General features: G+C 65.9%; 54 protein-coding genes and 2 pseudogenes (1 of these 56 cut by a window edge). 22 read left to right on the top strand and 34 right to left on the bottom strand.

Going from position 1 to position 55,852, the window contains the following annotated elements; translation table 11 throughout:
• Nucleotides 1-795, bottom strand: partial view of an SDR family NAD(P)-dependent oxidoreductase gene (locus tag BT264_RS29225; RefSeq protein ID WP_072443290.1) — the 5' portion only. The gene continues 33 nt to the left of window position 1, outside the view; 795 of the gene's 828 nt are visible here — the first part of the coding sequence; it begins with the start codon at nucleotides 793-795; its stop codon lies beyond the left edge, outside the window.
• A gap of 100 nt (nucleotides 796-895) precedes the next feature.
• Here BT264_RS29225 and BT264_RS29220 point away from each other — a divergent pair, with 100 nt between their 5' ends.
• Entirely contained in the window at nucleotides 896-1,270 is a 375-nt protein-coding gene (locus BT264_RS29220; RefSeq protein ID WP_072443292.1) for a heavy metal-responsive transcriptional regulator, read from the top strand.
• A 248-nt stretch (nucleotides 1,271-1,518) separates the two neighbouring features.
• Nucleotides 1,519-2,025 (top strand): annotated as a pseudogene (locus BT264_RS29215) (transposase); the annotation flags it as partial.
• Between the two features lie 53 nt (nucleotides 2,026-2,078).
• Here BT264_RS29215 and BT264_RS29210 read toward each other — a convergent pair.
• Nucleotides 2,079-2,648 (bottom strand): TetR/AcrR family transcriptional regulator, encoded by a 570-nt coding sequence (locus BT264_RS29210; protein WP_072443294.1) that lies wholly within the window; start codon nucleotides 2,646-2,648, stop codon nucleotides 2,079-2,081.
• Between the two features lie 143 nt (nucleotides 2,649-2,791).
• Here BT264_RS29210 and BT264_RS29205 point away from each other — a divergent pair, with 143 nt between their 5' ends.
• Complete coding sequence (locus BT264_RS29205) at nucleotides 2,792-3,475, top strand: glutathione S-transferase (RefSeq protein WP_072443296.1); 684 nt, start codon at nucleotides 2,792-2,794, stop codon at nucleotides 3,473-3,475.
• 254 nt (nucleotides 3,476-3,729) lie between these two features.
• Here BT264_RS29205 and BT264_RS29200 read toward each other — a convergent pair whose 3' ends face one another.
• Entirely contained in the window at nucleotides 3,730-4,359 is a 630-nt protein-coding gene (locus BT264_RS29200; RefSeq protein WP_072443298.1) for a TetR/AcrR family transcriptional regulator, read from the bottom strand.
• A gap of 451 nt (nucleotides 4,360-4,810) precedes the next feature.
• On the opposite strand from BT264_RS29200, the gene BT264_RS29195 reads away from it, so the two are divergent.
• Entirely contained in the window at nucleotides 4,811-5,941 is a 1,131-nt protein-coding gene (locus tag BT264_RS29195) for an alpha/beta fold hydrolase (RefSeq protein ID WP_072443300.1), read from the top strand.
• Between the two features lie 78 nt (nucleotides 5,942-6,019).
• On the opposite strand, the gene BT264_RS29190 is transcribed toward BT264_RS29195, so the two are convergent.
• Complete coding sequence (locus BT264_RS29190; protein ID WP_177318419.1) at nucleotides 6,020-6,895, bottom strand: LysR family transcriptional regulator; 876 nt, start codon at nucleotides 6,893-6,895, stop codon at nucleotides 6,020-6,022.
• Nucleotides 6,896-7,024: 129 nt separating this feature from the next.
• Here BT264_RS29190 and BT264_RS29185 point away from each other — a divergent pair, with 129 nt between their 5' ends.
• The gene (locus BT264_RS29185; protein WP_072443304.1) at nucleotides 7,025-7,513 is read left to right on the top strand and encodes a DinB family protein; all 489 of its coding nucleotides are present in this window, start codon (nucleotides 7,025-7,027) and stop codon (nucleotides 7,511-7,513) included.
• 290 nt (nucleotides 7,514-7,803) lie between these two features.
• On the opposite strand, the gene speB is transcribed toward BT264_RS29185, so the two are convergent.
• A complete protein-coding gene (gene speB / locus BT264_RS29180) occupies nucleotides 7,804-8,772 on the bottom strand; it encodes an agmatinase (protein WP_072443305.1) in 969 nt (322 codons plus the stop codon).
• A gap of 409 nt (nucleotides 8,773-9,181) precedes the next feature.
• Here speB and BT264_RS29170 point away from each other — a divergent pair, with 409 nt between their 5' ends.
• The 5 genes from BT264_RS29170 (at nucleotide 9,182) to BT264_RS29150 (ending at nucleotide 14,456) form a co-directional block, all read left to right on the top strand.
• Nucleotides 9,182-9,853: a lysoplasmalogenase gene (locus tag BT264_RS29170; protein ID WP_072443306.1), complete on the top strand. Its 672-nt coding sequence runs from the start codon at nucleotides 9,182-9,184 to the stop codon at nucleotides 9,851-9,853.
• 247 nt (nucleotides 9,854-10,100) lie between these two features.
• Nucleotides 10,101-11,681, top strand: a complete 1,581-nt coding sequence (locus tag BT264_RS29165; protein WP_072443307.1) for a flavin-containing monooxygenase — start codon at nucleotides 10,101-10,103, stop codon at nucleotides 11,679-11,681.
• A 21-nt stretch (nucleotides 11,682-11,702) separates the two neighbouring features.
• Nucleotides 11,703-12,638: an SDR family NAD(P)-dependent oxidoreductase gene (locus BT264_RS29160; protein WP_072443308.1), complete on the top strand. Its 936-nt coding sequence runs from the start codon at nucleotides 11,703-11,705 to the stop codon at nucleotides 12,636-12,638.
• Nucleotides 12,635-13,540, top strand: a complete 906-nt coding sequence (locus BT264_RS29155; protein WP_072443309.1) for a metal-dependent hydrolase — start codon at nucleotides 12,635-12,637, stop codon at nucleotides 13,538-13,540. The genes BT264_RS29160 and BT264_RS29155 overlap by 4 nt, the downstream gene beginning before the upstream one ends.
• Nucleotides 13,541-13,544: 4 nt before the next feature.
• Nucleotides 13,545-14,456 carry an alpha/beta fold hydrolase gene (locus BT264_RS29150; protein ID WP_072443310.1) on the top strand — a complete coding sequence of 304 codons (912 nt, stop codon included), beginning with the start codon at nucleotides 13,545-13,547 and terminating at the stop codon, nucleotides 14,454-14,456.
• On the opposite strand, the gene BT264_RS29145 is transcribed toward BT264_RS29150, so the two are convergent.
• The gene (locus BT264_RS29145) at nucleotides 14,411-14,971 is read right to left on the bottom strand and encodes a putative glycolipid-binding domain-containing protein (RefSeq protein WP_072443312.1); all 561 of its coding nucleotides are present in this window, start codon (nucleotides 14,969-14,971) and stop codon (nucleotides 14,411-14,413) included. The two genes, BT264_RS29150 and BT264_RS29145, sit on opposite strands and share 46 nt — an antisense overlap.
• Before the next feature lie 88 nt (nucleotides 14,972-15,059).
• Entirely contained in the window at nucleotides 15,060-16,604 is a 1,545-nt protein-coding gene (locus tag BT264_RS29140; protein ID WP_072443314.1) for a Fic family protein, read from the bottom strand.
• A gap of 284 nt (nucleotides 16,605-16,888) precedes the next feature.
• Between BT264_RS29140 and BT264_RS29135 the strand changes: the two genes are divergently transcribed.
• The 5 genes from BT264_RS29135 (at nucleotide 16,889) to BT264_RS29115 (ending at nucleotide 24,054) form a co-directional block, all read left to right on the top strand.
• The gene (locus tag BT264_RS29135; RefSeq protein WP_072443316.1) at nucleotides 16,889-17,782 is read left to right on the top strand and encodes an urea transporter; all 894 of its coding nucleotides are present in this window, start codon (nucleotides 16,889-16,891) and stop codon (nucleotides 17,780-17,782) included.
• The gene (locus tag BT264_RS29130) at nucleotides 17,757-18,533 is read left to right on the top strand and encodes a class II aldolase/adducin family protein (protein WP_072443318.1); all 777 of its coding nucleotides are present in this window, start codon (nucleotides 17,757-17,759) and stop codon (nucleotides 18,531-18,533) included. The genes BT264_RS29135 and BT264_RS29130 overlap by 26 nt, the downstream gene beginning before the upstream one ends.
• Before the next feature lie 47 nt (nucleotides 18,534-18,580).
• Nucleotides 18,581-18,769 (top strand): 4-oxalocrotonate tautomerase, encoded by a 189-nt coding sequence (locus BT264_RS29125; RefSeq protein WP_072443320.1) that lies wholly within the window; start codon nucleotides 18,581-18,583, stop codon nucleotides 18,767-18,769.
• A 105-nt stretch (nucleotides 18,770-18,874) separates the two neighbouring features.
• The gene (locus BT264_RS29120) at nucleotides 18,875-19,096 is read left to right on the top strand and encodes a hypothetical protein (protein WP_072443322.1); all 222 of its coding nucleotides are present in this window, start codon (nucleotides 18,875-18,877) and stop codon (nucleotides 19,094-19,096) included.
• Between the two features lie 116 nt (nucleotides 19,097-19,212).
• Nucleotides 19,213-24,054, top strand: a complete 4,842-nt coding sequence (locus BT264_RS29115) for an NAD-glutamate dehydrogenase (RefSeq protein WP_072443324.1) — start codon at nucleotides 19,213-19,215, stop codon at nucleotides 24,052-24,054.
• A 14-nt stretch (nucleotides 24,055-24,068) separates the two neighbouring features.
• Here BT264_RS29115 and BT264_RS29110 read toward each other — a convergent pair whose 3' ends face one another.
• The 6 genes from BT264_RS29110 to BT264_RS29085 all read right to left on the bottom strand — a co-directional run bounded on the left by BT264_RS29110 (nucleotide 24,069) and on the right by BT264_RS29085 (nucleotide 29,098).
• Nucleotides 24,069-24,929 (bottom strand): class I SAM-dependent methyltransferase, encoded by an 861-nt coding sequence (locus BT264_RS29110; RefSeq protein WP_072443326.1) that lies wholly within the window; start codon nucleotides 24,927-24,929, stop codon nucleotides 24,069-24,071.
• A gap of 7 nt (nucleotides 24,930-24,936) precedes the next feature.
• Nucleotides 24,937-25,287, bottom strand: a complete 351-nt coding sequence (locus BT264_RS29105; RefSeq protein WP_072443328.1) for a VOC family protein — start codon at nucleotides 25,285-25,287, stop codon at nucleotides 24,937-24,939.
• Nucleotide 25,288: 1 nt separating this feature from the next.
• The gene (locus tag BT264_RS29100) at nucleotides 25,289-25,465 is read right to left on the bottom strand and encodes a ribbon-helix-helix domain-containing protein (RefSeq protein WP_072443330.1); all 177 of its coding nucleotides are present in this window, start codon (nucleotides 25,463-25,465) and stop codon (nucleotides 25,289-25,291) included.
• Between the two features lie 114 nt (nucleotides 25,466-25,579).
• Nucleotides 25,580-26,410: an arylamine N-acetyltransferase family protein gene (locus BT264_RS29095; protein WP_072443332.1), complete on the bottom strand. Its 831-nt coding sequence runs from the start codon at nucleotides 26,408-26,410 to the stop codon at nucleotides 25,580-25,582.
• Between the two features lie 123 nt (nucleotides 26,411-26,533).
• Complete coding sequence (locus tag BT264_RS29090; protein WP_072443334.1) at nucleotides 26,534-27,220, bottom strand: hypothetical protein; 687 nt, start codon at nucleotides 27,218-27,220, stop codon at nucleotides 26,534-26,536.
• Between the two features lie 393 nt (nucleotides 27,221-27,613).
• Complete coding sequence (locus tag BT264_RS29085; RefSeq protein WP_072443336.1) at nucleotides 27,614-29,098, bottom strand: amidase; 1,485 nt, start codon at nucleotides 29,096-29,098, stop codon at nucleotides 27,614-27,616.
• 371 nt (nucleotides 29,099-29,469) lie between these two features.
• Between BT264_RS29085 and BT264_RS29080 the strand changes: the two genes are divergently transcribed.
• The 4 genes from BT264_RS29080 (at nucleotide 29,470) to acnB (ending at nucleotide 34,587) form a co-directional block, all read left to right on the top strand.
• On the top strand, nucleotides 29,470-29,904 hold the full coding sequence (locus tag BT264_RS29080) for a universal stress protein (protein WP_072443338.1): 435 nt from the start codon (nucleotides 29,470-29,472) through the stop codon (nucleotides 29,902-29,904).
• A gap of 636 nt (nucleotides 29,905-30,540) precedes the next feature.
• Entirely contained in the window at nucleotides 30,541-30,789 is a 249-nt protein-coding gene (locus tag BT264_RS29075) for an adhesin (RefSeq protein ID WP_072443340.1), read from the top strand.
• Nucleotides 30,790-31,014: 225 nt separating this feature from the next.
• Nucleotides 31,015-31,488, top strand: coding sequence for a nuclear transport factor 2 family protein (locus BT264_RS29070; protein WP_072443342.1), 474 nt, complete (start codon nucleotides 31,015-31,017; stop codon nucleotides 31,486-31,488).
• Nucleotides 31,489-32,001: 513 nt separating this feature from the next.
• Nucleotides 32,002-34,587, top strand: a complete 2,586-nt coding sequence (gene acnB / locus BT264_RS29065; protein WP_072443345.1) for a bifunctional aconitate hydratase 2/2-methylisocitrate dehydratase — start codon at nucleotides 32,002-32,004, stop codon at nucleotides 34,585-34,587.
• A gap of 106 nt (nucleotides 34,588-34,693) precedes the next feature.
• On the opposite strand, the pseudogene BT264_RS29060 reads toward acnB, so the two are convergent.
• Nucleotides 34,694-35,092, bottom strand: a pseudogene (locus tag BT264_RS29060) (PPC domain-containing DNA-binding protein); the annotation flags it as partial.
• Between the two features lie 274 nt (nucleotides 35,093-35,366).
• On the opposite strand from BT264_RS29060, the gene BT264_RS29055 reads away from it, so the two are divergent.
• On the top strand, nucleotides 35,367-36,293 hold the full coding sequence (locus BT264_RS29055; protein WP_083534233.1) for an ADP-ribosylglycohydrolase family protein: 927 nt from the start codon (nucleotides 35,367-35,369) through the stop codon (nucleotides 36,291-36,293).
• A gap of 147 nt (nucleotides 36,294-36,440) precedes the next feature.
• Here BT264_RS29055 and BT264_RS29050 read toward each other — a convergent pair whose 3' ends face one another.
• The 14 genes from BT264_RS29050 to BT264_RS28985 all read right to left on the bottom strand — a co-directional run bounded on the left by BT264_RS29050 (nucleotide 36,441) and on the right by BT264_RS28985 (nucleotide 49,784).
• Nucleotides 36,441-37,841, bottom strand: a complete 1,401-nt coding sequence (locus BT264_RS29050; RefSeq protein ID WP_072443347.1) for an MFS transporter — start codon at nucleotides 37,839-37,841, stop codon at nucleotides 36,441-36,443.
• 24 nt (nucleotides 37,842-37,865) lie between these two features.
• A complete protein-coding gene (locus tag BT264_RS29045; protein WP_072443348.1) occupies nucleotides 37,866-39,110 on the bottom strand; it encodes an NAD(P)/FAD-dependent oxidoreductase in 1,245 nt (414 codons plus the stop codon).
• Nucleotides 39,107-40,069: a VOC family protein gene (locus tag BT264_RS29040; protein WP_072443350.1), complete on the bottom strand. Its 963-nt coding sequence runs from the start codon at nucleotides 40,067-40,069 to the stop codon at nucleotides 39,107-39,109. The genes BT264_RS29045 and BT264_RS29040 overlap by 4 nt, the downstream gene beginning before the upstream one ends.
• An 18-nt stretch (nucleotides 40,070-40,087) precedes the next feature.
• Entirely contained in the window at nucleotides 40,088-41,578 is a 1,491-nt protein-coding gene (locus tag BT264_RS29035; RefSeq protein WP_072443352.1) for an aldehyde dehydrogenase, read from the bottom strand.
• A gap of 89 nt (nucleotides 41,579-41,667) precedes the next feature.
• Entirely contained in the window at nucleotides 41,668-42,495 is an 828-nt protein-coding gene (locus BT264_RS29030) for an aspartate dehydrogenase (protein WP_072443354.1), read from the bottom strand.
• Nucleotides 42,488-44,155: a thiamine pyrophosphate-binding protein gene (locus BT264_RS29025; protein WP_072443355.1), complete on the bottom strand. Its 1,668-nt coding sequence runs from the start codon at nucleotides 44,153-44,155 to the stop codon at nucleotides 42,488-42,490. The genes BT264_RS29030 and BT264_RS29025 overlap by 8 nt, the downstream gene beginning before the upstream one ends.
• A complete protein-coding gene (locus tag BT264_RS29020; protein WP_072443356.1) occupies nucleotides 44,148-44,945 on the bottom strand; it encodes an SDR family oxidoreductase in 798 nt (265 codons plus the stop codon). Before BT264_RS29020 ends, BT264_RS29025 begins: the two co-directional genes overlap by 8 nt.
• Nucleotides 44,942-45,796 carry an IclR family transcriptional regulator gene (locus tag BT264_RS29015; RefSeq protein ID WP_072443357.1) on the bottom strand — a complete coding sequence of 285 codons (855 nt, stop codon included), beginning with the start codon at nucleotides 45,794-45,796 and terminating at the stop codon, nucleotides 44,942-44,944. The genes BT264_RS29020 and BT264_RS29015 overlap by 4 nt, the downstream gene beginning before the upstream one ends.
• Nucleotides 45,793-46,689: an alpha/beta fold hydrolase gene (locus tag BT264_RS29010; RefSeq protein ID WP_072443359.1), complete on the bottom strand. Its 897-nt coding sequence runs from the start codon at nucleotides 46,687-46,689 to the stop codon at nucleotides 45,793-45,795. The genes BT264_RS29015 and BT264_RS29010 overlap by 4 nt, the downstream gene beginning before the upstream one ends.
• Nucleotides 46,690-46,707: 18 nt before the next feature.
• Complete coding sequence (locus tag BT264_RS29005; protein WP_072443403.1) at nucleotides 46,708-47,235, bottom strand: cupin domain-containing protein; 528 nt, start codon at nucleotides 47,233-47,235, stop codon at nucleotides 46,708-46,710.
• A 29-nt stretch (nucleotides 47,236-47,264) separates the two neighbouring features.
• A complete protein-coding gene (locus BT264_RS29000; RefSeq protein ID WP_072443362.1) occupies nucleotides 47,265-48,035 on the bottom strand; it encodes an SDR family oxidoreductase in 771 nt (256 codons plus the stop codon).
• Nucleotides 48,028-49,098, bottom strand: coding sequence for an aromatic ring-hydroxylating dioxygenase subunit alpha (locus BT264_RS28995; RefSeq protein ID WP_072443364.1), 1,071 nt, complete (start codon nucleotides 49,096-49,098; stop codon nucleotides 48,028-48,030). The genes BT264_RS29000 and BT264_RS28995 overlap by 8 nt, the downstream gene beginning before the upstream one ends.
• 55 nt (nucleotides 49,099-49,153) lie before the next feature.
• Nucleotides 49,154-49,465, bottom strand: coding sequence for a recombinase-like helix-turn-helix domain-containing protein (locus BT264_RS28990; RefSeq protein ID WP_072443366.1), 312 nt, complete (start codon nucleotides 49,463-49,465; stop codon nucleotides 49,154-49,156).
• A 1-nt stretch (nucleotide 49,466) separates the two neighbouring features.
• Entirely contained in the window at nucleotides 49,467-49,784 is a 318-nt protein-coding gene (locus BT264_RS28985) for a non-heme iron oxygenase ferredoxin subunit (RefSeq protein ID WP_027789384.1), read from the bottom strand.
• Between the two features lie 447 nt (nucleotides 49,785-50,231).
• On the opposite strand from BT264_RS28985, the gene BT264_RS28980 reads away from it, so the two are divergent.
• Entirely contained in the window at nucleotides 50,232-51,311 is a 1,080-nt protein-coding gene (locus BT264_RS28980) for a porin (protein ID WP_072443368.1), read from the top strand.
• Between the two features lie 93 nt (nucleotides 51,312-51,404).
• On the opposite strand, the gene BT264_RS28975 is transcribed toward BT264_RS28980, so the two are convergent.
• The 5 genes from BT264_RS28975 to BT264_RS28955 form a co-directional block, all read right to left on the bottom strand.
• Nucleotides 51,405-52,298, bottom strand: a complete 894-nt coding sequence (locus tag BT264_RS28975) for an IclR family transcriptional regulator (protein ID WP_072443370.1) — start codon at nucleotides 52,296-52,298, stop codon at nucleotides 51,405-51,407.
• A 280-nt stretch (nucleotides 52,299-52,578) separates the two neighbouring features.
• Nucleotides 52,579-53,106, bottom strand: a complete 528-nt coding sequence (tecA, locus tag BT264_RS28970; RefSeq protein ID WP_256260728.1) for a type 6 secretion system effector deamidase TecA — start codon at nucleotides 53,104-53,106, stop codon at nucleotides 52,579-52,581.
• Nucleotides 53,107-53,155: 49 nt separating this feature from the next.
• Entirely contained in the window at nucleotides 53,156-53,407 is a 252-nt protein-coding gene (locus BT264_RS28965; RefSeq protein WP_256260727.1) for a hypothetical protein, read from the bottom strand.
• Between the two features lie 95 nt (nucleotides 53,408-53,502).
• Nucleotides 53,503-53,709, bottom strand: coding sequence for a hypothetical protein (locus tag BT264_RS28960; RefSeq protein ID WP_034180396.1), 207 nt, complete (start codon nucleotides 53,707-53,709; stop codon nucleotides 53,503-53,505).
• Between the two features lie 340 nt (nucleotides 53,710-54,049).
• Complete coding sequence (locus tag BT264_RS28955; RefSeq protein ID WP_072443381.1) at nucleotides 54,050-54,655, bottom strand: alpha-ketoglutarate-dependent dioxygenase AlkB family protein; 606 nt, start codon at nucleotides 54,653-54,655, stop codon at nucleotides 54,050-54,052.
• Nucleotides 54,656-54,903: 248 nt separating this feature from the next.
• On the opposite strand from BT264_RS28955, the gene BT264_RS28950 reads away from it, so the two are divergent.
• Nucleotides 54,904-55,491, top strand: coding sequence for a malonic semialdehyde reductase (locus tag BT264_RS28950; RefSeq protein WP_072443405.1), 588 nt, complete (start codon nucleotides 54,904-54,906; stop codon nucleotides 55,489-55,491).
• A 9-nt stretch (nucleotides 55,492-55,500) separates the two neighbouring features.
• Here BT264_RS28950 and BT264_RS28945 read toward each other — a convergent pair.
• Nucleotides 55,501-55,852: transposase (locus BT264_RS28945; protein WP_177318996.1), on the bottom strand; the 352-nt coding region annotated here is incomplete at its 5' end.

Here is a 55,852-nt window from a genome sequence, read left to right as displayed (position 1 = left end):
ATCTTCTCTTGGCCGAAGGATTTTTTCAACGAGCCGGGCCGACATATGACGGCTCAGTAGTCTCTGCAAGTTCGCCAGCAGTCGATTTCGCGCCCCCACAACCCGATAGCTCAGATTGCGATCGAGCGCCCACAACGCATCCCGCACCACGTTCGCGACCGGCATCGGCACGCCGACAGCAGCCTCCTTCGCGCCGACAACGTCGAAAAAGGCCGTTTGCGTCGCGCCAGGACATAGCGCGACGACCCGGATGCCCCGATGCCGGTTCTCAGCCCAAACAGCTTCCGAAAATGACAGGAGAAAGGCCTTCGTCGCGCCGTAGACGGCCATATACGGATCGGGCTGGAATGCCGCGGTTGACGCGACGTTGATGACTGCGCCACCGGATCGCGCTTGCATCCCCGGCAGCAGAAGATGAGTCAGCTCGAGCGCGGCGATGCAGTTCACCAGAACTTCATCGCGCTGGCGCGTCAACGGAATCGTTTCAAAGCGCCCGTATGCTGCGAAGCCCGCGTTGTTGATCAGCACATCGACGATCGTGCCGGTCTCCTTCAGATGACGATCGATCGTGTCGACGGCGTCGGCCGCGCTCAGGTCGACCGTCAGAAAATCGGCGTCGCACGCATAGTCGCGCCGCAGTTCTGCGGCCAGATCGCGCAGCTTGTCGTGAGAGCGTGCGACCAGCAGGAGTCTCGCACCGCGTTCGGCCAACGCATAGGCAAACGCGCGCCCGATACCCGACGATGCACCGGTGACGAGTGCTGTTTTTCCGCCAAAATCGAAAGATTTACTCATAGCTTGCTGATGGAGTGGAACGGGAGTTTGCACTCTAAACCGTTGACTATAGGCAACGGTCAAGCGTAAATGACGCTCCACGACATTGATTGGAGGCAGCATGCGCATCGGCGAGCTATGCAAGCGGGCGGGTGTATCGCGCGACACCGTCCGTTACTACGAGCGCATGGGTCTGCTGGACAAAGCAACACAACCTAACGCGACGAACACTTACAAGCGCTATTCAGAACTTTCGTTACAGCGGATAAGGCTGATCGTCCACGCGAAGGCGTTGGGCTTCACGCTGGCGGAAATTCGCGACGTTGTCCATGTATGGGAAAGTCCGACGTTCGGCGTTGACCAAAAGGTCGCGTGCCTGCAAGCAAAACTCGCCGAACTCGACGCAAAGAGTCTCGCGTTGATCACGCTGCGAACAGGGTTGCTGAATGCGTTGGCCAAAGTTGGCGGCGATTGTGTCGAAGAAGAAATAGCGTGATGAGTCGCGTCCGTGCAAGTGTCATGCTGCATCGACCGGTTGAATCCGCAGTCGGAAAGCGCGGGCCTGTCAGCAATTTCGTGTTCGAGGCATATGATGTTCCCAAGAAGAACGTATGCCACGCAAACCGAAAAACACCGCCGGCAACGCTGCCGGCAATTCCCACCGAGCTGCTTGAACAGTTCGGCAATGGTCCGATGTCGGCCGAGGCCATCAACGCCGCGACGATGGCGCTCAAGAAGGCGCTGATCGAGCGGGCGCTGGGTGCGGTGTTCCCGGCGACCACGCTGCAAACCTGCGTCATCCATCTGATCCGCAACAGCCTCGATTACGCGAGCTGGAAGGATCGCAAGGGATTGGCCGCCGCGATCAAGCCGATCTATACGGCACCCAGCGCGGAGGCGGCTCAGGCCGAACTTGAGGCGTTTGCCGAAGGGCCCTGGGGCCAGAGATTCCCGCCCGTCAGCACAGCCTGGCGCAATGCCTGGGACCGCGTGATTCCGTTCTTTGCGTTTCCGCCTGAGATACGCAAGGTTATATACACTACGAACGCCATCGAGAATATCAACTCGCAACTGCGCAAGATCATCAAGACGCGGGGACACTTCGCGACAGATGACGCAGCGACGAAACACATCTGGCTGGCACTGCGCAATATCACCGCTGATTGGGGACGCGCAGCCAAGGACTGGAAGGCGGCCATGAACCAATTCGCGATCCTCTACGTCGATCGTTTCGTTCGTCCGTCCGTGTGATTCTCAACCCGCCTTGAACACGGAAATTCTGATACCCCCACTTTTTTCTACTGCTATGCCGGCAAAAGACCAGCAACACGATAGCTTTCAATTAGCCCGTCATAGACAGAGATATCCGCGCGACTTCTGGCGATGAGTTGCGCGCCAGCGACGGCTGCGAAGATAGCGCGAGCACGCCCCTCGCTATCCTCGGCGCTGGCCGTGGCCGACAGCACTTTGCTCAACCACGCAATATTCACATCTGCAAAGGTTTGGACTTCTTTCGTTACCGCTTCGGGCAAGTCATCAGATTCGGCGGCCATGAAACTGCAGAGGCATATCCGATTACCGTTCTCCAGCGCCTTGCGAAACGTCTCTGGATAGCGGCGCAGACAGTCGATCGGATCCGAGGATTCGGTCCACAGTGCGTCCAGAGTGGCCGCCGAGTCCTCCCAGTAGCGCCTTGCTACCGCCGCGCCAAGATCGGCCTTCGTGGGAAAGTGATGGTGAATGCTGGCTGCCTTGATACCGACCGCTAACGCGAGATCACGAAAATTCAGACCGTCGTAGCCATGCGACTGCGCAGCCAGCTTGGCTGCCGCGAGGATGTTTTCCCTTGAATTCGAACTGGCTTCGTTCCTCACTGCTTGCCTCGCTTAAGAAAAATACGTGTTGACCAAGCACATTATAGCGTCTAACGTAAACCTACCAAGTGGCAGGTAGGGTCGCATCAAACGGTTCGGCCCTATCTAATTTCAAACGCTTCACCCATCCTGATAGGCGAACCATGGTTTCCGACACCCGCGAATTCGACGTAAGCAAACTGGCTACCATGACGATTTACGATTTCCCCACGGGCCCTTATCCGACACGAGTCCGTATCGCTCTGGCTGAGAAGGGCCTGCAATCGCGCGTCCAGTACGTCTTGGTCGATCTATACAAGGGCGAGCACAAAAGGCCTGGGTTCATCGCCAACAAGAACTACTCCGGCACGCTACCGGTGCTTGAACTGGATGACGGAACCTGTATTGCCGAGTGCACCGCCATTACCGAATACCTCGACGCGCTCGATGGCGTACCCACGCTTACCGGTAGCACGCCGCGCGAAAAGGGTGTGATCCACATGATGAGCAAGCGCGCCGAGCTGGAATTGCTCGACGCCATCAGTGTCTATTTCCACCACGCCACGCCCGGGCTCGGGCCCGAAGTCGAGCTCTATCAGAACTCCGAATGGGGATTTCGTCAGCGTGACAAAGCCCTGAGGGGCATGCAGTACTTCAATGACGTCCTGAAAAAGCAGCCATTTGTCGGCGGGGATGCGTTCTCGATGGCCGACATCACCGTCATCGGCGGCTTGGTCTTCGCGTCGATCGTGAAGCTGCCCGTTCCCACCGAGTGTGAAGCCCTTCTCGCCTGGTACAAGAGAATGCGGGAACGCCCGAGTGTCAAGAACCAGCCGGCATTTGCCTGAAATTGCAGCTGTGGCCGGACTTCATTGACGAGCGACCAATCTTGGATTGCAGACCCAAGCGAACGCAGTCGAGAGAATTAGCTGACATATTCCCGCTTAAGCCGAAGCCAAACTGATTGTGGCGGTCCGGCAATGGACAAGGCTAAGACATTCATCCGGGGGCTGAGCGTCTGCGAACGGACATGCGCGAAAGATCGACGCTCTTCGTAGGATGATCGGGGCCAATTTCGTCCGACCGGGAACATTGGACCGGATCACCCCTCGGAGGCAGCCCACCTTTGAACACTAACCTCTGCCAGCGCCTCGAATACAGCGGGTGTGCGTTCCAGGCGGGCGATCGTCCGCGCGCCTTCGAGGGCGGCTACCAATGCGGCTGCGGTAGAGGACGCGCGCGTGGGAGCGAAACCGCACCCCCTAAAATGCTCCGCAATAATCTCGGTCGACTCAACAAACCCGCGTGCTATCCGTTTGGTCAGCTCGGCGTCGAGCGCGGGCAGCTCATTCGCCAGATTTTGCATCAGACATCCATACTGGAAATCAGAGGCAACCATTTCAGCCGCGAATGTCCTGAAAATCTGATGAACAAAATTCAGAGCATCACCCGTCGTATTCGCCGAGATGTCCCGTAGTACAGCAATTCGATTCGCAATGTAATTATCGATTGCTTCTTCTGCGAGTTGTGCCTTGCCGCGTGGAAAGTGAAAGTAGAACGATCCTTTAGGCGCACCGCTTTCTTCAAGGATCTGAGTCAATCCCGTCGCAGTGTAGCCCTGGATGCGAAACAGTCGTTGGGCCGTGGCAATCGCGCGAGCGCGGGCGTCAGTCTTACGTGGCATGCCGGGAACATAGCACGTTTCGCTTGATGATTCTATGGCGATTGGCATAGTATGGTGATCACCATATCCGGAGCCCGGCGATGCCCCTCGACCCAATCGCAAGTCAAGAAGGTTCGTTCAGTGATCCACAGCCTCCCCAGATCGCGGCACGAATAGCTGAAACTCAACGTGAAACGCGCGGGTTTCCTCGCTCATCCTATGCAGAGCATCTTCGTGTCGGGGCTGCTCGTCCTCGATTGCCCGGCCGCCGGGCGAATCGTTCGTCGCGTGCGTTTTCGCTGAAGCTGAAGACAGCGCTTGCACGCGGACGGGGTGTTCCATCATGAGTCGCCCACATCGCTTCAGGCCAACGGCGTCCCGACGAGCCTTCCTGGCGATGGGCGCGGTCAGCCTGTTTGCCCCTTTGATTCGACCCGCCCGCGCAAACCCCATAGGAGGAGTCGACTTGTCCGCATCAACATATGGCGGTGGAACGCTTCCGAAGAGTGTCCGCTCGCGCATGATCCACGGGGTCAACGGCCTCGATGTCCATATTCTCGAGGCCGGTTACGAGAACCCCGGCCGGCCGCTTGCATTGCTTCTGCACGGTTTTCCCGATTTGGCTTACGGCTGGCGACACCTGATCCCGATTCTGGCTGACGCCGGCTACCATGTCGTGGCGCCCGACCAGCGGGGTTTTGGCCGCACCACCGGTTGGATGAACGACTATGACGCCCAGCTGGCGCCTTTCAGCCTTTTGAATATGACGCGTGACGCCCTCGGATTGGTTTTGGCGTTGGGGTATCGGCGTACGGCAATGCTCGTCGGGCACGACCTCGGCTCGCCCGTCGCGGCCTATTGTGCGCTAGCCCGACCCGACGTCTTTCCCTCGGTAGTGCTGATGAGTGCACCGTTCCCCGGTCCGCCGACGCTTCCGTTCAACATTGCGGAAAGCGAGGTTTCGTCGGTTCAACCGAATACCGGCAATCAAAAGCTGGCGGCCGCGCTGGCTGCGCTCGACCCGCCGAGAGAGTATTACCAGCAATACCTGAGCACACGGGAGGCGAACCATGACATGTGGCACCCCCCTCAAGGCTTACACGCGTTTCTTCGTGCATTTTTCTACGTCAAGAGCGCCGACTGGCCGGGAAATAAGCCGCATCCGTTGAAGGCGCCGACCGCCGCAGAACTTGCGCAAATGCCCACCTATTACGTCATGGATCTCGGCAAGACGATGCCCGAGACCGTCGCTCCATTCCACCCCTCCGCCGCCGAGGTCCTGGCCAGCAAATGGCTCACCGAGCCGGAACTTGGGGTGTACACGGAGGAGTATGGCCGCACGGGGTTTCAAGGCGCCCTGCAGGCTTATCGCGTCTTTTCCGATCCTGACCTAAACGCTGAGTTGCGCCTGTTTTCGGGCAAGACGATCGATGTCCCGTCGCTCTTCATTGGCGGCAAGAGCGATTGGGGTACGTATTCGGCGCCGGGCGCGCTCGATCTCATGAGGACGAAGGCGACGACGAGAATGGCGGGCATCGAGATGATCGACGGCGCCGGTCACTGGATCCAACAGGAGCAGCCGGTTCGGCTCAGCGAACTCCTGCTCGCCTTCACCAAGGAGGTGGTTGGGGCGGATCACACCGACAGTTAGGTTGGGGAATGGCTATCGTTGCTCTTGAAAATATCGCCCGACCTCCAGACCACCGCCCCAAAAACACGACAAGCGATCCTAAGCGACATCGGCGGACACGGCATCAAGAAGCCATTTTGCGACGCGCTGACTTGCCTTGCTGCGACTGCTCGCTCGTCGTTGAATCAATGATGTCTGCCCCACGCATTCGAGCGGCGTTCCGTCGAATTTCACCAACTCGCCAGCAGCCAGATGGTCCGCCACCAGCGATTGGCGTGCGAGAGCGACGCCTGCCCCGCGGCGCGCGGCCTCGATCATCAAGCCCGCATCGCTGAACACGATCCGCCTGCGCTCTCGCGGAATATCGCATCCGTTGAACTCATACCATGCGTCCCACGACTGGTGGCGAGATCCGCCGAGACGGCTACAGTCATCTTCGAGCAACCTCATGCCGTCGAACGGGTCCGGGCGCCCGGCACGGCTCGCCCGACTGCCGGGCGCGTGGACCGGGATGAGCACGTCGTCGGTTGCCGTCATCCGCTCTCCCGGGATACCAGCCCTCGGATGCAAGCGGATCGCGAGATCGTATTCGCCTTCGTCGATGGCTACGATCTCGTCGGAAACGTGCAGATCGAGACAGATGTCTTCAAAGGACTGGGAGAGCGATTCGAGTCGGGGAGCGAGCCAGCAGTGCGCAAAGGACGAGACAACCGTCATGCGGACAGTGTCGCGGCGATCCGCGAGCCGGTTGTCCGCGCGCGCCAGCGTTCTCAGCACGCCTTCCGCTGTTGCCAGATAAGCAAGGCCATCGCGGGTCAATTCGAAGCGGCCATGGTCTCGATGGATCAGGCATGTATCGAGACGGGCTTCGAGAGCCGCTACGCGCTGGCTGACAGCACTCTGTGACACGCCGATTTCGACAGCCGCCTGCTTGAAACTCTTCAGCCGGGCGACCGCCTCAAAGGCGCGAAGCAAGTGGGTCTGGGGCGGATCACGGCGGACAGGCATCATCGGGCCTTATAGCTGATAAGAAAAACGCCATCGACAGGGGCCATCAGGGCCAATAGATTACCCGTGCGGCTATCGAAAGACAAAGGAACGGTGATGAGGAACAACTTCGAGATGTTGGCACGTTGGACCGTCTGGGCGAATGGCCTCCTATACGACGCATGCGCCAGGCTTTCGTCGGACGACTATTTTCTCGAGCGCGCCTGCGCCTTCGGCTCGATCCACAATACGCTCAATCATCTGCTTGCCACCGACCGCATCTGGCTCGGCCGGATCTCCGGGGAGGGGCATGACATCCCGTCCCTGGACCATGTCGTCTGCCAGGATTTCGAGAGCCTGCGAACCGCAAGGCTAACCGAGGATGAGCGGCTTGTCCGCATTGTCGGCACGGTCGCACGCAACGACCTGGAGAAAAACATCGACTACACGAGCATGGATGGAACGCCGCAACGAAAACCTCTTCAACTCGTTCTTTCCCACATTTTCATTCATCACGCCCACCATCGCGGCCAAGTTCATGCGCTCCTCTCGCAGACGCCCGTCGCGCCCCCCGCCCTGGACGTCACCTATTTTTCGCTCGGGTGACCCATGCTTGCGTGGAAGCGGATTGCCATCGCATGCAATGCAACGACTGATCGACCTCGGAACCTGTTTTCAGGCCGTGAGCCCCCGCAGCGCAGGAACGAGTCGGATAGCGCCGCCGGAAGATGCGCATACTCGACCCCGTTCACCTGAAAGGAGATCGTCATGGAGAATCCGCCGGCGGTGCCGTCGATGCGCGTGCGGCTCACGCCAGCCAGCACGCGAACAGATCGTGCGTCGTGGGTACCTCGTACTTGAGCAACAAGCCCGCGTGATGAAGGGCGACCATCGCCCTACTTCAACGCCCCCGCCACCTTCTTCTGCCGCCACAGACACAGCAGATCGCAAGCGACATGCGCGGCCGCGATCGCCGTAATGTCCGCATGATCGTAAGCGGGCGCGACCTCGACAACATCCGCCCCGACCAGATTCACCGCCCCGAGCCCACGCACGATCGCCAGCGCCTGCGCGGACGACAACCCGCCCGCGACCGGCGTGCCCGTGCCGGGCGCGAACGCCGGATCGAGGCAGTCGATGTCGAACGTCAGGTACGCGGGCCGCGCGCCGACGATGTCGACGATCCGCTCGACCGCCGCGCGCGAACCGTGGTCGTGCACCCACGCGGCATCGAGCCGCTCGATCCCGAGAAAATCGTCGTTCCACGTGCGGATGCCGACCTGCACCGACGTCGCGGGATCGATCAGCCCTTCCTTCACAGCCTTGTAGAACATCGTGCCGTGATTGAGGCTGTCCGGATCGTCGTCGGCCCACGTATCGCAGTGCGCGTCGAAATGGATCAGCGACAGCGGCTTGCCGTAGCGCTCCGCGTGCGCGACCAGCAGCGGATACGTGATGTAGTGGTCGCCGCCGAGCGTCAGCATCTTCGCGCCCGAGCGCAGGATCGTGCGCGCATGCTCGACGATCGCGGGCTTGATCGACAGCGGGTTGTGCGCATCGAACCAGCAGTCGCCGTAGTCGACGGCCGCGAGATCCTCGAACGGATCGAAGCCCCACGGATACGGATTGAGCTCCGCGAGCTGCACGCTCGCCGCACGGATCGCGGCCGGCCCGAGCCGCGCGCCCGAGCGATAGGTGGTCGCGAGGTCGAGCGGCACGCCGGAAATCGCAACGTCGACGCCGTCGAGCGTGCGCGAATAGTTGCGGCGCATGAACGACAGCACGCCCGCATAGGTGTTTTCGATCGAGGAGCCGTACGGCGTCGTGCGACGGATCGCGCCGTCGCCATGGAGAAGTTCGGTCATGGTCGGACCTGTTTTCATGGGGGCCGGCTCGGCCTCGCGTTGCATGGGCGCGCGGGCCGGGCACGGCGTGGATTCATCGGGCACGCACCGGCTTGCGCGTCCAGTCGCGCGGCCGGGCGGGACAACGACAACGGCAATGTCGCGGCGATCATAGCAAGCCGAATTGGAGCCGTTGCCCCGGTTCAGCAGGGGCAACGCGTTGAAAAAATCCGGCGGCAACGCCCGCGCATCGTCACCCGGCAGCACCGGATCGCGGCGGCGGCGGGCACACACCTGCACGTGTCATCCCGACCGCGTCCTAGAAGGATTCGCCGGTTTTCGCACGCCCTTTCTTCCGGATAATGGCCGCAGCCGCGCCGACGACGACGCGCCGTCCACCGCAGACAACAACAAACCGGAGACACCCGCCTTGATCGCCACGCTTCCCGCCACCTATCGCCGGCTCTGGCCGCTCGCCGTCGCCGCCGCGCTGCTGTACGGACTGTCGCTCGCCGCCGCGCCCTATCCGGGCCAGGCCGCCGCGAAAGCCGCGATGGGCATCCTGCTGCTCGCGGCGGGCAGCACCTGCGGCGCGCCGCGCGAACGCGCGTGGCTGTGCGCGGCGCTCGCGACGGCCGTGCTCGGCGACGTGCTGCTCGCGCTGCCCGACTGGCCGCTGTCGTTCGTCCTCGGCCTCGGCGCGTTCCTGCTCACGCACCTGTGCTATTGCGCGATCTTCCTGCGCTGGCGCGCGCGGCCGCACGGCTGGCGCATCGCCGCGCTGGTCGGGCTGTGGATCGCCGCGCCCGCGTTCTACCTCGCCTTCTTCCCGCACCTCGGCGAGCTGCTGGCGCCGGTCGCCGTCTACATGCTCGTGCTGTGTGCGATGGCGAGCTTCGCGCTCGCCGCCCGCACGCACGGCCCACTGGTGGCCGTCGGCAGCCTGATCTTCGTCGGCTCCGATACGCTGATCGGCAGCGGCCGCTTCCTCGGCGGTTTTCCGGGCATCGACTACCTGATCTGGGGCCTCTACGCGCTCGCGCAGGTCACGATCGTGGCCGGGGTTTTCCATGAGACGGCCGCCCGATCGATCCGCCCCTGATTCCGTTTCAAACAGACCGCCGCGTGCCGGCGGTCTCGTCCACCGCTGCTCTTGCCCCATCGACGGGCCTTTCCGCGAATTCCGCAATGCGGGAAACGGGCCGTTCCAAACCCCGCTCAGCCTTTTCCCGCCTGGTTTTCCGGCCCTTAGAGCGCCGCTTCTAGCCTCTTGCGGTTTCCGGGCTCACCCACTATCGTTACATCAACCAATGTAACATTAAAAAATGAGCCAAATCGGAGACACCCGGATGAATGCTCGCACGTTGCCTTTCGGTCCGCCCGGCCATGACGGCCTGGACGAAACCATCGACATCGCCATCATCGGCACCGGCTTCGCCGGTCTCGGGATGGCGATCCGCCTGCGCCAGACAGGCGTGACCGACTTCGTCGTCCTCGAGAAGGCCGCGTCGGTCGGCGGCACGTGGCGCGACAATCATTACCCCGGGTGTGCATGCGACGTGCAATCGCACGTCTATTCGTTCTCGTTCGCGCCGAACCCGCGCTGGACGCGCATGTTCGCGCCGCAGCCGGAAATCCGCGCGTATCTGGAAGACTGCGTGCAGCGCTTCGGGATCGGCCCGCACCTGCGCCTGAACCACGAGCTGCAGCGCGCCGAGTACAACGAAGCCGCGCAACGCTGGCGCCTCACGTTCGCGAACGGCAAGCGGCTGTCCGCGCGCGTGCTGGTGTCGGGGATGGGCGGCCTGTCGCGCGCCGCGCTGCCGGCGATTCCGGGCGTCGAGAACTTCCGGGGCCGCGCGTTCCATTCGCAGCAGTGGGATCACGACTACGCGCTCGAAGGCAAGCGCGTCGCGGTGATCGGCACCGGCGCGAGCGCGATCCAGTTCGTGCCGCAGATCGCGCCGCGCGTGAAGGCGCTCGCGCTGTTCCAGCGCACGCCGCCGTGGATCATGCCGAAGCCCGACCGCAACCTGACCGGGTTCGAGAAATGGCTGTTCCGCACGTTGCCGTTCACGCAGAAGGTGGTGCGCAGCGGCATCTACTGGATGCTCGAATCGCGCGTGCTCGGCTTCGCGATCCATCCGTCGCTGATGAAGAACGTGCAGAAGCTCGCGCTGCGCCATATCCGCAAGCAGATTCCCGATCCGGAGCTGCGCAAGACCGTCACGCCGAACTATACGCTCGGCTGCAAGCGCGTGCTGATCTCGAACGACTACTACCCGGCGCTGTCGCGCAAGAACGTCGACGTGATCACGACCGGTATCGACCATATCGAAGCCGACGCCGTCGTGACGACCGACGGCAAGCGACACGAAGTCGACTGCCTGATCTACGGCACCGGCTTCCAGGTCGCCGATCCGTATCCGCGCGGCGCGATCGTCGGCCGCGGCGGCCTCGACATCGTCGACGCATGGCGCGACGGTGCGCATGCGTATCTCGGCTCGACGCTGCCCGGCTACCCGAACTTCTTCATGATCGTCGGCCCGAACACGGGCCTCGGCCACAACTCGATGGTGTTCATGATCGAGTCGCAGATCGAATACATCCTCGGCGCGCTGCAGGCGATGCGCCGCGAGCGCGCGGATGCGATCGAGGTGCGCCCGCTCGTCGAGGCGCAGTTCAACAGCGACCTTCAAGGCAAGCTGAAGAAGGCGATCTGGTCGACGGGCGGCTGCAAGAGCTGGTATCTCGATCCGCGCACGGGCAAGAACACGACGCTGTGGCCGGGCTTCACGTGGCGCTTCCGCCAGGCAACCGCGCGCTTCTCGATCGCCGATTACCACGCGTATCGCGCACCGCACGACACGATCGCGCGGCCAATCGCCGCGCCCGCCGCTTCCGCCTCCACTTCCGCCGAAGCGGCCTGAGCCAGACAAGGAGCCAACGACATGAGAGATTTCGCCAACAAGGTCGCCGCGATCACGGGTGCCGGCTCGGGCATGGGCCGCTCGCTCGCGATCCAGCTCGCGCAGGCCGGCTGCCATGTGTCGCTCGCCGACAAGAACGGCGTCGGCCTCGCGGAAACCGAACGGATCGTCCGCGCGATCGCGCCGAACGTGCGCGTGTCGACGCGCGTGCTCGACGTCGGCGAGCGCGACGCGATGTTCGCGTGGGCCGATGACACCGCGAAGGAACACGGCAAGGTCAACCTGATCTTCAACAACGCGGGGGTCGCGCTGTCGAGCACGATCGAAGGGATGGACTACAGCGATCTCGAGTGGATCGTGAACATCAATTTCTGGGGTGTCGTGCACGGCACGAAGGCGTTCCTGCCGCACCTGAAGGCATCCGGCGACGGCCACGTGATCAACACGTCGAGTCTCTTCGGGATCTTCGCGCAACCGGGCATGAGCGGCTACAACGCGACCAAGTTCGCGGTGCGCGGCTTCACCGAATCGCTGCGCCAGGAGCTCGACATGATGAAGTGCGGCGTGTCGGCAACCTGCGTGCACCCGGGCGGCATCCGCACGAACATCGCGCAGGCCAGCCGCGTGTCGAAGAACATGGTCGGCTTCATGGTCGCGAGCGAGCAGCAAGGCAGGGACACGTTCGAGAAGTTCTTCATCACGACCGCCGACGACGCCGCGCGCACGATCCTCGCCGGCGTGCGCCGGAACAAGCGCCGCGTGCTGATCGGCCGCGATGCGAAGGCCGGCGACTGGATGGCGCGCATCCTGCCGTCCGCGTACCAGGCACTCGTCGTGCTGGCAACGCGCCGCGAGGCCTCGAGAGCCCGCCGCGACGCCGCACGTGGCACGCCGGCGCCCGCACCGCTGCACGCCACCTACAACAACGCAGGTAATCAGGGAGGAGAACAATCATGACGACCCCGAACATGATGCCCGTGCGGCGCGACATCCGTTTCGCGCTGCCGCCCGAACGCGCGCGCGACTGGCACGTGCAGGGCGTGCCGGTCACGCACTTCATGAATGCGCTGTCGCTACTGTTTCCGGCCGGCGAACGCTTCTTCATGGATTCGGTGCGCAACTACCGCGACCGGATCGAGAATCCCGAGCTGAAGAAGCAGGTGCTCGGCTTCATCGGCCAGGAAGCGATGCACACGCGCGAGCACATCGAATACAACGACCTGCTGCAGGCGTCGGGTCTGCCCGCGCACAAGCTCGACAAGCGCCTGTGGACGATCCTCGGCTGGTTCAAGAAGGTGCTGCCGCACTCGATGCAGCTCGCGATCACGATCGCGCTCGAGCACTACACGGCGATCCTCGCGAACCAGCTGCTGTCGGGCCACGAGCACCGGATCGACGGCTCGGTCGAAGGCTACCAGCAGATGTGGATGTGGCATGCGATGGAGGAAACCGAGCACAAGGCGGTGTCGTACGACGTATGGAACACCGTGATGAAGCCGGGCCTCGGCAGCTACCTGCTGCGCACGGGCACGATGCTGACGACGACCGTGTTCTTCTGGGCGATCGTGTTCGACTTCCACGTGCGCCTGATGCGCGCGCACCGTCGCGAACACGGCAAGTTCGGCGGCATGTGGCGCCTCGTGAAGTACCTGTACGGCCCGAAGCACGGCGTGTTCCCGAACATCGCGCGCGAATGGCTCGATTACTTCCGCCCGGGCTTCCACCCGTGGGACCACGACAACCACCAGTACCTGCAGGGGCTCGACACGCTGCTCGCGAACATCGACGCGACCAACGCGCGCTACGCAACGCAGGCCGCCCCGCGCCGCGTGCCGCTGCACCCGGTTCCGCAGGCATGACGCGATGGCGCGCGCGCACGAGATGCTGACCGTCCAGTCCGGCGATGTGAAACTCGCCGTCTATGTAAGCGGATCGCGCCGCGCGCCGCCGCTGATCCTCGTGCACGGCTACCCCGATTCGGCGGCCGTATGGGCGCCGATCCGCGCACGGCTCGCGAAGCGCTACCGCGTGATCGCGTACGACGTGCGCGGCGCCGGCGCGTCCGATGCACCGCGCCGCCGTGCCGACTACACGCTCGCGCGGCTCGCCGACGACCTGAAGGCGGTGGCCGACGCGACCTGCGGCGGCCGGCCGTTCCACCTCGTCGGCCACGACTGGGGCTCGATCCAATGCTGGGAGGCCGTGACCGACCCCGCGTTCCGCGGCCGGATCGCGTCGTACACGTCGATCTCGGGCCCGTGCCTCGATCACGTGTTCCGCGCGAAGCTGCGGCTCGAGCAGAGCCTGAAGTCGTGGTACATCGCGTTCTTCCACCTGCCGCTCGTGCCGTCGCTGGTGTGGCGGCTCGGCGGCTCGGCGCTGTGGCCTCGCTGGTTGCAGCTCACCGAACGCGTGCGCGCCGAGCGCGACCCCGTGCAACTGAAGAATGCGCTGAACGGCCTGCAGCTTTACCGCGCGAATTTCCTCGCACGAGCACGCAAGCCGCGCGAACGGTATGCGCAGGCGCCCGTGCAGATCCTGGTGCCCGTGCGCGACCGCTACGTGACGCCCGAGATGTCGGTCGACCTCGACCGCTGGCTCGGCGACCACGTGCGCGAGGAAATCGACGGCACGCACTGGATCGTGCTGCGCCACCCGGACATGATCGCGTCGCGGATCGACCGCTTCGCGTCCGCGCACGAGCGGCCGGCGGTCACGACGGCCGCGGTTCAGCGCACCGCCGGCGTCGGCAGGCGCCTGAACAGCGTCTCGTAGTCGACGACGAGCCCGTCGTCGTCGATGTCCATCTCGGCCGTGAAATTCCGGAAGATGCCTTCGTAGCGGTAGCGCCGGCCCGGCTCGATGCACGCGTAGGCCTGCTTGACCGGCGTGACCTTCAGGTCCGGCGTCGAGATATACGCGACGTCGATCGGCCGCCGCTCGCCGCGCGCGAGCCCGAGGCGGCCGATCGGCAGCGAATTCGTGAACGGCGTCGCCGCGATGTCGATGTCGACGCAGCCGTCGAGCTCCGGCAGCGCGCGGCCCGCTCCGTCGTGCCAGTGGCCTGCGCCGTCGCCGCGCAGTTCGAGCGTGCCGCCGCCCATCACCTTGAGCACCGCATACGTCACGCGCCAGTGCGAATCGCACTCGACGCGATACGCGAGCCCGTATGCGCGGCCGTACCGCTGGCCGACCACCGCGCTTTCGACGACGATCCCGCCGCCGCTCCGGTCGAACGTCAGATGTTCGGCCCCGTCGCCCTCGAGCGACGCCCAACGCACTTCTCGCATCCTTCCGCCTCCGGGTTTACTCAATGCGAAGGATCGTCGCATACATCCCGACCATCCGGAATTTCACTGTCGACAAATCCAACGAGCGTCATTCGTTGTCGAAGTTCATGTCCCTGCCTTCAAACGAGGACCGGATAGCTTCCACGACTCGCGACGCCCTGCGCTCATTCTCCAGCTGCGGATACTGCTGCTTCAGCTTGCCGGAGATTTGCCAGCCATTTTCCTTGATGGAGCGAATGATACGGTCAGCATCCGGGCCCGGCATCTCCACGACCTCCTTGAGCCGCTCCTGGGCAAGCTGAAAGATCAGCAGCGTCCTGGCTTCATCGGCCATCTCCGTGCGAATCGTGTGCTCGACAACTCGCGCGGTATACAGAACGTGAGCCGTCAGATCCGGATAACGCCAAGCGAAGCGCGCATCTTCGTAGTTGTCGAATACGAAGTTGCTCAGCGTCCCGTCCTCATAGGTCACCAGTTCTCCGAACCGATAGGACGTTGCATAGCGGCGCATGAAGCAGCGAGAAAACACCTCGAGCGTGCGATCGTAACCGGCACGGAACTCCGTCGAACTCGTGATGGTTGCCGAGATCGGCAATATCACGCCATCCGGCACCGCCTTGTCCCGCACCAGAGAATCGTTGATCAGAAAGCGATGAATCCGGCCGTTGCCGTCTCGCATAGGGTGGATATATACGAAGCCGAATGCCAACGCAGCGGCACGTGCCAGCGGCTCTGCGCCTCGAGTCGCGGCCTCGAATTCACCGAGGCCCTCCAGCATCGCCGCCACGTCCTCGAACGCAGGAGCAATGTAATGCACGATATTCTCGCGCATCGTCGCCTGCCCGACAAAGACCGGCGAACGCCGCAACCCCAAACCGAACGCATCGTGGCCCAGAATGCCGGCTTGCAGAGTATGCAGGCTACGGTCGCTTAGTGGAGCGTCGATACGGCCGCAGTATTGCGCGATGACGTGTGCAAACCGCTGGATGCGGTCGGTCTGATCAGCCTCTTTCTCGATGAGAAAGCTCGCTCGCGACTCCTTGAACGTCAACCAGCTGGCTGTCCGCATCAGGATGTCGGCCCCGAAAACGCGATCCAACTCTCTCAATGCGGTGCCCAAGTCGAACTGCAGCGCTGCCTGCACCGCCGCGGTTCGCCGAACCAGCGGGCAGAACGCGGGCGTTCCCGGCAAGTTGTCGTGCACGCGCCAACGGCGAACGCGAAGCGACTCTGTGCGAGTAAGGTATTCAGTCGGAGAAACGGCGTTGACATAGCCGCCGTTGGTCACGTCAGGCACATTCAGGCGCCTGCCTGTCAGCCACTCGTACAGGAAACCCGCGCGTCGGGCGTATTGGCCAAAGGGAGCATTTCGGCACCACATTTCGATCGGCTCCGGTCCCACGGCTGCAAACAGGCGTGCGAAAAACTCCAAGTGAAGCTCTTCGTACTTGAGTCCGAATTCAAAATGGCCGGCGAAGTCGTCGGTGGGTCGATAGCTGGGCGGATACCGGTTTTCTACCTGCTCATCAGTTTCCCGGCTCGCACGTCCGGTGCCGATGACCGAATCGACACGCAGAGGTTGTGCGGGCGTAATACCGTAGCGAGCAGCCAGAGCCTTGAAGCCGACTTGCATGGAAAAATCTCCTACCGAGGCCGCGAAAATACTACCAATTTCCGGATCCTACCCGAAAACGCTAACGCGTTAGCATGGAGACGGAAAATCTAACGACGACCAAAATTTGCTACCAAAATAGAGAAGCTCCAAAAAAACGCTAATGCGCCTGACAAACGCATCCTGGACAACGCTTTCCGCCCCAATTCGGGGCGCCGCCCACAAATCCTGACTATCCAGGATTCCCTATTCCGGTGCATGACATTGTGTCCTATGCTCGCGGCTCGTCCTGTCCCGCCGCCATCATGCCTACCGCCCGCTCCGCCTCGCCGTCGATCGACCTGCGCATCCTGCTGCGCGGCATCGGGCAGATCGTGCTGCAGGCGAATGCGTTCACCGGCGCGCTGCTGCTCGCCGCGCTGGCGTTGACCGACGTGCGGCTCGCGTGCGCGGCGCTGGTCGGCTCGGCCGCCGCGAGCATGACCGCCGTGCTGTCCGGCGCCGAGCGCCGCGCTGTCGAACTGGGGCTGCACGGCTTCAATGGCGCGCTCGCCGCGCTGATCGCCGTGCTGCTCGCGCGCCATCCGCTCGCCGCGCTCGCGCTGGTGCCGCTGGTCGCCATCGGCGCGGCGCTCGTGCAACGCGCGATGCGCGCGCCGCTCGCCCGCTGGCGCCAGTGTCCATATTCGAGCCCGTGCCTCGCTGTTACCGCGCTGTGGCTGCCGTTTGTTGCGCTGCCGCATGCGAGCGGCGCAACGGCTGACGCGACACTGACACCTTCTTCCATCGCCGACGCGCTGCTCTCGGGCGTCGCGCAGATCACCTTCGCACAAGGCGCGTGGGCCGGCGCGCTGATCGTCGCCGGCATCGCCGCCGCGTCGCGTCGCGCGGCCGCGTTCGCGCTGGGCGGCGCCATCGTGTCAACCGTGCTGCTGCTCGCGCTCGGCGCGAACGGCACGTCGTTCGCCGACGGCCTGCTCGGCTTCAACGGCGCGCTCGCCGCGCTCGCGTTGGCGCCGCGCGGCCCGCGCGCCGCATTCGCGGCCGCCGCGCTCGCCGCACTGATCCAGTGGCTCGCGACATGCGCGGGCATCCCCACGTTCACGGCCCCATTCGTGCTCGCGTCGTGGGTCACGGTGGCTGTCGCGCGCCGCTTCACCCTCGGAGAACCCGATGTCGTCATTCGCACACCGTCCTGATGCCGTGAAACCCGGCGGCCCGATCTCGGACGCAGAACGCCGGCTGCGCGTCGATCTCGCCGCCGCGTATCGGCTCGTCGCGCTGAACGGCTGGGACGACCTGATCTACACGCATCTTTCCGCGACCGTGCCCGGCGAGCCCAGCCATCACCTGATCAACCCGTTCGGCCTCGCGTTCGACGAGGTCCGCGCATCGAATCTCGTGAAGATCGACCTGGCCGGCAACCGGATCGGCGACAGCGAACACGCGGTCAACGTGACGGGCTTCGCGCTGCATGCGGCCGTGCATGCAGCGCGCGCCGACGCCGTGTGCGTGATGCATCTGCACAATACGGCCGGCATTGCCGTGTCGATCCAGCGCGACGGGCTGTTGCCCGCATCGCAGCACGCGCTGCGCTTTCATGGCGACCTCGCGTACCACGACTACGAGGCGCTCGCGTTCTCGCCGGCCGAAGGCGCGCGGCTGACCGCGAGCCTCGGCGCGAAATCCGCGATGCTGCTGCGCAATCACGGCACGCTGACGGTCGGCCGCACCGTTGCCGAAGCCTATGTGCTGATGGATACGCTGATCAAGGCGTGCGACATCCAGGTGCGCGCGCAGGCGGGCGGCGGGCCGCTCGTGCTGCCCGCCCCGGCCGTCGCCGACCGCACCGCCGAACAACTGCGCGGCGGCGGCGCGATCGAAGGCGAACTGGAATGGCCGGCGCTGCTGCGCCGGCTCGACCGGATCGATCCGTCGTATCGCGACTGACGCCGCAACCGCGGCCGAATCGTTCAAACCCAACCGGAGCACCTGTCATGCCGACTTTCAATATCCAGCTGTTCGAAGGCCGCACCGTCGACCAGAAGCGCGAATTCGTCGAAGCGATCACGCGCGTCACGTGCGAGACGCTCGGCTGCGCGCCGGGCTCGGTCGACATCATCCTGACCGACGTGAAGAAGGAGAACTGGGCGACGGCCGGGAAGCTGTGGAGCGACGAGGGCTGACAGGCGTATCGCAGTCCCTACGGAACCCGCCGGGCAAAATGAGCTCGAACCAAGCCGAAGCCTGAACGGCCGCGCCGCGACGTCGCAGCGCTCGAAGGAGATCGCATGATCGAGAACACACGAATCGCCTCGGCGTTGAACGAGATGATCCTGTCCATGGGTGCGGAACTGGATCGATCGCTTCAGCAAGTCAAGGAAACCTGCCCCGAACACGAGTTCGCGACCTATCGCGAATTCGTCTCATCCTTGCTCACCACGATGCTGGTCGACTTCATGAATCCACTCTATGCACGGCACCCCGATCTGAAGCCCGAGCGGCTCGACTAGCGCGCGTTCGCGCCGTCTCCCGGCTCCGCCGTTGTGCGCCCGCACACCGCTTTGTCACGCAATCGGCGCATAATGCCGGACAGACGCAGCAGCCAATGGCCACCCGGGAGACCGCCATGGAAGCGAAGAACGAGGAAGTCGTCGCACACCTGCTCTCCGACGTCGTCGAATTCGCGCGCGAGCGCCTGCCCGAAGCCACGTTCCGGATCGTCGAACCTTTCCTGCGTCATTACTACGATTTCGTCGACGCCGACGATCTCCAGAACCGCAGCATCGCCGACCTGTACGGCGCCGCGATGGCGCACTGGCAGACCGCCCAGAAATACGTGCCGGGCAGCGAACGGCTGCGCGTATACAACCCGATCCTCGAACAGCACGGCTGGCATTCCGACCACACGGTGATCGAGATCGTCAACGACGACATGCCGTTCCTTGTCGACTCGGTGACGATGGCCGTCAACCGCCTCGGGCTCGCGCAGCATTCGGCGCTGCACCCCGTGTTCCGCATCTGGCGCGGCGCCAACGGCGGCATCGAGCGCGTCGACGCAGGCGGCGCGACGTCCGGCGACGGCCAGTCTCAACTCGCGTCGTTCATCCATTTCGAAGTCGATCGCTGCGGCGACGCCGCGCTGCTCGACACGCTGCGCGAGGACATCGCGCGCGTGCTCGGCGACGTGCGCGCATCGGTCGAGGACTGGCCGAAGATCGTCGACATCGTGCGCGCGACGATCAAGGACATGAAGGCGCGCGAATCGACCGCGGAAGACATCGAGGCGCGCGCGTTCCTCGAATGGATGGCCGCCGATCACTTCACGTTCCTCGGCCAGCGCGACTACGCGCTGGTGTCGGACGGCACCGGCTTCGGCCTGCGCGGCATCGAGGGCACGGGCCTCGGTATCCTGCGCGAATCGCTGCGCGCGTCGGGCGCGTCGGACGTGACGCCGCTGCCGAAGGCGGCCGCCGACATCATCACCGGCTCCTGGCCGATCTTCCTGACCAAGGCGAATTCGCGCGCAACCGTGCACCGGCCCGGCTATCTCGACTACGTGGGCGTGAAGCTCGTCGGCGCCGACGGCAAAATCACCGGCGAGCGTCGCTTCATCGGGCTCTACACGTCGACAGCGTATTTCGGTTCGTATGCCGAAATTCCGATCGTGCGCCTCAAGTGCGCGAATATCGTGCGGCGCGCGGGCTTCCTGCCGAAGGGGCATCTCGGCAAGACGCTCGTGACGGTGCTCGAAACCTATCCGCGCGACGAGCTTTTCCAGGCCGACGAGGACCAGCTCTACGACATCGCGCTCGGCATCCTGCGGCTGCAGGAACACCAGCGCACGCGCCTGTTCGTGCGCCGCGACCGGTTCGACCGCTTCGTGTCGTGCCTAGTGTTCGTGCCGCGCGACAAGTACAACACCGACCTGCGCCGGCGCATCGCGAAGCTGCTCGTCGACGCGTACAACGGCGTGAACGTCGAATTCACGCCGCTGCTGTCGGAATCGGCGATCGCGCGCATTCATTTCGTCGTGCATGCGGAGCCGGGCACGATGCCCGACGTCGACACGCGCGAGCTCGAGACGCGGCTCGTACAGGTGGCGCGCCGCTGGCAGGACGATCTCGCCGACGCACTGCTCGACGCGTTCGGCGAAGAGCAAGGCAACCGCCTGCTGCAACGCTATGCAGACTCGTTCCCGGCCGGCTATCGCGACGACTATCCGGCGCGCACGGCAGTGCGCGACATCGAGCTGATCGAGCGCGTGAAGGATTCGGGCCAACTCGCGATGAACCTGTACCGGCCGATCGAGGCCGGGGCGCGCGCGTTCCGCTTCAAGGTCTATCGCACGGGCGACCCGATCGCGCTGTCGCGCAGCCTGCCGATGCTCGAGCATCTCGGCGTGCGCGTCGACGAGGAGCGGCCGTACCGGATCCAGACGCAGGACGCCGCGCACGCATGGGTGCACGACTTCGGGCTCGAACTCGCCGACGATACCGAGTTCGACATCGAGCGCGTGAAAGGCCTGTTCGAGGATGCGTTCGACCGAATCTGGAGCGGCCGGATCGAGAACGACGATTTCAACCGCCTCGTGCTGCGCGCGCACCTGAGCGCGCGCGAAGTGACGATCCTGCGCGCGTATGCGAAATACCTGCGGCAGGTCGGCTCGACGTTCAGCGACGCGTATATCGAACGCGCGCTGACCGGCAATCCGGCGATCGCGCGCCAGTTCGTCGAGCTGTTCCTGCTGCGCTTCGACCCGCGCACCGGCGACACGCGCGACGTGCAGGCCGAACGGCTGCTGAAGGCGATCGAAGCTGCGCTCGACCAGGTGCCTAACCTCGACGAGGACCGCATCCTGCGCCAGTTCCTCGGCGTGATCAACGCGACCGAGCGCACCAACTACTTCCTGCTCGACGCGAACGGCGAATCGAAACCCTACCTGTCGTTCAAGTTCAATCCGGCGAAAGTGCCGGGCCTGCCCGAACCGAAGCCGATGTTCGAGATCTGGGTGTATTCGCCGCGCGTCGAAGGCGTGCATCTGCGCGGCGGGCGCGTCGCGCGGGGCGGGCTGCGCTGGTCGGATCGCCGCGAGGATTTCCGCACCGAGGTGCTCGGGCTGATGAAGGCGCAGATGGTGAAGAACGTCGTGATCGTGCCGGTCGGCTCGAAAGGTGGCTTCGTCGTCAAGAACCCGCCGCCGCCGGGCGATCGCGAAGCGTGGATGCGCGAAGGCATCGCGTGCTACCAGACGTTCCTGCGCGGCCTGCTCGACCTGACCGACAACCTGGTCGGCAACGCGATCGTGCCGCCGCCCGACGTCGTGCGCCACGACCCGGACGATCCGTATCTGGTCGTCGCCGCCGACAAGGGCACGGCCACCTTCTCCGACTACGCGAACGCGATCTCGCACGAATACGGCTTCTGGCTCGACGACGCGTTCGCGTCCGGCGGCTCGGTCGGCTACGACCACAAGAAGATGGCGATCACCGCGCGCGGCGCGTGGGAATCGGTGAAGCGGCACTTCCGCGAGATGGGCATCGATACGCAGACGACCGACTTCACGGTAGTCGGCGTCGGCGACATGTCGGGCGACGTGTTCGGTAACGGAATGCTGCTGTCGCCGCATATCCGGCTCGTCGCCGCGTTCGATCACCGGCACGTGTTCCTCGACCCGAACCCCGATCCGGCGGTCAGCTTCGCGGAGCGCCAGCGGATGTTCGCGCTCGAACGGTCGAGCTGGGCCGACTACGACCCGGCCGCGATTTCGGCGGGCGGCGGCGTCTATCCGCGCACCGCGAAGACGATCCCGCTGTCGCCGGCCGTACAGGCCGCGCTCGGCATCGACGCGCACGCGCTGCCGCCGACCGAGCTGATCCGCGCGATCCTGCAGGCGCCGGTCGACCTGCTGTACAACGGCGGCATCGGCACCTACGTGAAGGCCGCGCGCGAAACCCATCTGCAGGTCGGCGACCGCGCGAACGACGCGGTGCGCGTGAACGGCGCGGACCTGCGCTGCAAGGTGGTCGGCGAAGGCGGCAACCTCGGCTGCACGCAGTTCGGCCGCATCGAGTTCGCGCAGCGCGGCGGCCGCATCAACACCGATGCGATCGACAACTCGGCCGGCGTCGATTGTTCGGATCACGAAGTCAACATCAAGATCCTGCTCGGGCTCGTCGTCTCCGACGGCGAGATGACCGGGAAGCAGCGCAACGCGCTGCTCGCGGAGATGACCGACGAAGTCGGGCTGCTCGTGCTGCGCGACAACTACTACCAGACGCAGGCGCTGTCGATCGCGGGCCGCTACGGCGTCGAGCAGCTCGACGCCGAGGCGCGCCTGATGCGCTGGCTCGAACGCGCGGGCCGCCTGAACCGCGTGATCGAATTCCTGCCGACCGACGACGAAGTCGCCGAACGGCAAGCCGCGAAGCTCGGCCTCACGTCGCCGGAGCGCGCGGTACTGCTCGCGTACAGCAAGATGTGGCTCTACGACGCGCTGCTCGAATCCGACGTGCCCGAGGATCCGCTGGTCGCCGCGATGCTCGTCGACTACTTCCCCAAGCCGCTGCAGCAGCGCTTCAGCGAGCCGATGCGCCGCCATCCGCTGCGCCGCGAGATTCTCGCGACACACCTGACCAATGCGCTCGTCAATCGCGTCGGCTGCGCGTTCGTGCATCGGCTGATGGAGGAAACCGATGCGAAGCCCGGCGATATCGTGCGCGCGTGCATCATGGCGCGCGACGTGTTCGACCTCGATGCGGTATGGAGCGACATCGACGCGCTCGACAACCGCGTCGCCGACGACGTGCAGGCGCGCATGTTCGTCGACGTCGCGCGGCTGCTGGAGCGCGCGGCGCTGTGGTTCCTGCGTCATTTGCAGTCCGGCGCGGTGGCCGACGGCGGCGTTGCCGAGCTAATCACGCGCTGCCGCGACGCGGCGCAGCGGCTCGCGCCGCAACTGCCGTCGCTGCTGCCGGCCGACGCGCTCGATGCGCTGTCCGAGCGGCAGCGCGTGCTCGTTGAAGCCGGCGTCGACAGCGCGCTCGCCGTGCGCGTCGCGAGCGGCGACATCTCGGCCGCGCTGCTCGACATCGCCGAAGTGGCCGCGACCTGCAACCGCAGCCTCGAACTCGTCGCGGGCGTCTATTTCTCGCTCGGCACGCTGCTCAATTACGGATGGATCGGCGAACGCGCGGCGACGCTGCCGACGCCCACGCACTGGGACATGCTCGCACGCGCGGCCGCGCTCGCGGAAGTCGCGCGGCTGAAGCGCACGCTCGCAACGAGCGCGCTCGCGGAATCGCCGGATTCGACCACACCGGAGACGATCGTCGGCGCGTGGCGCGAGCGCCGTGACGCCGCGCTCGCGCGCTACGAGCACCTGCTCGCGGACCTGCGCGCGTCGGGCGGCGCCAGCCTCGCGGTACTGCTCGTGATCGTGCGGGAGATGGCCGTGCTCGAACGCGCGTGACGGTTCGGGCAGGGTCAGACCGTCGCGACCAGCAGCTCTTCCGCGTTGTTCGGCGGCCGCAGGCCATCCGCGCGATCGGCGAAATAGCGACGCGTCAGTTCAGCGGCCGATACGTGCGCGGCAGCCGCGAAGCCGGCCTCCAGCGCGAGCGCCTGGAGCTGCGCCGGCATGAAGAAGCTGATGAACGGCGTACCGCTCGCGCGCGCGCCCTTCGCGGCCATTTCGAGCCCCGGGCGCACGTCCGGATCCGCGTTCTCCAGCGGCAGCAGGAACGTCATCGCGAGCGTCGAGCCCGGCGCGAGCGACGCGACTTCGCGCAGCGCGGCCGCGTTCGCTTCGCGCGTCAGGTACATGCTGACGCCGGTGGACACCACGACCGCCGGCTTGCCGGCATCGAAGCCCGCGCCGACGAGCGCATCGCGCCACGACTGCTTCGCCTCGAAATCGACCGGCACGAAGCGCAGCCAGTCGGGCACGCCGAAGCCGAGTTCGACCAGGCGGCGTTGCTTCCATGCCTGCGGCGCCGGCGGGTCGACTTCGAAGACGGTCACGCGCGACGCCATGTCGGGCCGGCGCTGCACGAAACTGTCGAGGCCCGCGCCGAGGATCACGTACTGGCTCACGCCGCGCGCGGCCTGCTCGGCCACGAGATCCTCGATGAAGCGCGCCCGCGCGACGATCGACGCGCGAAACGGCCGCGTGAACTGCGGATCCATGTCGCCGCGCTGCTGCCAGCCCGGCGCCGGCGCGAGCAGTCGAAGCCCGACTTCGTCGGCGAGCACGTGCGGCGGCGCGTCGAGTTCGACGTGCAGCGCGCGCCACAGCGCGACGCGCGCGGCGGTGCTGTCGGGGGCGTCTTCGCGGGTATCGGTCATCGCGGCCTCACGCGCCCTGCTTGCCCGGCGCCTGCAGCCGCCACACGCGGCCGTCCGGGTCGCGCACGGTCATGTCGCGCGTGCCCCAGTGCGTGTCCTCGAACGGCGTGACGACATCGACGATCGGCTGCGGCCGCACCGCCTGCTCGTCCGGCACCTTGAGCACGACCTGCATGTCCGGCTCCTCGCCCGGCGGCACTTCGGCGATGAACAGAAAAGGACCGTCGCCGCTGCGTAGCCGGCCCGAGTTGTGATCGGTTTCGAATTCCAGCGTGAAGCCCAGCGCCTGGAAGAATTTCGCCGACTTGCCCCAGTTGTGCGTCGTCAGGTACACGGCTTCGATTCGCTCGGATGACATGTCAATCCTCCTTGGTGGACGGCCCCGCGCCCGGCGGCGGCGCGGCCAGGTATGCGCGCAACGCGTCGGCCACCAGCGCGGACAGCGATTGCTCCGTTTCGATGGCGCGATGCTTGACCTGCCGGATCAGGCCAAGCGGCAGGTACACGTTGAATTGCTTCACTTCTTCGTCGGTCATGAAGGCTAGTATGCTAGCAATCTAGCAAAAGTCAACTGCGGGCGATGGCAAGGGATGTCTCGGTCGGGCGCGGCCAGCGTGCGGGCCGCCTTCAGATATCGTGCGTTCGCGCGTCTACTTCGCGGCGCGCGCCGCCAGCCGCGCAAACAGCGTGTCGAGATCGAACCCTGCCGTATCGATGCCGATCGTGTCGCGCAGGCACGCGCCCCACGCGGCCGCGTCGTCGAACGTGACGGTGCGTCCGGCCCCCGCCGCGTCGCGCAGCGTCAGCGCGGTGTTGAGCAGCGCCGCGCGGCCGTCCGGCAGCACGCGGCATGCGATCAGGTCGTTCACGAAGATCGATTCGGGATACGTCGACGTAAACCAGTTCGCGGCGTCGTAATCGATCCACTCGGCCGGCTTCAGCGAGAAACGGTAAGTGGTCTGCCAGCCGTCGGGGATCTCGAACTGCATGTCGAATTCGCCGTCGACCGGCGCGTCGATCACGCGAAACGCGCCATGCGGCGTCAGTTGCCGCTCGCCCGGCACGAAGCGCAGCGGCGCGGTCAGCGTCGCGCTGCCGAAGCCGATGTCCGCGAGCCAGACCGCATCGTCGAGATCGATGCGCAGCAGCATGTGCGTCTGCGCGGTGACGATCTCGGGCGGCCGCATCCAGCGCACGCGCGCGATCAGCGGCGTCACGCGAAAACCGATCGTCGTGAGCGCGGTATGGAACAGCTTGTTGAGTTCGAAGCAGTAGCCGCCGCGGCGGCGCCCGATCACCTTGTCGACGATCGCGGGTAGGTCGAGCGCGACGCGCGCGCCGGTCAGCGGATTGAGGTTTTCGAACGGAATCGCCTGCGGGTGCAGCAGATGCAGCCGGCGCAGCACGTCGAGCGTCGGCTCGGCCGGGCCGTCGTAGCCGATGCGGGAGAAATAGCGCGAGAGGTCGAACGAGTCAGTCATGAACCTGCACCGGTAAAAGGGACACGCCACGATAGCATCGCGCGAAATCCCCATGTTGTGCGGGGCGATTGTCCGTCGTCACGCGCGATGCCGGCACCGCACCGCGCGCAGCCCCGCGCAACGTTACGGCAGCAGCTTCAGCGCGGACGACGCGACCGACGGCACCGAAATGCCCTGGCTCGTCGCGAACTGCACGGCCTGGCTGAGCGTCGCCGCGAGCGACTGCAACTGGCCCGGCGCGCTTTGCGCGATATACGACGCGGCCTGCATGTTCTGCGGATTCAGGCCCGACTGCAGCAGCGACGCGGCACTGGTCGAACCGAGATTGCCGAGCCCCGACTGCAGTTGCGAATACTGCGTGAGCCCCTGGCCGAGCGACGCGAGGCCGTTGCTGAACGCCTGCTTGTCGATCGGGCCGTGCGACGCGCCGCCGCTCGCGAAAGCCTGGCCGAGCGCCTGCGACACCGACTGCTGCGCGCCGCCCATCTGCGACAGCGCGGCCGGCGTCAGCGCGTTGCCGCCGGCCAGCTGGCTCGCGGCCTGCTGCGCCTGCCCGGCCGCGCCGGTCAGCCCCATCGCCGACGCGAGCGTCGACTGGCCGGACAACACCTGCTGGTTCGCACCGACATACGCCTGCAGCAGTTGCGCGATGCCTCCCTGCGCGGGCGCCGCCTGTTGCTGGCCGCCGCCGAGCAGCGACGCGCCGAGCGACTGCAGATCGAGCTGCGCGTGCGCGGCGCCGCTCACCAGGATGCCGAATGCGATGCCTGCCGAGGCCAGATGCCTGCCCGTCGCGCGAATGTGCTTCATGTGTTTCCCTCGTGCCGGAATGATTGAGGCCGATATTGTCGAAGCGCGTCGCGCGCCGCCGCAACGACTGAAACACATCGAAACGAAATCACGTCGCGCGGCCGCTTGCAATTCCGCGACCGACGGACACGGTCGAGCGGATTCGTCCGCGGTTGATGCGCGATATCACGCCTGTGCCGGAATTCGTTCTCCGGTTGCGTGAATGACGGCGGGTTTCGGGCTCTGCGAGCGAAACCGCAAAACGTATCGCGGCCAGGAAACGCGTTCTCGCGGGCGTGCCGAGTGCTGACTGCCGACAAACATCGCGTTCGGGGATCGAAGCAAAACGGGCGGCTCGCCGCCACCCGTTTCGTCACCCTGCTACCCGTTACCGGCTGCCGGCCGGCCGCGACCTTACGCAGCCATCCACGCCGGCAGCCGCCGGCCGACTCGGTCGGCCGCCTGCTCGTAGCCGCGCGCGAGCTGCAGCACGGCGAGATCGGCGCGCGGGCGCCCGATCAACTGCATCCCCATCGGCAGCCCCGCGTCGTTGAAACCGACCGGCACGTTGATCACCGGGCAGCCGGCCAGCGTCCACGGTACGACCGTTTCCATCCAGCGGTGATAGGTATCCATCGCGCGGCCCGCGATTTCCTTCGGCCAGCGCTGGTCGACGTCGAACGGGAACACCTGCGCGGTCGGCGCCGCGATGAAGTCGTAGCGGTCGAAGAAGCTCAGCACGGCCTGGTGCCACGCGGTGCGCTCGACGCTCGCATCGAACACGGCCGCGCCCTGCATCGCGAGCAGCCCTTCGACCTCGTAGATCGCCTCGGGCTTCAGCAGCGCGCGGCGCGCCGGATCGCGATAGTGCGCGAGCAGCCCGCCGCCGGACAGCAGGTGCCGATGCACGAGCCACAGGCGCCAGATCCGGTCGGGCGCGAATGCCGGCAGCGCGGCATCGACGTCGCAGCCGATCTCACGCAGCGTTGCCAGCCCCTGTTCGCACTGCGCGAGCACGCCGGCCTCGGTCGCGAGATAACCGTTCCAGTCGCCGACCCACGCGATGCGCTTGCCGCGCAGGTCCGCGTCGAGCGGCTGCGCGAACACGGCCGGATCTTCCGCGCGCGACAGCGGATCGTTGCGGTCGTAGCAGGCCTGGATCGCGAACAGCTGCGCGACGTCGCCAACCGTGCGGCCCATCGGCCCTTCGATGCCGAGCTGCTGCATGAACACGTCGACGGCCGGCCAGCGCGGTACGCGCCCCTGCGACGGGCGAAAGCCGTAGATGTTGCAGAACGCGGCCGGATTGCGCAGCGAGCCGCCGAAATCGCTGCCGTCCGCCACCGGCAGCATCCGCGACGCGAGCGCCGCCGCCGTGCCGCCGCTGCTGCCGCCCGCGCTCTTCGTCAGGTCGTACGGATTGCGCGTCGCGCCATAAACCTCGTTGAACGTGTGCGAACCGAGCCCGAACTCCGGCGTATTGGTCTTGCCGATGAAAATCGCGCCGGCCGCGCGCATCCGCGCGACGCCGACGGAATCGGCCTGCGGCACGTTCTCGCGGAAGATCGGCGAGCCGTAGGTGGTCCGCAACCCCTTCGTCATCGCCAGATCCTTCGGCGCCTGCGGCATCCCGTGCATCCAGCCTTGGTACTCGCCGCGCGCCAGCGCGGCATCCTTTTCCGCGGCTTCGGCGAGCAGCGCATCGCGCTCGCGCAGCGCGACGATCGCATTGACCGCGCCGTTCACGCGCTCGACGTGGTCGAGATACGCGCGCATCGTCTCGACGCACGAAACCGCCTTGCCGCGGATCGCCGACGCGAGCTCGCCGGCCGACAGGCGCACGATCGGGTCGACGGGGATGGAGGCGGGAGCGAGAAGCTGCGGGGCGCCGTGCGGCATGCGGGTCTCCTGAAATCGGAATGGAATGGCAGGCCGCGTGGCGGCAGCGGTCGCCCCCGAACCGGCCGGGAGGGGCCGCGCCGCGGCCGATGCTCTCTACTCTACGCGCCGCCGATTCGGCGACCTCCGATATTTTCCGTCGCGATTTATTGCGGATCCGACTAAATCGGGGCAACGCGTACCGGGCCGCCCGCGCCGGCCCGATCGATGAAATCGTTTATGCGCATAAACTAAAATTTCTTATATTTCTAATAGGCGCGATACGAGACGGCGCGCGTTAACGACATTTTTACGCGGTCGCCCGATCTCTTTAGATGGTTCGTTCCGGCGGCGCGCTACGCTGAAAGCATCTCGTTCCCTGGACATCGTTCATGCTCAAGCTGCTGGTTCCGGTCGGTCACTCGCCCCGCTCGCTACAGGCGGTTCGCCACGCGACATTCCTGTATCGCGAGCGGTGCGCGTCGGAGATCGTGCTGATCAACGTTCAGGCGCCGCTCGAATCGACGCGGCTCGAGGCCTATCACCCGCTGTCGCGGCTGCGCTCGATCGAGGAAAAGTTCGCGTCCGACGATCTGGCCATGGCGGAGCGGATTCTGCATGACGCCGGCGTCAAATACAGCGTCGTGAAGAAGGTCGGGCCGGTGGCCGATACGATCGCGGCCGCGGCGGCCGAAACCGGATGCGACGAGATCGTGGTCGTCGCGCCGAGGCACGACCCGCTTCATGCGCTGATGTCGGTGTTTCGCCGCAGCGTGATGGGCCGGCTGGTGCGGATTTCGAATGTGCCGGTGACTGCCGTGCAATGACGGGAATGATGCGCGTGGCCAGCCTCGAGACTGGCCACGGGCCAGCACCGGCGACGGACGAATGAGCGGTGCGGTACGTGTTACATGTGCGCGTTGCGTGCCGTACACGTACCGCCCGTCACGAAGCGCTTATTTGATGACCTTGCGCCAGAACACGAAATAGGCGGCCGCCGAAGACGCTACCAGCAGGATTGCCCACATCGGAGCAAGACTGATCAGCACGGAAGAGACGTTCAACATTTGTATTCCTCACTATTTCGACAGCGATGTTCAACATGCACCTGCTTGCCGGAACCGATGCATTCATCCGTCATCGCATTCCGTCAAATCATGCATTCATGCTATCGCTTTGAGCGGCAGCGCGACCGCCCCCTCCCGCCCGTACCCTGACATTCGTCAAACTCGCGCGAATCACACGCCTGTCGCGCTGAAATCCGTCGCGCGATTGCCGCGCTGCATGCCTATCCTCGTCTCCGGCCGCCAGCCTGAAAGCCCCTTCCTTTTGCACGCGAAACCACGAAAAACGTGACGGAATCACGCCGCCCCGCCACCGATTCAGCAGACGTTTACCGGGGGAAGCCCCAAGTGCTTCGCCGAACGTGTCCGCGTTACGCTTGAACGACGAGGAGACGCACCATGAGACGAGTCGTACATATCGCTGTTTTCGCGCTGCTGGCGTATCTCATTGCCGATCGCGCGATCCTGCATGCGCAGGGCCGCGACGCCAGCCCGCTTGCATGCGAACAGGGCGCCGCGCAAGTGAAGGCCGACGCGCTCGGCCGCGGCTTCGGCGAGGCGGCCGCCGGCAGCCAGAGCGAGGCATTCATGTCGGGTTGCCTCGTGACCGGGCGAGGCAACCGGGACGTCGCGATGGCGAACCGTTGACGCGAATCCGGTGACGTTCAGGTCGCATTCGAGTCAATTCCCGCTGTTTACCGTCATTTTCCCGATCGATGTCGCGACGGACGTCACGCTCCGGACGCCGTTCACGCCGAACGTCTGCTCGTGGCCCGTGTCGTCGCGGGGAAGACGCATCGACATCTGGGCCATCGGGCCGTCCTTGCCGTAAGCGGAGACGCCGCTTCATCTACAACAACAGTCAATCAAAAGATGAGTCATCCCAACACCGATTTGATCCAGCGTTTTTACACGGCCTTTCAGCAGCGCGACATCGACGCGATGCTCGCCTGCTATGCCGACGACATCGTCTTCAGCGATCCTGCGTTCGGCGAGTTGCGCGGCGAGCTCGCGCGCGACATGTGGCGCATGCTGGTGGCGCGTGCGCAGGAATTTTCGTTGACGTTCGGCGAGGTCGACGCGGACGAGCAGACCGGGCGCGCGCAGTGGGTCGCGCACTACCGGTTCACCGCGACCGGCCGCATGGTGGTCAACCGGATCGACGCGCGTTTCCGGTTCCGCGACGGGCTCATCGCCGAGCATCGCGACAGTTTCGACCTGTGGCGCTGGGCGCGTCAGGCGCTTGGGCTGAAGGGCGCCCTGCTCGGCTGGACGCCGTTCGTGCAACGCGCGATCCGCGCGCAGGCGCGGAAGAATCTCGACGCGTATCGGGCAAAGCGCAGATAGGACGCGCGCCGCTACTGCTTCATCGTGGCGTTGGCGTGTGTACCGCTTCTTGCGTGCTTGTGCAGATATGTGCGGCACCTGAAACCAGAATCGAGCGCAAGGGCTTCTCTAGCTGGGGCGTGTAGTCGTCCGGCGCGGCTTCGCACGGCCCGCTTCTGTTCCACATAACGAAAGCGAACCCCGAAGAGACCGACCTGGCGTCAACGGACGCCCCCAAACCGCAGCCGGGCAGCCAGCCGCAAATCACGCCCCTCCTGCCAGCTATCGCCAGAACCACACGGAATACCTTGCCCGCAAAGGCGCTCGGGCCGCCCTCCGGCGCACGCACGGAAACGCCGACTCCCCCCGCTCCGCCACGCTCCCGCGCGTCTTGCCCATCAACTCTTATATAAGACATAAGACATTTGACGTTGGAGTTCATTGAGATTAGAATCCCGCTCAAAGCAGTGCCTGGAACAGCCCCGGAGTGCCGGAAAGGCCTTCCCCTCAAACGCCATATCAGCAGGTCTCCCCATGCTTGAAAACTTTCGTGCTCACGTGGCCGCCCGCGCCGCGCTCGGTATTCCTCCCCTGCCGCTGACGGCTCAGCAAACCGCCGAACTGGTGGAACTGCTGACGAACCCGCCCGCCGGCGAAGAGCAGACGCTGCTCGAACTGATCACCTACCGCGTGCCGGCCGGCGTCGACGAAGCCGCCCGCGTGAAGGCCGGCTTCCTGGCCGCCGTGGCCAAGGGCGAGACCGCCTGCCCGCTGATCTCGCGCGAGCGCGCCACCGAACTGCTCGGCACGATGCTGGGCGGCTACAACATCCAGCCGCTGATCGAACTGCTGTCCGACGACGCAGTCGCGGCCGTGGCCGCCGACGCGCTGAAGAAAACCCTGCTGATGTTCGACCAGTTCCATGACGTGAAGGAACTCGCCGACAAGGGCAACGCCCACGCGAAGGCCGTGCTGCAAAGCTGGGCCGACGCCGAATGGTTCACGAGCCGTCCGGAAGTGCCGCAAAGCCTGACCGTCACCGTCTTCAAGGTGACGGGCGAAACCAACACCGACGACCTGTCGCCGGCACCGGACGCCACCACCCGCCCGGACATCCCGATGCACGCGCTGGCGATGCTGAAGAACGCACGCCCGGGCATCACGCCGGAAGAAGACGGCAAGCGCGGCCCGGTCAAGTTCATCGAGTCGCTGAAGGAAAAGGGTCACCTGGTCGCGTACGTGGGCGACGTGGTCGGCACCGGCTCCTCGCGCAAGTCGGCCACCAACTCGGTGCTGTGGTTCACCGGCGAAGACATCCCGTTCGTTCCGAACAAGCGCTTCGGCGGCGTGTGCCTCGGCGGCAAGATCGCCCCGATCTTCTACAACACGATGGAAGATGCAGGCGCGCTGCCGATCGAACTCGACGTGTCGCAGATGGAAATGGGCGACGTGGTCGAACTGCGCCCCTATGAAGGCAAGGCACTGAAGAACGGCGAAGTGATCGCCGAATTCCAGGTCAAGTCCGACGTGCTGTTCGACGAAGTGCGCGCCGGCGGCCGCATTCCGCTGATCATCGGCCGTGGGCTGACCGCGAAGGCACGCGAAGCGCTGGGCCTCGCGCCGTCGACGCTGTTCCGCCTGCCGCACCAGCCGGCCGACAGCGGCAAGGGCTTCTCGCTCGCGCAGAAGATGGTCGGCCGCGCATGCGGTTTGCCGGAAGGCCAGGGCGTGCGTCCGGGCACGTACTGCGAACCGAAGATGACCTCGGTCGGCTCGCAGGACACCACGGGCCCGATGACCCGCGACGAGCTGAAGGATCTGGCATGCCTCGGCTTCTCGGCCGACCTCGTGATGCAGTCGTTCTGCCACACCGCCGCTTATCCGAAGCCGGTCGACGTGAAGACGCACCAGACGCTGCCGAACTTCATCAGCACGCGCGGCGGCATCGCGCTGCGTCCGGGCGACGGCGTGATCCACTCGTGGCTGAACCGCATGCTGCTGCCCGACACCGTCGGCACCGGCGGCGATTCGCACACGCGCTTCCCGATCGGCATCAGCTTCCCGGCAGGCTCGGGCCTGGTCGCATTCGCGGCCGCCACCGGCACGATGCCGCTGGACATGCCGGAATCGGTGCTGGTCCGCTTCAAGGGCAAGATGCAGCCGGGCGTCACGCTGCGCGACCTCGTCAACGCGATTCCGCTGTACGCGATCAAGCAAGGCATGCTGACGGTCGCCAAGCAAGGCAAGAAGAACATCTTCTCGGGCCGCATTCTCGAGATCGAAGGCCTGCCCGACCTGAAGGTCGAGCAAGCGTTCGAACTGTCGGATGCGTCCGCCGAGCGTTCGGCCGCTGGTTGCACGGTCCACCTGAACAAGGAACCGATCATCGAATACCTGAACAGCAACGTCACGCTGCTGAAGTGGATGATCGCGCAGGGCTACCAGGATCCGCGCAGCCTGCAGCGCCGTATCGCGGCAATGGAGCAGTGGCTGGCCGACCCGCAACTGCTGTCGCCGGATGCCGACGCCGACTACGCGGCCGTCATCGAGATCGATCTCGCCGACATCCATGAGCCGATCGTCGCATGCCCGAACGACCCGGACGACGTGAAGACGCTGTCCGACGTCGCTGGCGCGAAGATCGACGAAGTGTTCATCGGCTCGTGCATGACCAACATCGGCCACTTCCGTGCGGCGTCGAAGCTGCTCGAAGGCAAGCGCGACATTCCGGTCAAGCTGTGGGTCGCCCCGCCGACCAAGATGGACCAGAAGCAGCTGACGGAAGAAGGTCACTACGGCGTGTTCGGCACGGCCGGTGCGCGCACCGAAATGCCGGGCTGCTCGCTGTGCATGGGCAACCAGGCACAGGTGCGCGAAGGCGCGACGGTCATGTCGACGTCGACCCGCAACTTCCCGAACCGCCTGGGCAAGAACACGAACGTGTACCTCGGCTCGGCGGAACTGGCGGCAATCTGCTCGCGCCTGGGCAAGATCCCGACCAAGGACGAGTACATGGCCGACATGGGCGTGCTCAGCGCCAACGGCGACAAGATCTACAAGTACATGAACTTCGACCAGATCGAAGACTTCAAGGAAGTGGCCGATACCGTGCAGATGTAAGCACGCTGTCGGGCTGCGGCGGGTCTTTCCCGTCGCAGCGACACGCAATGGCGCCGCAGGCTGCATGCTCGCGGCGCCATTTTTTCATGCGGCTCCGGCGACGCTCACCCGGCTCGCGACGGATCACCAGCTCGTTGAAGCCGGTACCCGCATCGGGTTCGCGAGAGAAACGATGCTCGGGAAGCATCACGAGCAGGATCTCGGCGGTCGTACGCACCACGCAACCGCTCGCCACATGGCCGCCCGACACTCGGCCGAGCGCATCGGAAACGGACATGTGCAGGTGCGCGCCGTCCGACGACACCGAGCCGGCCAGCGTCAGGATTTCGAGGTCGCCGCGCAGTTCGGTCGGCAGATCGACACCGGCAAAGCGCAACTGCGCGACGCTCAGGCTGCCGATCCCCTGGATCACGAATGCCGCGTGCGATGCATGCTGACGCAATGCGTGCTCGATCGACGCGCGCAGATCGTCGCCGGGGGATAGGCGCAGTGGATGGGCTTGCATGGTCGATATCCTGTTGGCGGACGGTGGATTCGGCCAAGGGTACGTTCGGGCGCGGAATCCGGCAAGCCACCGGCCCTGACGAACACTGCCCCCGCCTCGCTACGACACGCAGGCCTTACCCGCTAACGCGCTCGCTTGCGAACTGCGCATCCGGCGCGCCCGCCGCGACCGCTTCTCTCGTACCGGCGACAGCGCATCGGCTAGGCACGCCGATGCGATTGGTCTAGTCTGCACGGTATTCCGCGACGCGAGCCGCCACCCCGAACACTGTCCGATGACCACCATTCCGAACCGACAATCCCGCCTGCGCGGCGGCCTGCTTGGCCTGCTGATCGGCGACGCGCTGGGCGTTCCCTACGAATTCCACGACGCCGCATCGATCCCGCCTGCCGCCGCGATCGATATGACGCCGCCGCACGGCTTCGAACGCGCGCACGACGGCGTGCCGCCCGGCACCTGGAGCGACGACGGCGCGCAGGCGCTCGCGCTGCTCGACGCGCTGTGGCACGACCGCGACCTGAATCTCGACACGTTCGCCGACAACCTGCAGGACTGGTTTCATCGCGGCGCATTCACGCCGGATGGCCGCGTGTTCGACGTCGGCCTGCAGACGCAGCGTGCCTTCCATGCGCTGGCGGCCGGCGCGGCTCCGGCGGCGGCCGGCCCCGGCGACGAGCGCGACAACGGCAACGGCTCGCTGATGCGCTGCTTTCCCGTGGTCATGGTCGCCGCGTCGCACGATGAAGCGATCCGGCTCGCACGCAAGCAGAGCGTCGTCACGCACGGCCACGTGCGCTCGCAGCTTTGCTGTGCACTCTATGGCCTGACGGCGCTGGGCATCGTCGAGGGCCAGCCGGCGCCCGATGCGGTGCGCGCGGCCGAAGACGAACTGCTGGCGCGCTACGAAGGCACGAACGACGAAATCGAGCTGAAGGTCGTGCTCGACGGCCGCTTCGATGCGCCGCAAGGGTCCGGCTACGTGGTCGACAGCTTCTGGTCGTCGATCCATTGCCTGCTGTCGACGGGCAGCTACGAAGACTGCGTGAAGCGTGCGATCGCGCTCGGCAACGACACGGATACGACGGCGGCGATCGCTGGCAGCCTCGCCGGTGCGCTGTATGGCGAACAGACGTTGCCCGACCGGTGGGTCGCGATGCTGCGCGGGAAAGAAATGGTCGAGGGCTGGCTCGCGAAACCGTGAGCACCCGGCGCAACGCGTATCGCATATCGCGCGATATCCGCCAGTCAAAATGGACGGCGGATTAGAACAAGCCCGCCGCAGAAAGCAAAAAGGCCCGGACATCGCCCAGGCCTTTCTTTTCACCTCATCCGCCGCTACCGGCCGCGCTTATGCCTCAAGCGCCTCGAGCACCTTCCCCTTCGTCTCGATCCCGACGAAATGCACGGTCACCGCGGCGATCAGCGGCACGACGCCGATCAGGTAGAACGCCGGGGCGAGGTTCCCGCCGATGATCGCGTGCGGCACGATCATCGGCGCGACGAACGACGCGATCTTCAGCCACGCGCTGCCGAGCCCGCAGCCCGACGCGCGGATGCTCGTCGGATACTGTTCCGGCGTGTAGACGTACGCGGTAATGAACCCCGACGCCATCAACCCGAGCGACAGCGAGCAGAACACCGCAACGACATACACCGACGATGCGTGATAGATGCCCGCGAGCGCCAGCGACAGCGCGCACAGCACGAACGACCACACGATCACCGGCTTGCGGCCGAGCTTGTCGACGAGCAGCGCCGACGCCAGCGACCCGAGCACGCCCATCACCGAACCGATCACCGCGAGGTTCAGCGCGAGCTGCAGCGGCGCATGATAGAAGTTCTTGTAGATCGTCGGCAGCCACGTCGACAGTCCGTACTGGATGAACCCGCAGGTCGCCCACAACGTCGCCACCGCGAGCGTGCGCTTGCGATACGCGGCGCTGAACAGGTCGCTCATCCTGCGCTTCGGATGCTGGCGCACCATCTCGTCGAACGCGGCCGCCTGCGTGACCGGCGGCAACTCGCCGCGCACCGACGCTTCGAACACGCCGACCGCGCGCCCGGCTTCCGCGAGCCGCCCGCGCGACGCGAGCCAGCGCGGCGATTCCGGCACGAGGCGCGTGAGCACGAGCGACAGGATCAGCGGCAGCCCGCCGACGAAGTACATGATTTCCCAGCCGAACCGCGGCACGAGCCACGCACCGAGCGCCATCGACACGAGCAGGCCGATCGGGAACACGATCTCGTACAGCAGCACGAAACGGCCGCGGCCATGCGCGCGCGTGATCTCGTTGATGTACGTCGCGGCAACCGGCAGCTCGCCGCCGAGCCCGAGCCCCTGCAGGATCCGCAGCAGCACGAACACCTCGAAGGTCGGCGCGAAACCGCATGCGATGCTCGTGATGCCGATCACGGCCGAGCTCCATGCGATCGCCTTCACGCGGCCGTGCTTCTCGGCCAGCGCGGGAAACAGGAAGGCGCCGATCAGCTGGCCGATCGCGCCGGACGCGATCAGCATGCCGATCTGCGTCGGCGACAGCCCCCATTTGTGAATCAGCAGCGGCAGCGTCGCCGCGATCGTGATCACGTCGAAGCCGTCGAAGAACGTCGCGGTGCCGATCAGCACGCGTGCGCGGATCTGCATCGCGTTGCCGGGAAGCCGCTCGAGCCGCGCGATGATCGCGCCGGGCGTGGAGGCGGCAGCTTCCATCGTGGCGCGTCCGGCCACGACGTTGTCGAAAGTGCTCATGCGGAGTGTCTCCTGGTTTGCCGGTCAGGCAAGCGCTTTGGTCGTGTCCGCCAGGGCTTCCGTATCCACTGCCCGGCCCTGGTTCATCCACTTGCGCGCGAGCTTCAGCTCGCGTGCGTTGTTCACGGCGATGACACCTCTCACATGCCCGTCGCCAAGGAAAAACAGCGTCGCGCGGCGCGCGGCGAGATCGCCGCGCACGACGAGCTGCGCATCGGCCGGCAGATCGCCGAGGATCTGCAGGTTCACGTCGTACTGATCGGACCAGAACCACGGAATCTCCGCGTACGGCGCGCGCACGCCGAGCACGGCTTTCGCGGCCGCGATCGCCTGGTTCTGCGCGTTGGCCCACGATTCGAGCCGCACGCGCCGTTTCAGCCAGCCGTTGTGATGGTTCGCGACATCGCCGCACGCGAAGATCGCCGGGTCGCTCGTCGCACCGAATTCGTCGACGACGATGCCGTCGTCGACGGCCAGCCCCGCATCGCTCGCGAGCGATGCGTTCAGCGCGAGGCCGATGCCGGCCACCGCGAAATCGGCGTCGATCGTCGTGCCGTCGGCGAGCGTCGCGCGTACCTTCGATGCATCGCCAGGCTGCGCATCGAGCGACGCGAGCGCCGCGCCGAGACGCACGTCGACGCCGTTCGCGCGATGCAGGTCGAGCAGGAAATCCGACACGATCTGCGGCACCGAGCGGCCGCACAGGCGCGGCGCGCCTTCGACCACGACCGCCCCGACGCCGAGCTTGCGCGCGGTCGCCGCGACTTCGAGGCCGATCCAGCCGCCGCCGATCACGAGCACGCGCTGGCTCGCGCGCAGCTTCTCGCCGAGCGCTGCCGCTTCATCGAGGGTGCGCAAGTAGTGCAGGTTCGGCGTCCTCACGATTGCGTCCGGCAGGCGGCGCGACGTGCCGCCGGTTGCGATCACGAGCCGGTCGTATTCGATCGCGCGGCCGCTGGCGGTCGTCACCACGCGGCGCGCGCGGTCGATCGACGCCGCGCGTTCCGGCTGCCATGCTTCGATATCGAGCGCGTCGAATTCATCCGGGCGCACGACGCGTACGGTTTCGATATCGGCGTCGCCGGCCAGCACGGCCTTCGACAGCGGCGGACGCTCGTACGGCAGGTGCGGCTCGTCCGCGATCATCACGAGGCGGCCCGTGTAACCTTCCGCGCGCAACGTCTTCAGCACCCAGCCGGCGGCCTGGCCGCCGCCGATCACGACGACCGTGCCGGGCGCGGGCTGCGCCTGCGTGTTCGCTTCGGTCATGATTTGCGCTCCGTCATGAACTTGCCTTCCGACGCCTTCGCGTTTTTCTGCCGGCGCGTGTTGCCGTCGAGGCCGCCGTCGACGGCCCACTCGGCGAACACGGTCGGGCCCGGCTCGAATTCGCGCGGCTGCCATTCGGGCGTCAGCACGTCCTCGTCCGCGTAGTACTCGATCAGCGCGCCGGCCGGATTCTGGAAGTACCAGAAGTACGCGGACGACACCGGGTGACGGCCCGGGCCGAGTTGCGTTTCCCAGCCGCAGCGGTCGATATGCATGCCGCCGCCGAACACTTCGTGGATGTCGCGCACGGTGAATGCGACGTGGTTCAGGCCACGCTTTCCGTTCGGCAGCGCGAGCAGGAACAGGTCGTGATGGCCGCCGTGCGGCGCGCAGCGCATGAACGCGCCGCGGCCCGGATAGCGATCGGACGTCTCGAAGCCGAGCAGTTCGTGATAGAACTTTTCCTGTTCGTCGAGGCAGTTCGTGAAGAACACGACATGCCCGACCTCGACCGGCTCCGCGCGTGCATAGATCGGGCTCGGCTGGTCGACACGCAGCGTCTGGCCCCACACGTTCGACGGCGAGCCCGTGATGTCGAGTTCGCGCTTGCGCGTGACTTCGACGCGGATCGCCATTCCGTTCGGGTCGATACAGCCGACCGCATCGTCGTGCGAGTAATAACCTGGCTGGCCGGCGAGCTTCGTACGCAGCGCGTCGAGTTCCTGCTGCGTCGCGACGCCCCACGTGACCTCGCGCAGCGTCGGACCCACTTCGAACGCGGGCGGCAGCGCCGGATCGTCGGCGTTGACGGCCAGCACGGTGCAGCCGTTCATCGTTTCGAAGCGCGCGCGCGTATCGTCGTGCGCGACTTCCTTCAGCCCCCAGTCGGCGAAAAAGCGCCGGCAGGTCGCGAGATCGTCGACGCCGTATGTGATCTGCTCGATTCCCAAAATGCTCATTGCGTCATTCCCCTTCGCTCAGTTCGCCCACGGCAGCGGCGCGTCGTTCAAACCCCAGTAGAGGCTCTTCTGCTGCATGTACTCGCGGATGCCGAGACGCCCCTTCTCGCGCCCCATCCCGCTCTCCTTCCAGCCGGAGAACGGCGTGGAGATCGAGAACAGCTTGTACGTGTTGATCCATACGGTGCCCGTCTCCAGCGCGCGCGCGATGCGCCACGCGCGCTTGTAGTCGCGCGTCCAGATGCCGGCGGCAAGACCGAACACGCTGTCGTTCGCCTGCGCGATCAGCGACGCTTCATCGTCGAACGGCATCGCGACGAGCACGGGCCCGAAGATTTCTTCCTGGCAGATGCGCGCGCTGTTCGGCAAGCCTTCGAGTATCGTCGGCTGGTAGAAGAAGCCGTGCTCGCGCCCGTCGCCCGACGGCCGCTCGCCGCCGCACAGCAGGCGGCCGCCTTCTTCCAGGCCGAGCGCGACGTAGCGCTCCACCGATTCGCGATGCTTCGCGGTGATCAGCGGCCCCATCTGCGTATCGGGCCGCGTCGGGTCGCCCACGCGCAGCTTGCGTGCGCCCGCAACCAGGCGCTTCATGAATTCGTCGTACACCGTGCGCTGCACGAACAGCCGCGAACCCGCGATGCACGCTTCGCCCGACGAGCTGAAAATGCCGTACAGCACGCCGTTGACCGCATGATCGAGATCGGCGTCGTCGCACACGATCGTCGGCGACTTGCCGCCGAGTTCGAGCGACACGGGCATCAGCTTCTCGGCCGCGATGCGCGCGATGCCGCGGCCCACTTCGGTACCGCCCGTGAACGACACCTTCTTCACCAGCGGATGGCGCACGAGCACGTCGCCGATCACCGAGCCCTTGCCCGGCAGCACGCTCAGCACGCCCTTCGGTACGCCGGCTTCCTCGCAGATGCGCGCGAGCGCAAGCGACACGAGCGGCGTGACTTCGGCGGGCTTCAGCACCACCGCGTTGCCGCCTGCGAGTGCCGGCGCGAGCTTCTGCGCGTCGGATGCGATCGGCGAGTTCCACGGCGTGATCGCCGCGATCACGCCGATCGGCTCGTACACGCTCATCGTCAGGTAGTCGCCGCGCGATGGCGTCAGCTCTTCGTCGAGCGTTTCGAGGCAGGCCGCGAAATAGCGGAACGTGTTCGCCGCGCTGGCCACCAGCACGCGCGTCTCGCCGATCGGCTTGCCGTTGTCGCGACGCTGCAGGTTCGCGAGCGCCTCGTGGCGCTGCATGATCAGATCCGCGATGCGGTACAGCACCTGCGCGCGCTGATGCGGCTTCAGCCCGGCCCAGTCGGCGCGGCGCCATGCGGCGTCGGCGGCTTCGACGGCTTCGGCCGCGTCTTCGGCGTTCGCCGTCGACACTTCCATGTTCACCGACTGGTCGGCCGGATAGATGCTGGCATAGGGCGCGCCGCGGCCGCGCCGCCACTCGCCGCCGACCAGGATATTGCCGTCGGGTACCAGGCTCGTATCGAAAGATGTCATGTCACAAGTTCCACAAATCTGTCTCTGCGCACCCGCCCTCGCCGTGGCGCGGACGGACGTTCAATAGTCCGAATCTCTCGAAGCGCCGCTCAGATCACGCAGCGGGCCACGCGGTTGCGCAGCGCGCGGATCGCACTGAACGCCGTCAGCGCAGACGTCTTCGGGTTGTCGGGCAGCGGCTTGCCGCTCATTTCCAGCGACATCTCGCCGAATGCGCCGCACGCGGTGATGCGGTGCACGTTGCGCGCGACGGCCGGATCGGCGATCAGGCGCACGCGCGTCGCATCGAGGCCGAGGCCCGCGAGCGCGACGGTCGCCGCGACGTTCGCGTTCTTCGGATAGAGCCGCGCAGCGTCGCGCGCGGTGCCTTCGAAGATCACCTTTTCTTCGGTCATCGCGCGCAGGTCGCACAACTCCTCGGCCGGCGTGCCGAGCCAGCCGAGCGGCGGCTTGCGGCCGACGTACAGCACTTCGTCGAGGCCGCCCTGCTTCGCGGAAGCCAGCGCGTCGATGCCGCCGATCGCGCCGGACAGCAGCGTCAGCGTCGCGTCGCCTTCGTCGGCGGCCCGAGACAGCACGTCGAGCAGCGCGAGATCGGACAGCGCGCCGATCGATGCGACCGCGCAGTCGGTGCCGGCCTTCAAGAGCGGCACGACGTGATCGACGAGCGCACTGTGGCCCGCGCATTCGAGCGCGAACCCGGGGCGGCGGGCCAGTGCGTCGACCGACGACACGACCTCCACCGCGCCGCCCAGCACGCTCTGCACCGCGGCGCGCTGGTGGTCGGGCACGATCACGTGCGCGATGCGCAGTGCCGCATCGTGCTCGACCGCGTGATACACGGCCGCGCCGATCGCGCCGAAGCCGATCATCGCGACGTCGACGGGTGCGTGCCCGCGTGCGTGATCGTTACGCATACTGGCGCTCCGACGGTGCTTCCTTCTTCACCGGCGGGCCTGCGAATGACGAGGCGAACGAGCCGACCGACAGCATGTCGACTTCGACCATCACCGGCCCTTCCTTCTCCATCCCGTCGCGCACGATCGCTTCGGCCTGGTCGAGCGACGTGATTCGGTAATGCGTGAGGCCGAAGCTCGCGCAGAACTGCGCGAAATCGGGCTGGTGCAATTGCACGAAGCAGCGGCGGCCACCGTAGTGCGCGTCCTGGATGTTGCGGATCACGCCGTAGCACTGATCGTTCATCAGCACGATCATCACGTTCGCGTTTTCCTGCACGGCCGTCACCAGCTCGCCGACGTTGACCATCAGGCCGCCGTCGCCGACGAGGCAGACCGTCTTCGCGGCGGCACCCGCCAGCGCCGCGCCGATGCCCATCTGAATCCCCTGGCCGATGCCGCCGCCGAGCGCATGCACGCCCGCGCGCGGTTCGAAGATCTTCAGCAGGCGGTTGCCCCACGTGCTGTTCGAGATCGTCACGTCGCGCACCCAGTTGTAGTCGCGGCCGACGGCGCCCTGCAGCGTATCGACGAGCTGCTTGTAGGGCCCCAGGCCCTTCGCCACATCGGCAACCGCCTGCTCGCGGGCCGCCGCGAGATCGGCCGCGAACTGCGGATCGACCGACAGGCGGCCTTCGAGGCGGTCGGCCAGTTCGGCCAGCACGCGCTTCGAATCGCCGTGCACGAACAGCTCGTTGCGATAGCCGCGATTGTCGGCGAGCGCGTCGGCATCGACGCGGAACAGCGGCTGCGGCAGCGCGAGCTTGTACTTCAGCGTCTCGTTGCCGCGCAGGCGCGAGCCGACCACGACGAGTGCGTCGCAGGTCTTGTAGAACGCTTCGACGGACGCATGCACGTTGAACGCGCCGAGCGTCGCCGGATGATCCTCGGGCAGCACGCCGCGGCCCTGCACGCTCGTCACGACGCCGAAGCCGAGCTTCACGAGGCGCTCGACTTCGTCGCGGGCGTGGCGCGCGCCGCCGCCGAGCCACAGCAGCGGACGGCGCTTGGCCGCGAGTGCCTCGGCGAGCTTCGCGACGCGTGCGGCGTCGTGCTCGCGCACCGCGACGTGTGCCGGCGCGAGGTCTTCCGGCCATTCGATTTCGGCGGCCTGGATGTCGATCGGAATCTCGACCGACACGGGGCCCGTCGGCGCGGTCTGCGCGATGCGCACGGCTTCGCGGATCGTCGGCAGCACGGTCTCGACCGTGCGCACGCGGAACGCGGCCTTCGAGATCGCGTCCAGCATCGTCAACTGGTCGGGCGCTTCGTGGATATAGGCGAGATCCTGGTCGAGGTACGGTGTCTCGATCTGCCCCGTGATGTGCAGCATCGCGGTGCCGGCCGTCAGTGCCTCGACCATCGCGCCGGCCGCGTTGCCCGCCGCCGTGCCCGTGCTCGTGAACGCGACGCCGAGGCCGCCCGACACGCGGGCCAGGCCGTCGGCCATGTTCACCGCGCCGGCTTCGCCGCGCGCGCCGACATACCGGATGTTGCCGCGCGAGTTGATCGCGTCGAGGATCGGCATGTTGTGGATCGAGATGACACCGAATGCGGTTTTCACGCCGCACTGCTCGAGAAAGGCGGCAATCAGCTCGCCAACCGTGGTTTTTTCAGACATGGCGTGCAAAGCCTCCAGAAACGTCGATATGGCTGCCCGTCGTGTAGGACGACAGATGCGTTGCGAGATAAAAAAGTGCCCAGGCGGCCTCGTCGGGCTTGCCGAAGCGGTTCAGCGGAATGTTCTTCTTGCGCGAGAGCGCACCCGTCCAGTCTTCCCAGCTTTCGCCGGCTTGCGCCTGCGCTTCGTAGCGGCGGCGCCACTGGCCGGACTCGACGATGCCGATCAGGATCGAGTTCACGCGGATGCGCTGCGGCGCCAGTTCGGTCGCGAGCGACTTCACGAGGCTCAGCACGCCCGCGCGCGCCGACGACGTCGCGACCATGTGCGGCTCGGGCTGCAGCGCGAGCAGCGAGTTCACGCAGGTGATCGTCGGCGCCTGCGCGTCGCGCAGCAGCGGCAGGAACGCGCGCGTCGGGCGGATGATGCTGAAGTACTTCAGTTCGAGCTCGTCGCGCCACGCGTCGTCGGTCGTATCGGCGAAGGTCGACACGCGGCCCTGGCCTGCGTTGTTGACCAGCATGTCGGTACCGCCGAAGCGCGCGGACACCGCTTGTGCGAACGCGGCCACGTCGGCTTCGTCGAGCACGTTGCAGCGCTCGGCGAGCAGTTGGGCGCCCGCGTATTTGTCGCGAAGCATCGCTTCGGCGCGTGCGAGGCGGTCGCTGTCGCGGCCGCAAATCGCGACCGATGCGCCGGCCTGCAGGAATCGTTCGGCCGTCGCGAGGCCGATGCCGGACGAACCGCCCGTCACCACCGCAACCTGCCCGGTCAGATCGATCTCAATCATCGGAGTCCTAACGCCTTCATAAACGTGTGCTCGTCATCCGAGCGGTAATTGAGCCGCCGCGACAGTTCCGCCGCCGCGCGCTGCACCTTGTCGATCAACCCGTCCGCGATCAGCGCCGCGTCGATCTCCGGCCGCGGCACCGTCACCGTGATGCACGCGACGATCTTCTGCGTCTCGTTTCGCACCGGTGCCGTGACCACCGAGATACCGCGTTCGAACGACGAATTGCTGACGCCATAGCCGCGCAGCACATCCTCGCGGATCACTTCGTACAACGCATCGACCGTCTCCGGCGTCGCGCTCGTCATCCGGTTCAGCGTGCCTTCCGGATACAGCGAGCGCAGCTCCTTCAGCGACAGGTCGCCCATCAGCACGTGGCCGTGCGTCGTCGCATGCGCGGGCAAGCGCGTGCCGACGTTCACGCGGATCGAGCTGAACACCGGCGACTGGCTCTGCGCCTTCGCGACGAACACGACGTCGCGGCCGTCGCGGATCACGATGTGCGTCGTGAAGCCGGTCGCGTCACGCAGGCTCTCGATCACCGGCAGGCCGAGATCGGTCAGCTCCAGCGAGCTCAGGTATTCGAAGCCGAGCCGCAGCACGGCGATGCCGAGCTTGTAGTTGCGATCCTTGTCCGCACGCTCGAGAAAGCCGAGCGATTCGAGCGTCTGCAGCAGACGGAACACCGTCGTGCGCGGAATGCCGAGCCGCTTCGACAACTCGGGCGCGCCGAGCACGGGCTCGCGCGGCGAGAATTCGGCGAGAATCCGCAGCCCGCGTTCGAGGCCCGGCACCACGTAGCTGGCCTCGGCCTTGCCGTTTTCGGGTTCTTGTTGCAGCGGTTCGCTCATGCCAGACCCCACTGCGTATCGCACTGCCGGCAGAACGTATCGATCAGTGCGGAATAAACGGCCGGCGCTTCGACGTACCCGGCATGACCGGCTTGCGGAATCACCTGCAACCCGACGTGCGCGGCCGCGGCGATCCGCTCGCATGCGGCGGGCGGCGTGATCGCGTCGTTCGCGCCGACGGCCACGGCCGTGCGGCCGCGAAAACCGGCGAGATCGGCCGCGAGATCGGCATTCGCGAGCAGATGCGTGGCCTGCGCGTAACCTGCCGGCACGATGCGCGCCATGTTCCAGCGCACCCACGCACGCGCATCCTCGCTCGCGAAACCGGACAGCATGTTGCCGCTGCGCTGCTCGGCGAGCCCGGCCGGACCAAGTTCCGCGAGCATCGCGAGCCGCGCGTCGCGGCGCGATTCGCGCGTTTCGGCGGGCGCGCTGCCGTAGCCGCCGGCAGGCGACACCAGCAGCAGGCCGGCGATCCGGCCGGGCATCACGCGGGCGAGACCGCCCGCGACGATCGCACCGAGCGAATGCCCGACCAGCACGCAGCGTTCGATGCCGAGTGCCTCGAGCCACGCGCTCAGCGATGCCGCGTAATCGGCGGCGGCCGGCGACGCGCCGTGCACGGGCGTCGACACGCCATAACCGGGCGCATCCCACGCGAGCACATGCCGCGATGCGCCGAGCGCGTCGAGCTGGCGCACCCAGGATGCGGCGCCCGAGCCGATCCCGTGCAGCAGCACGACGGGCAGCGCGCGGCCCGCATGCTGCGCGCCGGCCTCGCGATATCCGATCGTGCCCGCCGCGCCGGCCGCGCAACGCTGCTCGGGAAATTGCCCGAGCAGCGCGGCGAATGCCGCGGTGCGGTCGCGTTCACGTTTGTCGATGACACTCATTGCTTCACCGGCTCCGTCTCAACGCTTGATCTTCGCGAGCGGCGAATCGGGCGGATAGGTCGGCGTGATCGGCTTCGGCGAACCGAGCATCACGCACATCAGCGCGTCTTCCTCGCCGATGTTGATTTCCGTGCGATACACGCCGGGCGGCACCGAGATCAGGTCGCGCTCGCCGAGGATCGCTTCCCACGTCTCGCCGTCGCGTTCGCAGATCACCTTCATCTTGCCGCGCAGCACGAAGAAGATTTCTTCCACGTCGATATGGATGTGGCTCGGGCCGATGTTGCCGGCCGGGATCACCATCGTCGAGAACGTGAAGTTGCCGGCCGGCACCGTGTCGACGTCCTTCGCGACGCCCGTGCCGCCGGTGCCGACATAGCGCATCTGCGCACGGCGGTACTTCGGGTCGTAGTCGGCCTGGAACTTCAGTGCGTCCCAGTCGTAGCACCGCGTCGCGTAGCGCGCGACGCGCCCTTCCATCCAGTCGTTGAAGCTTGCGCCTTCCGGCTGGTCCCACGACTTGCGTTCGAGATCGGCGTCCGCCATCGTCAACTCCTTCATCAAGGGTGAAAACATCAATTCATCACGAAGCCGCCGTTCACCGGCAGCAGTTGGCCCGTCACGAAGCGCGCGCCGTCCGACAGCAGGAACAGCACGGGGCCCGTCACGTCGTCGGGCACCTGCGCACGCGTCAGCGCGCGGCCCTGCAGGTAGAACGCGTAGCGCTCGGCCGGCACGTAGGCCGTCGCCTCGACTTCGGTCAGCCCGGGCGCGATCGCATTGACCGTCACGCCGTGCGCGCCGAACTCGCGCGCCTGCGCATGCGTCATCGCGATCACCGCGCCCTTGCTCGCGACGTACGCGAGCAGCTTCGGCGCGCCCCACAGCGCGGTGTCCGATGCGAGGTTCACGATCGCGCCGCGGCCCGACTTCGCGAGGTGCGGCAGCGCCGCATTGCTGACGAGCCACACGCCGCGCACGTTCACGTTCATCACGGCGTCCCACGTCGCGACGTCGAGCTCCGTCGACAGCTTGCCGCCCGAGTTCGTGATCGCCGCGTTGTTGATCAGCGCGTCGATGCCGCCGAGCGCGGCCGCGCCCTGCGCGACGAATGCGTCGACGCTCGCCGGATCGGCCAGGTCGAGCGCGAAGAAATGCGCGACATGGCCGGCTTCCGACAGTTGCGCGGCCAGCGCACGGCCGTCGTCGGCCAGCACGTCGCCGAATGCGACCTGCGCGCCCGCGGTGACGAGCGCCTTCACGAACGCCGCGCCGAGACCTCGCGCGCCGCCGGTGACGAGCACGCGGCGCCCCGCGAGCGGCACGACCGGTGCGAGCTCAGCCATTCGCGGGCTCCGATGCGGCTTGCGCCGCGCGATGCGCGTCGAGCGCGGACAGGTGTTCCTGCGCACGCTGGCGCAGCATCCGGCGCACGCGCGTGATGCCGACGTCGTGCTGGTACAGGTATTCGTGATCGCGCGCCTGCGGCGCGAGGCTTTCGAGGACATAGCGGTCCTGCTCGAGCACGTCCCAGTGCAGCCCTTCGAGGCGGTTGCGGTACATGAAGCGCCACACGTCGCGCTGCCAGCCGCTGACCTTGCGCGTGCGCCAGAAGTAGACCTGGCAGTTGTCGCCGTCGACCGGCGTCGCGAAGCCGATGATCCCGAAGTTGCCGCCCGGGCCGAACTTCTGCTTGTACGGAATCGCGAGGCGCATCCACAAGCAGCCGGTTTCGCCGAGTTCGACCCAGTCGAAGTTCACGTCGCGCTGGCCGATCTTCTCGAACATCAGGCCTGTTTCCGTCTTGCGCACGCGCATGTCGGCCTGCTTGTCGCCTTCGGCCATCGAGTGCGACGTCGCGTGCAGGTATGCGCCGTGCATCGGGTCCATCACGTTGTCGATTGCGTACTGGTAATTGCACTTCCAGTTCGACACGCACAGGAAGTGGCCGTATTCGTCGGCGACCAGTTCCTCGGGCAGGTTCAGCGGCGCCGGCTCGCCGTGCGCTTCGTCGCCGAACCACAGGAAGATCGCGCCTGCCTTCTCTTCGACCGGATAGGACTTCACGCACTTCGTGCCTTCGAGCGGACAGTTCGACACGGCCGGCACACGGTTGACCGTGCCGCCGCCGTCGACTTCGATGCCGTGATACCAGCACGCGATGCTGCCGCCGAGGTTCCAGCCGAGCGACAGCCGCGCGCCGCGGTGCGGGCAGCGATCCTCGAGTGCGTGAACCTTGCCGTCGTGATCGCGCCACAGCACGATCTGCTCGGACAGGCGCGTGAGGCCGACGGGTGCGTTCGACACCTGCCAGCTCGGCGCGACGGGATACCAGTAGTTCTTGATGCCGCGGTCGAGATAGTCACGGACCGGGTCGTGTTGTGAAGCGTGTTGTGCGGGGGACGTCATCAGTGTGCTCCGGATGCGGTTGTCGTCGGGTCGGCGGATCGCGCGCTCGGCGCGGTCATTCCGCGAGCGCGGCCATTTCGGCGCGGAAGCGCTCCGGTGTCCACGGCGTGCCGTCCGGCGCGCGGAAGCCGATGCGGTTCAGGCCCGCGACGACGTCGTCCAGCTCGGTCGCGCCGGCTTCGAACACGCGTTCGAGCGCATCGCCGAGGTCGTTCTCGTACTGGGTCGGCTCGGCCTTGCGGTTCTGCCAGATCCGGTTCTCGACCTGGCCGGGGATCTCGATCTGCCCCTTGCCGGCGACGTTGTTCGGCTGCGGCGCCACCCACGGCTTCAGGAAGGGATTGAAGTTGACGATCGCTTCTTTCATGTCATTCCACCTTGATCTGGATTTCCTCGCCGGCGAGGCGCACCGCGTACTGCTTCAGCGCACGTCCGCCCGGCCCCTTCAGGCATTCGCCCGTCCTGATGTCGAACACGGCCTCGTGCAGCGGGCATTCGACCGTGCCTTCGTCGACGAACCCCTGCGTCAGCAGCGCGTACGCATGCGGGCACACGTTCTCGAGCGCATACACGTCGTCGCCGACGCGATAGATCCCGATTTCGACGCCGTCGGTCCGCTTGAACTCGATCGGCGTGTCTTCCGACAGCGCGCCGGCGTGTCCGGCGCAAATCCATTGTTCAGACATCTCACACCCTTCCTTCTGATCGACTCTCGGTTTGCTTCTCGTTTGTTCCATATTAGGAACAACAGTTTATGGATGGTGATTATAGAAGTGACTTTCCACGAGTAAAACAAAAAGCTGCGTGCCCTAGGGAAAACACCGACCACCAGGTCGACCATTGACCCCGCCCACCCCATCAAATGTGATTTTTTGTTTTGTGGCAGGTAGTTATGCCCTTTTTGCGGGCTCCGCGCAGCGATGCCGCGCACCGTCCGGGAACCCATCCGTCCCGAAAAATTTATTTTTGATCACGCGCCTGACGCCCCTATACTCAATTCCATCAGAGGCACGTCGTTCCTTATATGGAACAATAGAAATGCCCATCCGGCGGTGGAACACGCGTGACGGCCGGCCGTCCCCGCGCATGCCGCCACGACACGTTTTCATCAGGTTGGAGAGTCAGGAGATCAAATGGTCAAGCATGCGGTAGCAGCAGCAGTCATCGGGATGGGCGCCATGACGGGCGCGTGGGCGCAGAGCAGCGTGGTGCTGTACGGCAGCCTGGATGCGGGCGTCGCGTACGTGAACAACGTCGGCGGTCATGCGAAGTGGGCGATGATCCAGGGCAATACGCAGCCCGATCGGTGGGGCCTGAAGGGCAAGGAAGACCTCGGCGACGGCCTGTCGGCGATCTTCCAGCTCGAAAACGGCTTCTATACGAACAACGGCCAGTTCGCGACCGCGAACACGATCTGGAACCGCGCGGCGTTCGTCGGCCTCAGCTCGGAGCGCTACGGCACGCTGACGCTCGGCCGCCAGACGCCGCTGTCGTTCGACTATCTCGATCCGCTCAGCACGGCCTACCTGGCGCTGAGCTGGTACGCATTCCACCCCGGCAACATCGACGGGCTCGCCGCAACCGGCAACGTGCCGTACAACAATTCGGTGAAGTACCGTTCGCCGACCTACGCGGGCTTCTCGGCCGCGGCGACGCTCGCGCTCGGCAACACGACGAACTTCTCGACCGGCAAGTCGGTCGGCGTCGCGCTGAACTATGCGAACGGGCCGTTCAAGGCGTCGGCCGTCTACTCGAACGAGCACGACCGCTCGATCCTGATCGGCCAGACGGGTATCGCGTCATTCCAGGGGCAGAACACCGCGAACGGCTATCTCGCGAACAAGGTCGAGAACATCGGCGCGGGCGCGTCGTACCAGTTCGGCGACTTCCTCGTGCACGGCCTCTACACGCGCACGAAGATGCAGTCGAACGGCTTTTCGGATACGTTCCAGAGCTATGACGCGGGCGTGAACTACCGCAGCAGCGCGTTCAACACGATCGCGGGCGGCGCGGCGACCACGACGCTGGCCGGCCGCCGCTGGACGCAGGTCGAGCTCGGCGACATCTACGCGCTGTCGAAGCGCACGCAGCTCTATGCGAACGTGTTGTACGAACACGGTTCGGGCGGCGCGAAGGCCGCGTTCTTCACGGCCGGCGTATCGAGCACCGCGAACCAGGTGATCGTGCTCACCGGGATCCATCACTCGTTCTGAGCGGTTTCGCGCATTCGGCGTCCGAAACGACAAGAGCGGCCCGCGGGCCGCTCTTGTCGTTTGCGATGCCGGGCGCGTCGCGCCACCTGTACGTCAGAACATCGCGACCTTGTGGCGCGCATGCGCGAACGTCGGGTCGCTTTCGAGCGGACGATAGTTCAGGCGCTGCGACAGGTCGACCGCCGCACCGCACACGGCTTCGACGAGCCGCTCCTTCTCGCCGGCCTCGCCGATCTCCGAGCGCGGCACCGTCGCAGTGATCGCCGCGACGATCGAACCCGAATGATCGCGCACGGGCGCGGTCACGGCCGAGATGCCGCTTTCGAACGCCGCCTCGCTGACCGCATAGCCAAGCCGCGCGTACTGCCGCACGCGCTCGTACAGTTCGTCGACGGTGCCCGGCGTGCGCTCGGTGAACTGCTCGAGCCGCTTTTCCGGATAGAGCTGGCGCAGCGCGTCGCGCGTCAGGTCGCCCATCAGCACGTGGCCGTGCACGGTCGCATGCGCGGGCAGGCGCGTACCGACGTGCACCTTCACCGAACCGAACATCGACGCATTGCTCTGCGCCTTCGCGACGAACACGACGTCGCGCTGGTCGCGGATCAGCAGGTGCGTCGAGAAGCCGGTGGAATCGCGCAGCCGTTCGAGCACCGGCGCGCCGAGATCGGTCAGCTCGAGCGAGTTCAGGTATTCGAAGCCGAGCCGCAGCACGCCGACGCCGAGCCGGAAATAGCGGTCGCCGTTCACGCGTTCGAGAAACCCGAGCGCCTCGAGCGTCTGCAGCAGGCGGAACGTGGTCGTGCGCGGAATGCCGATGCGCTTCGACAGCTCGGGCGCGCCGAGCACGGGCTCGCGCGCCGAGAATTCGGCGAGGATCCGCAGCCCGCGTTCGAGCCCCGGCACCAGATAGGACGAAGCGCCGCCGGACGATTCGTCGTCACCGGCAGCGGCAGGATCGGGGGCGTCGCTCATCGTTGTCTTGACCATGTGGACATGGACGGAAGGAAATCAGTCACGAAACAGGTCATGGATCGTCGTGGATATTCAGTCATGCTACTCCAGCGCGCGCGCAGGCTCGCACCCGCGCGCTTCGCCGCGACGCAGCCTGCGCATCCGCGAACCCATGCAGAGTCATTCACGGTCGAGAGGATAGCAGCGATGGACAGCGCGACGCCATGCGGAAATCGCCGAACGGCGGGAACCCGGCCGTTGCCCGTTTCGGGCGGCTGAAAGACCGCGAGCGGCGCGGCATCCGGCGCCGCGCCGCCTACAGGCGCGACAGGTGGACCCGGATGTTCGCGCGGTCGTACGTAAAGCCGTCGGCCGCATCCTGCTCGAGCACTCGTGCGAGGTCGACCGCATACATCCATCCGCTGCCCAGACGGCCGCCGTTCACGGCCCGGATCCGGCTGCCGCCGACCGCGATCGCGGCATGAAAGACATTGCCGCCGCGGGAGAAACCGACCGCGGTTCCCGCCGGAATGCTGGCGCGCCCGTCCCATTGATCGCCGGTCTCGAAGTTGAATCGCGTCCTCCAGTGCTGACCGATCGTGTCGAGCAGCGCACCGGGCGCGATCATCGCGTCGCCGCGCAGCAGGTACCGGACATAGGCCGCTGCGTCGTAGCAGACGCCGCCGGATACATACTCGTTGATGTCGGCCATGCCGTACATCAGCGCTTGCGCATGTTTCTGCTTTTCGGCGAAGCCGGATTGGGCGACATGGCCGCCTAACTGGGTCAGTTGCATGGGTAGGTCCTTTTTAGGAAGAAGGGCATCGTCGTCCCGCCAACGCAATAACCTCATATCTTATTACGATATCCGCCGGCAGCGGCCGGCCCGGGCGTCACGGCGCGCGCGCCGCCGACGCCGGTGCGGCGGCCGCCGCGTCGGGATTCGGCGCGAGCCGCAGGCGCACGCGCAACGGCTGCAGCATGTCGGGCGGCGGCGGCTTGGCCAGCAGGCCGCCGGCCGTGAGCAGTTGCCGCAGCGTCGCGTCCGCGTCGGGATCTCCCAGCGACGCGAATTCGACGCGCGTGACGACGCCGTTCGCGCCGATCCATCGGCACTCGCGCGCGGTACCGCGCGATGTGCGCATCGCGGTTGACGGAAGACAGGAATCGATCGGGAAAAACGGCGGGCGGCGGGCGTCAGGCGGTAAGTCGATCCTCGGGCGGGATCGACGCGACGGCGTCAGGCCGTCACGGCGGCGTCATACTCGGCGCGGGCAAGCTGGCCGGCGGCGTACGCCTCGGCTTCGCCGCGAAAGCCTTCCCGACTGAATGCGACGACTTTCACCCCGACGCCGGTCGCCCGCTTCACCGTCAGCGCCCATTGCCATCCGCCGTCTTGTTCGAAGACGTGCAGCGAGGGTTCGAAGGAAGGGTCGAGTACGGTCACGCGTTAAGCTCCTGCCCCCTTGCACGTTGCATCGGCAACGCACGGGGCATGTCGAAAGGGTCGCGCCGGTATGCGGCGCGTTTCAGCCATTCGACAGTCTAGTCAATGATTGTTGCGACGCACCATCAGAGGTTTCACTCATCTATCGGAACCGGCCGGTCGATCGAATATTCCTGAAACCCATATGGGACGGGCCTCAAGGCCGCTTCAGGCAACACGGTACAACGCTCATGCGGCAACGTGCCGCACGCGCGGCCGATTGCGTGCATCGGTCGTTCGTGGGTCACAAAAACGGGGCGGGAACCTCCCGGCCATCCGGGCACCGCTTGACAGCCTGCCGCTACCGGCCCGTACCGGCCGGCATCACGCGCCGGAATGTCAGGTTGACGCGCTCGCCCTGCACGCTCGGCGCCTTCGGCACGCGATGCTGCCATTCGGCCTGCGTACGCCCACGCATCACCAGCAGGCTGCCGTGCACGAGGCGATACGCATGCGTGACGCCGGTCGCGCGATGGCGAAGATCGAACACGCGCATCGCACCGAGGCTCACCGACGCGATCACCGGCGCATCGCCGAGTTCTGGCTCGTTGTCCGCGTGCCAGCCGAGGCTGTCCTGCCCGTTGCGGTAGCGATTGAGCAGCACGCTGTTGAATCGCGCACCGCATGTCGCCTCGACCGCGTGCTTCAGGTCGAGCACGGCCGGCGTCCACGGCGCCGGCACGTTGCGGATCCCCGAATACACGTAAACGGCGTCGGGCTCGCCCTGCCACGCCGTGAGCCTCGGCAACGGAATGCGGCCGCGCGGCGTGCGGATCGTGTCCTGCCGCCACGCGACCTCGCCGATCAGCGCGGCCAGCGCGCGGTCGGCGTCGGTTTGCGCGAGCCAGTCCGGGTACCAGTCCACGTCGGGCACGGGCGTGTCAGAGAAAAGATCGGGCGTCGACATGTCGGAAAGAAACGGGCGATGAACGGGACGAACAGCGCATGTCTGCATACTAGCCAACGGCGCCGCGCGCCGCCATGCGCTGTGATTCGCCGATGAAAGGGCCGATGAAAGGAAACCGCCGCGCACCGCGATGCGCGTTCGCGCATCACGCCATCATCGCGGCGTGTCGCGGCGCCCTGCCGCGGGGCGCGGCTTTCTTCCGCCATGCCTGCCGGCACGCCCCGGCCGTGTTCTTTCCGGATCCCATCATGACGACGCTCTCCGATTCCGCCCTCGATCAACTGTTCCTCACCGCGCGCACGCACAACGCGTGGCAGGACAAGCCCGTCGACGACACGACGCTGCACCGGCTGATCGACCTGACGAAATTCGGCCCGACGTCGGCAAACTCGAGCCCCGCGCGCTTCGTGTTCGTCAAGTCGCCCGAAGCGAAGGCGCGCCTGAAGCCCGCGTTGTCCGCCGGCAATCTCGCGAAGACGATGGCCGCGCCCGTCACCGTGATCGTCGCGATGGATTTCGCGTTCCTCGATCACCTGCCGCGCCTGTTCCCGCACGCCGACGCACGCAGCTGGTTCGCCGGCAACGATGCGCTGATCGAGGCCACCGCGTTCCGCAACTCGTCGCTGCAAGGCGCGTACCTGATCCTCGCCGCACGCGCGCTCGGCCTCGATGCGGGCCCGATGTCGGGCTTCGACGGCGCGAAGGTCGATGCCGAATTCTTCGCGGGCACCGCGATCAAGAGCAACTTCCTCGTGAATCTCGGCTACGGCGATCCGGCCGGCCTGTTCCCGCGCAGCCCGCGCTTCGACTTCGACGAAATCGCCCGCATCGAATGACGGGGCTCGCTAGTGTCCCGTTCCGCTGATTCGCGAGCAAAGTCGATGCAGCTTTTCGAGGATGGAGTCGGCTGAGGCGGTCCAGACGAACGGTTTGCAGTTTTCGTTGTAGTGGGAAACGAATTGATCGATACGCTTGATCAGTTGTTTGACCGAACTGAACGAGCCTCTGCGGATCGCCTTGTCGGTGATCAACGCAAAGAAGCGTTCGACCTGGTTGAGCCACGAACTGTAGGTGGGAATGAAATGCATGTGCCAGCGGGGGCGTGCCGCGAGCCACGCTTTGACCTTCGGATGCTTGTGACTGCCGTAGTTGTCAACGATGCAGTGCACGTCGAGATCAGCCGGGACGGCCTTGTCG

Origin of the sequence: Burkholderia sp. NFPP32, from assembly GCF_900119325.1 — a bacterium.
GTDB lineage: Bacteria > Pseudomonadota > Gammaproteobacteria > Burkholderiales > Burkholderiaceae > Burkholderia > Burkholderia pyrrocinia_C.
The sequence above is the reverse complement of the archived record's forward strand: the minus strand, read 5'-3'. Positions and strand labels throughout refer to the sequence as shown.

Excerpts from the sequence above, each read along its gene's own strand:
- BT264_RS29220 (WP_072443292.1), top strand. The coding sequence starts at position 896 with ATGCGCATCGGCGAGCTATGCAAGCGGGCGGGTGTATCGCGCGACACC.
- BT264_RS29205 (WP_072443296.1), top strand. The coding sequence starts at position 2,792 with ATGGTTTCCGACACCCGCGAATTCGACGTAAGCAAACTGGCTACCATG.
- BT264_RS29200 (WP_072443298.1), bottom strand. The coding sequence starts at position 4,359 with ATGCCAATCGCCATAGAATCATCAAGCGAAACGTGCTATGTTCCCGGC.
- BT264_RS29195 (WP_072443300.1), top strand. The coding sequence starts at position 4,811 with ATGATCCACGGGGTCAACGGCCTCGATGTCCATATTCTCGAGGCCGGT.
- BT264_RS29185 (WP_072443304.1), top strand. The coding sequence starts at position 7,025 with ATGAGGAACAACTTCGAGATGTTGGCACGTTGGACCGTCTGGGCGAAT.
- speB (WP_072443305.1), bottom strand. The coding sequence starts at position 8,772 with ATGACCGAACTTCTCCATGGCGACGGCGCGATCCGTCGCACGACGCCG.
- BT264_RS29165 (WP_072443307.1), top strand. The coding sequence starts at position 10,101 with ATGAATGCTCGCACGTTGCCTTTCGGTCCGCCCGGCCATGACGGCCTG.
- BT264_RS29160 (WP_072443308.1), top strand. The coding sequence starts at position 11,703 with ATGAGAGATTTCGCCAACAAGGTCGCCGCGATCACGGGTGCCGGCTCG.
- BT264_RS29155 (WP_072443309.1), top strand. The coding sequence starts at position 12,635 with ATGACGACCCCGAACATGATGCCCGTGCGGCGCGACATCCGTTTCGCG.
- BT264_RS29150 (WP_072443310.1), top strand. The coding sequence starts at position 13,545 with ATGGCGCGCGCGCACGAGATGCTGACCGTCCAGTCCGGCGATGTGAAA.
- BT264_RS29145 (WP_072443312.1), bottom strand. The coding sequence starts at position 14,971 with ATGCGAGAAGTGCGTTGGGCGTCGCTCGAGGGCGACGGGGCCGAACAT.
- BT264_RS29140 (WP_072443314.1), bottom strand. The coding sequence starts at position 16,604 with ATGCAAGTCGGCTTCAAGGCTCTGGCTGCTCGCTACGGTATTACGCCC.
- BT264_RS29135 (WP_072443316.1), top strand. The coding sequence starts at position 16,889 with ATGCCTACCGCCCGCTCCGCCTCGCCGTCGATCGACCTGCGCATCCTG.
- BT264_RS29130 (WP_072443318.1), top strand. The coding sequence starts at position 17,757 with ATGTCGTCATTCGCACACCGTCCTGATGCCGTGAAACCCGGCGGCCCG.
- BT264_RS29125 (WP_072443320.1), top strand. The coding sequence starts at position 18,581 with ATGCCGACTTTCAATATCCAGCTGTTCGAAGGCCGCACCGTCGACCAG.
- BT264_RS29120 (WP_072443322.1), top strand. The coding sequence starts at position 18,875 with ATGATCGAGAACACACGAATCGCCTCGGCGTTGAACGAGATGATCCTG.
- BT264_RS29115 (WP_072443324.1), top strand. The coding sequence starts at position 19,213 with ATGGAAGCGAAGAACGAGGAAGTCGTCGCACACCTGCTCTCCGACGTC.
- BT264_RS29110 (WP_072443326.1), bottom strand. The coding sequence starts at position 24,929 with ATGACCGATACCCGCGAAGACGCCCCCGACAGCACCGCCGCGCGCGTC.
- BT264_RS29105 (WP_072443328.1), bottom strand. The coding sequence starts at position 25,287 with ATGTCATCCGAGCGAATCGAAGCCGTGTACCTGACGACGCACAACTGG.
- BT264_RS29100 (WP_072443330.1), bottom strand. The coding sequence starts at position 25,465 with ATGACCGACGAAGAAGTGAAGCAATTCAACGTGTACCTGCCGCTTGGC.
- BT264_RS29095 (WP_072443332.1), bottom strand. The coding sequence starts at position 26,410 with ATGACTGACTCGTTCGACCTCTCGCGCTATTTCTCCCGCATCGGCTAC.
- BT264_RS29090 (WP_072443334.1), bottom strand. The coding sequence starts at position 27,220 with ATGAAGCACATTCGCGCGACGGGCAGGCATCTGGCCTCGGCAGGCATC.
- BT264_RS29085 (WP_072443336.1), bottom strand. The coding sequence starts at position 29,098 with ATGCCGCACGGCGCCCCGCAGCTTCTCGCTCCCGCCTCCATCCCCGTC.
- BT264_RS29080 (WP_072443338.1), top strand. The coding sequence starts at position 29,470 with ATGCTCAAGCTGCTGGTTCCGGTCGGTCACTCGCCCCGCTCGCTACAG.
- BT264_RS29075 (WP_072443340.1), top strand. The coding sequence starts at position 30,541 with ATGAGACGAGTCGTACATATCGCTGTTTTCGCGCTGCTGGCGTATCTC.
- BT264_RS29070 (WP_072443342.1), top strand. The coding sequence starts at position 31,015 with ATGAGTCATCCCAACACCGATTTGATCCAGCGTTTTTACACGGCCTTT.
- acnB (WP_072443345.1), top strand. The coding sequence starts at position 32,002 with ATGCTTGAAAACTTTCGTGCTCACGTGGCCGCCCGCGCCGCGCTCGGT.
- BT264_RS29055 (WP_083534233.1), top strand. The coding sequence starts at position 35,367 with ATGACCACCATTCCGAACCGACAATCCCGCCTGCGCGGCGGCCTGCTT.
- BT264_RS29050 (WP_072443347.1), bottom strand. The coding sequence starts at position 37,841 with ATGAGCACTTTCGACAACGTCGTGGCCGGACGCGCCACGATGGAAGCT.
- BT264_RS29045 (WP_072443348.1), bottom strand. The coding sequence starts at position 39,110 with ATGACCGAAGCGAACACGCAGGCGCAGCCCGCGCCCGGCACGGTCGTC.
- BT264_RS29040 (WP_072443350.1), bottom strand. The coding sequence starts at position 40,069 with ATGAGCATTTTGGGAATCGAGCAGATCACATACGGCGTCGACGATCTC.
- BT264_RS29035 (WP_072443352.1), bottom strand. The coding sequence starts at position 41,578 with ATGACATCTTTCGATACGAGCCTGGTACCCGACGGCAATATCCTGGTC.
- BT264_RS29030 (WP_072443354.1), bottom strand. The coding sequence starts at position 42,495 with ATGCGTAACGATCACGCACGCGGGCACGCACCCGTCGACGTCGCGATG.
- BT264_RS29025 (WP_072443355.1), bottom strand. The coding sequence starts at position 44,155 with ATGTCTGAAAAAACCACGGTTGGCGAGCTGATTGCCGCCTTTCTCGAG.
- BT264_RS29020 (WP_072443356.1), bottom strand. The coding sequence starts at position 44,945 with ATGATTGAGATCGATCTGACCGGGCAGGTTGCGGTGGTGACGGGCGGT.
- BT264_RS29015 (WP_072443357.1), bottom strand. The coding sequence starts at position 45,796 with ATGAGCGAACCGCTGCAACAAGAACCCGAAAACGGCAAGGCCGAGGCC.
- BT264_RS29010 (WP_072443359.1), bottom strand. The coding sequence starts at position 46,689 with ATGAGTGTCATCGACAAACGTGAACGCGACCGCACCGCGGCATTCGCC.
- BT264_RS29005 (WP_072443403.1), bottom strand. The coding sequence starts at position 47,235 with ATGGCGGACGCCGATCTCGAACGCAAGTCGTGGGACCAGCCGGAAGGC.
- BT264_RS29000 (WP_072443362.1), bottom strand. The coding sequence starts at position 48,035 with ATGGCTGAGCTCGCACCGGTCGTGCCGCTCGCGGGGCGCCGCGTGCTC.
- BT264_RS28995 (WP_072443364.1), bottom strand. The coding sequence starts at position 49,098 with ATGACGTCCCCCGCACAACACGCTTCACAACACGACCCGGTCCGTGAC.
- BT264_RS28990 (WP_072443366.1), bottom strand. The coding sequence starts at position 49,465 with ATGAAAGAAGCGATCGTCAACTTCAATCCCTTCCTGAAGCCGTGGGTG.
- BT264_RS28985 (WP_027789384.1), bottom strand. The coding sequence starts at position 49,784 with ATGTCTGAACAATGGATTTGCGCCGGACACGCCGGCGCGCTGTCGGAA.
- BT264_RS28980 (WP_072443368.1), top strand. The coding sequence starts at position 50,232 with ATGGTCAAGCATGCGGTAGCAGCAGCAGTCATCGGGATGGGCGCCATG.
- BT264_RS28975 (WP_072443370.1), bottom strand. The coding sequence starts at position 52,298 with ATGGTCAAGACAACGATGAGCGACGCCCCCGATCCTGCCGCTGCCGGT.
- BT264_RS28965 (WP_256260727.1), bottom strand. The coding sequence starts at position 53,407 with ATGCGCACATCGCGCGGTACCGCGCGCGAGTGCCGATGGATCGGCGCG.
- BT264_RS28955 (WP_072443381.1), bottom strand. The coding sequence starts at position 54,655 with ATGTCGACGCCCGATCTTTTCTCTGACACGCCCGTGCCCGACGTGGAC.
- BT264_RS28950 (WP_072443405.1), top strand. The coding sequence starts at position 54,904 with ATGACGACGCTCTCCGATTCCGCCCTCGATCAACTGTTCCTCACCGCG.